Here is a 57,671-nt window from a genome sequence, read left to right as displayed (position 1 = left end):
ACGATCAGCGAATCCGCCGAACTGGTGTGCCAGCACCAATGACTCAAGGCATGAAGCTCCGGAGCCACCTGTTGCGCTTGCAGATCTTCCAGGCTGACACCGTGAGCGCGACTCCAGTGCAGCCAGTAATCGGCATGGTTCAATTCGACGCGAATGTTGCGCATCAGCCAGCGACGCGCCATGTCTTCGCCCGGATGACGGGCAAAACGGGTCTTGGTCAGGTTTTGTGCCATATATAACGCGAACTGTTCGACCACCGGCCAGCCACCTATCAGGTACTGACGCATGGTCTTTGCACTGAGCTTGTTGTCACGCATGCGCTGATACAGTTCGTGTTCGACAACCCGGCGCTTGCTCTCGCTGCAATCCTGAATCAGGCGCTGGGCCCAGGCAGGATAACTTGCAGCTTCCATGAGGGGTCCGGTTCGGTTGAATGTGTCGATCACTGTCGAGCTCCTTTTGATTGTGATTGTTAGATCAGCGAAAGATTTCAACGGAACGTGCCAGGGGCCTTGAACAACAAAGGCTGGGGCCTGGCAGGACGACTTTGCAGGCTGTCAAAGGTAAACAATTGCGGGCGTTCTATGACATACCCTTGAGCGTAATCCACCCCGATCTCCAGCAATGCCTGCTCGATCTGAGGCGTCTCGACAAACTCGGCAATCGTACGTTTACCCATGACATGACCGATGTGATTGATCACTTCGACCATGGCGCGGTTAACCGGGTCGTCCAGCATATCCTTTACGAAACTCCCGTCGATCTTCAGGAAGTCTACAGGCAAATGTTTCAGATACGCGAATGAAGACATACCGGCGCAAAAGTCATCCAGTGAAAAAAGGCATCCCAAACCTTTGAGTTCATTGATAAAACGAATTGCACTGCCAAGATTGGAAATTGCACTGGTTTCGGTGATTTCAAAACAAATCATTTCAGGCGGAATGGAATAAGTAACGAACTGTTCCCGCAGGAAGTCCAGAAACGCCTCATCACCGATGGTCGTGCCTGACAGATTGATCGCACACATGGCCAGCGGCCCCTGACGTGTCTCGGCGCGGCATTGGGCAATGATCTTGAAAACGTTCTGCACCACCCAGCGATCAAGGGATGTCATCAAACCGTAGCGTTCGGCGGCCGGGATGAAACTGTCGGGAAGAATCATGCGGCCGGCTTCATCATGCAGGCGCAACAGGATTTCGATATGCCCACTGCCCGGCTCGGTATGACCAAGGGGCGCGATTTCCTGGGCATACAGACAGAAGCGATCCTCTTCCAGCGCCATGTGCAGACGCTGCACCCAGGCCATTTCACCGAAGCGCAAGGACAGCTCCGAATCGTCGGGGTGATAGACCTGAACCCGGTTACGGCCTTTTTCCTTGGCCATGTAGCAGGCCATGTCGGCGGCGCGCAACGAAGCTTCGAGGGTGGTCGGATTGTGCGCGACATGCACCAGACCGATGCTCACGGTGGTCACGAAAGGCCGGCCCTTCCATACGAAATGCAGGTTTTGCACCGTCTGCCGCAACCCCTCGGCAATTTTCTCCGCCGCTTCCGGCCCACAGTTCTCCAGCAAAATGCCGAACTCGTCGCCGCCGAGCCGGGCCAGGGTATCGCCTTCGCGCAGACCGGACTGCAGCAGTGCACAAATGTGCCGCAGCAACTCGTCACCCGCTGCATGGCCACAGGTATCGTTGACCAGTTTGAACTGATCCAGGTCGAGGAACATCAGGGCATGCCGCCCCGACTGCCGCGTCAGATTGTGCAGCGCCTGTTCCAGGCGATATTCGAATTCGCGGCGGTTGGCCAGACCGGTCAAGGCGTCATGGGTGGCTTGCCAGGACAGATTGGCAATGTATTGCCGCTCCTGGGTCATGTCGTGCAACACCAGTACCGTGCCGCTGACCTTGCCGGCATTGCGGATCGGCGCGCCGACCAGCGTTACCGAGACCGTGCTGCCATCCAGGCGTTGAATCAGTTTTGAATGCTCGCTGCCGCCGCTGAGCTGACCGCTCAGTATGCGTTCGATCAGGGTGAAACCATCGGTCTGCGCGTTGTCGTCCAACAGATTGAACAGCGCCGCCAATGGCAAACCGGTCGCCTGTTCCGCCTTCCAGTGAGTCAACGCCTCGGCAGCCGGGTTCATGTAGGCGATGGCGCCATCCACATCGGTAGTAATCACCCCGTCACCGATCGATTGCAGGGTGATCTGTGCCCGGTCTTTTTCCAATTGCAGGGCGTCGGCAAAGGCGTGGCGTTGCTTGAGCAGTTTATGGGTACGCATCAAGGCCAATGCGATCAAGCCCAGGGCCGTGGCCAGGTTGATCGCCAGCAACAGGCGAAGAATCACCCGTGACCCCTCTCCCAAGGCATCACTGAAGGCTTTTGCCGCCGGGGTGACTTCATCGTTGATCGCGAAAATCTGCGCCTTCCAACGCTGGATGTCGGTATCGGAAGCCGGGCTGGCGGTGATGTGCCGGTGCATGTCGCGGGCAACGTCATCGAGCTGGACCAGATACGCGTCACCCACCGTCCAGAGGTCGATGGCTTTCTCGAGGTAGCTGAAGTGCCGGAAATTCAGGTACAGCCAAATCAGGCTGGACACATCGTCCGGATGATTGCCGCCCTTGAGGATCGCTGCGCGTGCCTCTTCGATATTCGGCGGTTGGTGGTCCAGCGCCACACGCAACTCGTGACCGCCCTGGGGCACGGCAATGGCGTTCTGGTATTTGAGAAAAATCCCTTCATCGCCGCTGTCGGCGTAGAGATTGAGGTAATAGATGGCGTCTTTCTGGCCCTTGGACCACAGGCTTTCACCGGCAACGTAGCCACGGACCGCCGAAAGCACATAAAGGCTGACACCGCCCAGCAAGGCCTGAAACAGTACGACAGCGATAAATGGCCAGACGATGCCCAGCAACCGTGGCGTACCAAGAGTCCGCGTTTGATTCATGAGTTCCCTTGCATTAGCACTGCTTGATCGTCATCCGGACGAAATCGCTACCGCAAGACTAGGGGGCGATCCCGGTTCCGGCAAGCGGCAGATCTCATTGCAGTACAAACGCCAGGCCTGTATATGCACCGCCAACGCCGTATCGAGGCCGTGGTGAAAATGCCCTGAACATCCCTTGGCATTGATCTAGTGCTGCTGCAAATGCCCATAAAGCTTGGCGTACAAACCACCATCGGCAATGAGTTGCTGATGGTCGCCATCTTCGGCAACTTGTCCACCGTCGAACACCAGCACCCGGTCCGCCTGTTTAACCGCTGACAGTCGATGGGCAATGATCAACGTGGTGCGGTGACTCAGGAACCGCGCCAAGGCCTGGTGCAGGTTGTATTCGGTGGCGGCGTCCAGTGCTGACGTGGCCTCGTCGAGGATCACCACTTTAGGGTCGGCCAGCACCATCCGCGCGATCGCCAGGCGTTGCCGCTGGCCGCCGGACAAACGCACGCCGGAACGCCCGACGATGCTGTCCAGGCCGTTGGGCAATTCACGAATCGTGGCGTGCAGTTGGGCGATTTCCAGCGCCTGCCAGCAAGCCTCGTCGCTGCGTTCGCGGCCCATGGTCAGGTTGGCACGCACGGTGTCGTTGAACAGCGCCGGGTGCTGAAGGACCACGGCGACGTTTTCACGAACGGTTTCCAGACCGATCTCCTGCTGGGTCGAGCCGCCGAAGCGGATGGTCCCGGCCAATGGCGTGTACAAACCCAGCAACAACTGCACCAGCGTGCTCTTGCCACCGCCGCTGGCGCCGACAATCGCGACTTTTTCACCGGGGGCGATGGACAGGTTCATCTGGTTCAGCACCAACTCGTCGCCGTAACCGAAACTCAGGCCCTGAACCTCGATACCCACAGTCTCGCGGCCGTTGAACGGGTCGACGCCATTGGGGTACTCAGGCTCATCGGCGCGGGACAACAGCTCGTTGATTCGCGACAGCGCACCGCCGGCGGCGTAATAGGCGTATTGCAGGTTCAGCAGTTGTTCCACCGGGCCGATCATGAACCACAGGTAGCTGAACACCGCGAGCATCTGGCCGATGGAGAGGTCGGAAAACAGCACGGTGAGCATGGCGGCGGCGCGAAAAATATCGATGCCGAACTGGAACAGCAAACCGCTGGCACGGTTCGAGGCGTCGGTTTTCCATTGCGAACTGACCGCGTAATCGCGAACTTCCCTGGCGCGCAGCCCCAATCGTCCGAGGAAAAAACCCTGACGGTTGCCGGCGCGGACTTCCTGGATCGCGTCCAGGGTTTCGGTCAATGCCTGGGTGAAGCGCGAGGTGCTGTCGTTCTCGAGCTTCTTCAGGTGCTTGACCTTTTTGCCCAACTGCACCGTGGCGTAGATCACCAGCGGGTTGAACAACAGAATCAGCAGCGCCAGTTTCCAGTGCATCCACATCAGAATCCCTGCGGTGCCAACCAGTGTCAGCATGGCCACGAGGAAGCGACTGAGGGTTTCGCCGACGAATTTGTCCAGGGTATCGAGGTCAGTCACCAGGTGCGTGGTCACCGTCCCGCTGCCCAGGCTTTCGTATTCCCCCAGCGAGATGCGCTTGAGACGTTCGATCAGGCGGATACGAATGCGGTACACGATGTCCTTGGCCAGGGCGGCGAACAACCGCGCCTGCACCACGTTGAACAGCAACGCCGCGCAACGCAGGGCCAGGGTCACCAGCAGCATCAGGCCGATATAGCCCGCGGCCTTTTGCCAGACCTCGGGGAGTGCGAGGTTCATGATTTTCAGCGCGGCGTCACCGTGCCCCAGCAGCACTTCATCCACCAGTAACGGCAGGAGTAACGGGATCGGTACGCTGCACAGGGTCGCCAGCACGGCCACACCATTGGCGATCCACAGGGATTTCTTGTGATGAAGCGCCAGTCGGCGGATTTCCGCCCAGCTCAGCCGATCGACATGTTTTGCGGTTGCGACATCGTCGGGCAGGTCATGCACAGGCAGCGCGCTCCAGCCAGCGGCCGAGCAACGGAGACAGCACACTGAGCGGTTGATAGCCATTGGTCAGCAGTGCCAATTGACCATTGCGCTCAGCCAGCAAGGTGGGGAAACCGGCAATGCCCAGATCCTGGACCCAGGTGAAATCGGCTGCCGTTGCGGTGTGCATATCGGCACGGTCGAACGCGGCGGCGAATTCGATGCGCGGCAGACCGGCCTGTTCCGCCAATTCCACCAGAACGCTGGCGCGGGTCACGTCGCGGCCTTCGGCATAAAACGCATGTTGAATCAGCCCGAGCAGCTTCCATGCACAATCCGGCGCCAGGCTGCGTGCCGTCACCAGCGCCCGGCAGGCTGGCTCGGTGTCGTAGACAAATCCATCGGGCAACGCACCGTCCAGTTTGAACGGCTGGCCGGTGGCCTCGGTGACCGCCTGCCAGTGCTCAAGGATGTAGCGCCGGGTCGACGGTTCCAGTGCCGAGCCGCTGCCGGTGCGCAAACCGCCCACCACCAGATGCACGTCCACACCCGCGGCTGCCGCCTGCTCGACCAACGCGTTGGCTACCGGAGCAAAGCCCCAGCACCAGGAGCACATCGGGTCCATTACGTAGAGCAGGCGGGCAGTCGTCATGGTGTTCAGGCCTCGGAGGATACTTGCTTGTAGTTGTAGCCGATCGGGTGAGGCATGTTGCGAGCCTTGGCCAGTTCGATCTGCTTTTGCCGATCGATGGCGCTGCGGCGGGTTTTCTCGCTCAGCGTGTCCCAGCAATGCGGGCAACTGATGCCGGCCACGTAATGCTCGGAGGCGCGATCTTCGACACTGACCGGTGTGCGGCAGGCATGACATTGATCGTAGTCGCCTTCGCTCAGGTCGTGGCGAACCGTCACGCGGTTATCGAACACGAAGCAGTCGCCCTGCCACTTGGTTTCTTCCTGAGGCACTTCTTCGAGGTACTTCAGGATGCCACCCTTGAGGTGGTAGACCTCATCGAAGCCTTCGCTGAGCATGTAGCTCGATGCCTTTTCGCAACGAATGCCGCCGGTGCAGAACATGGCGACCTTCTTGTGTACGGCCGGGTCGAAATTGGCTTTGATGTAGTCGGGAAATTCGCGAAAACTGGTGGTTTTCGGATCGATCGCGCCTTCGAAGGTGCCGATCGACACTTCATAGTCGTTGCGGGTATCGATCAACAGGACTTGCGGATCGCTGATCAGCGCGTTCCAGTCCTGCGGATCCACGTAGGTGCCGACCTTTTTGTTCGGGTCCACGCCTTCAACGCCGAGGGTCACGATTTCTTTCTTGAGTTTGACCTTGGTGCGGTAGAACGGCTGCTCGTCGCAGTACGACTCTTTGTGGTCGATGTCGTCCATACGCGGGTCGTTCTTGAGCCAGGCCAACAGTCCGTCGATGCCTTCGCGGCTGCCGGACACGGTGCCGTTGATGCCTTCTTCGGCGATCAGCAGCGTGCCTTTGATGCCGTTGTCGACCATCGCTTGCAACAGTGGCTCGCGCAGGGCGACGTAATCTTCCAGGGTGACGAACTTATACAGTGCCGCCACGACAATCTGTTGTGTCATGGGTAAATCTCCAGGTGGCTACCCTCGTAAGGGGTGAACCGGATGCGAAAAAAAACGCGCCGGGTAAGCGGCGCGTTTCGCATTCTATCAAAAACCCTGCAATTTTAGGACTGCAAGATGCCGTTGTGGCGAGGGAGCTTGCTCCCGCTCGGCTGCGAAGCAGTCGTAAGGCTTGGGAGCGCTTCGCACTCCAGCGGGAGCAAGCTCCCTCGCCACAACAGCCGGTCAAGCTAGTGCTTGCTGCCGCCGGCACAGGTCGGCGAGGCAGGAGCCGCTTCGATCTGCGCCCATTCCTCCGGCGTGTAGGTATGCAGCGCCAACGCATGGAACTCGCCCATCAGCTCGCCGAGTGTGCCGTAGACTTTCTGGTGACGCTTGACGCGATTGAGCCCTTCGAACTGCTGGCTGACCACCACGGCCTTGAAGTGGGTCTGCAACCCGCGACTGTGCATATGGCTTTCATCCAGCACTTGCAGATGCTCGGGCTGCAGCAGGCCCAACGTCGATTCGATGCGTTGTTGCATGGTCATACCAAACTCCGCTTAAGGCTTTTTCTTGGCTGGCGCTGCTGCGTCTTTCGGCGTCAGCTCGGCCGTCATGTCAGCCAGCAGCTTGTTGACCACGGGCACTGCGCTTTCGAGTTTGGCCTGGGTCATCTGGGCCGATTGCTGAGTCAGCTGCGGCATTTTTTCCAGGACTTTCTTGCCCAGTGGCGACTTGTAGAACGCCACCAGGTCCTTGAGCTCGGATTCGGTGAAGTTGGTGGTGTAGAGCTTGACCATGTCCGGCTTCAGCTTGTTCCAGCCAATGGCCTGGTCGAGGGCGGCGTTGGCCTTGGCCTGGTAGGTTTCCAGGACAGCTTTTTTCGATTCCGGGGCTTTGGTTTGCTGGAAGCGCTGGGCGAACATTTGCTGTACTTGCATGTACACCGGAGTGCCCAGTTTGTCAGCATGTGCCAGGGTCAGGAAAGCCTCGGCACTGGCGTTGTGGCTGGCGGTGTCGGCAAGAACCTGGCCGCTGGCACAAACCAATGCAACCGCGGTACAGATGGCACGAAGACGAGTCATCGAGTTTCCTTTTCTAGCAGGCGAGGTAAAACCCCAAGGACGTCCATTCTGCGCCTAAAAAAGTGTGTCACTCAACCCCAAGCCTTGTCGCGCCTGATTTAGAGGGGTTCAATGGACAGAATCGAGACTGATGGAACCCCGGCCGTCGATCACGGCCTAAACTGCGCAATCAGACCTACAGGAGTGTGACCGATGAGCCGTATCGAAACCGACAGCCTTGGCCAGGTTGAAGTCCCGGATGAGGCCTACTGGGGTGCTCAGACACAACGCTCGCTGGTCAACTTTGCCATCGGCAACGAACGTATGCCGCTGGCGGTTCTGCACGCTCTTGCGCTGATCAAGAAAGCCGCGGCACGGGTCAACGACCGCAATGGCGACCTGCCCGCCGATATCGCCCGCCTAATCGAACAGGCCGCCGACGAAGTGCTCGACGGCAATCACGACGACCAGTTTCCGCTGGTGGTCTGGCAAACCGGCAGCGGCACCCAGAGCAACATGAACGTCAACGAAGTGATCGCCGGTCGCGCCAACGAACTGGCCGGCAACCCGCGTGGCGGCAAGTCCCCGGTGCACCCCAACGATCACGTCAATCGCTCCCAGAGTTCCAACGACTGCTTCCCCACCGCCATGCACATCGCCGCGGCCCAGGCGGTGCAGCAGCAATTGCTGCCGGCCATCGCCGAGCTGTCCGGCGGCATTGCCGAACTGTCGGCACGCCACATGAAACTGGTGAAAACCGGCCGTACCCACATGATGGACGCCACACCGATCACCTTCGGCCAGGAACTTTCCGGGTTCATAGCGCAACTCGATTACGCCGAACGGGCGATCCGCAGTGCCCTGCCGGCAGTTTGCGAACTGGCTCAGGGTGGCACCGCCGTGGGCACCGGACTGAACTCGCCGCACGGCTTTGGTGAAGCGATCGCTGCGGAGCTGGCAGCGCTATCCGGCCTGCCTTTCGTCACCGCCCCGAACAAGTTTGCCGCGCTGGCCGGCCACGAGCCGCTGACCACACTCTCCGGCGCGCTGAAAACCCTCGCCGTGGCCCTGATGAAAATCGCCAACGACCTGCGCCTGCTCGGCTCCGGCCCGCGCGCCGGTTTCGCCGAAGTGAAACTGCCGGCCAACGAACCGGGCAGTTCGATCATGCCCGGCAAGGTCAACCCGACCCAGTGCGAAGCGCTGTCGATGCTGGCCTGCCAGGTCCTGGGCAACGACGTCACCATCGGTTTCGCCGCGAGCCAGGGGCACTTGCAATTGAACGTGTTCAAACCGGTGATCATCCACAACCTGCTGCAATCGATCCGGCTGCTGGCCGATGGCTGCAGCAACTTCCAGCAGCACTGTATCGCCGGCCTTGAGCCGGACGCCGGGCAAATGGCTGCGCATCTGGAACGCGGCTTGATGCTGGTGACGGCGCTGAACCCGCACATCGGCTATGACAAATCGGCGGAGATTGCCAAGAAGGCTTACAGCGAAGGGCTGACGTTGCGGGAGGCGGCGTTGCAGCTGGGGTATCTGACCGATGAACAGTTTGATGCGTGGGTGCGGCCGGAGAATATGCTGGAGGCTGGGGCCAAGGGCTGAGATTTATAGCGCCTGATACTCCGTCTTCGCGAGCAGGCTCGCTCCCACATTTAACTGTTGTGGGAGCGAGCCTGCTCGCGAAAAACGATGACACGGTCTAACTGGCGGCCATCCGCACTTTCCGCGCCTTCAACCCGGCAATCAACGACGGCCCCAACGCCACCAGCGCCGACCCCAGCACCACCAACACCGCCCCGCCATACCCCAGGCCGTTGATCGTCTCGGCATGCACATATTCCGGCCACCACCAGGCCGCCAGCGCCACGGCGCCAAAGGTCACCAACGGCGTAATCGCCAGCGTTGCGCTGACCCGCGAGGCTTCCCAATGGGCCAGGGCTTCGGCAAATGCGCCGTAGGCAATCAGGGTGTTCATGCAGCACGCCAGCAGCAGCCAGCCTTGCAACGGGTTCAGTTGCAGCGCTTCCAGCGGATGTACCCACGGCGTCAGCAACAGTCCGCAAAACAGGTAGATCACCATCATCACCTGCAGCGAATTCCACACCGTCAGCAATTGCTTTTGCCCCAAGGCATAAAAGGTCCAGACCGTGGACGCGAACAACACCAGCAACACACCGGCGGTGTAGTCGGTCAACGAGGTGAGCAACTCACTCAGACGCTGATTGAAAAACAGGGCAAAGCCGATCAGCAGGACCAGCAAGCCAATCCCCTGCCCCAGGCTGAAACGCTCCTTGAACACAAACACGCTGGCAATCAGCAACATGATCGGGCCCATCTGCACCACCAATTGTGCGGTCCCGGGGCTGAGCAGATTCAGGCCCATCAGATACAGCACGTAGTTGCCCACCAGGCCGAGTACCGCCATCAACACCAGCCAGCCGCCGCGCGGCCCCAGCACTTTGCGACTCGGCAGACGCCTGGTTGCCGCCAGGTAAATGAACAGGCAGCCACCGGAGACCATCAGGCGAAACCAGGTCACCGTGACAGGGTCCATCACCAGCAATACCTGTTTGAGTTTGATCGGCAGGATTCCCCACAGCAACGCAGTCAACAAGGCCAGGAGCAGACCGTAAACCCAGCGACCGGATGAAATGTGCATGCGAACCCCAAAGCCAAGTGTCTAGATCCGTCATTCTAGGCGCACTACCGTGTGGCACACAGGGACAGTTTGCGTCGGGCCGCGAATGAAACTGTGCAGGTCGCAAGGAAGTTGTATTTCCGCACTCGGGAAAACACGCTGGAGGGACCGTTTGGGCGGGAAGTCCGGACTTATATCAAGCGGGTGCAGTCTTTGAGTATGAATAGATAGACCGAGTCGCTGCCTTCGCGAGCAGGCTCGCTCCCACAGGATCCATGTGGGAGCGAGCCTGCTCGCGAAAGCTATCTATCAGTCAATGCAAAACCCAAGGTGTTTAGCGCACCGCCTCAAACAACCCGGTAGCCCCCATTCCGCCCCCCACGCACATGGTCACGATGCCGTACCGCAGATTGCGCCGCTGCAACTCGCGAACGATGTGCCCGACCTGACGCGAACCGGTCATGCCGAATGGGTGGCCGATGGAAATCGAGCCGCCATTGACGTTGTACTTGTCGTTATCGATCTCCAACCGATTACGCGCATACAGGCACTGCGAGGCGAATGCTTCGTTGAGCTCCCACAAATCGATGTCGCCGATCTGCAAGCCCTTGGCCTTGAGCAGCTTCGGCACTGAGAACACCGGGCCGATGCCCATTTCATCCGGCTCGCACCCCGCCACGGTGAATCCGCGGAAGAACGCCTTGGGCTTCAAGCCCAGCGCCAGGGCTTTTTCCAGGCTCATCACCAGGGTCATGGAAGCACCGTCGGACAGCTGCGAAGAGTTGCCGGCGGTGACCGAGCCGTCTTCAGCAAAAACCGGCTTCAATCCGGCCAGGCTTTGCAGCGTGGTGTCGGGGCGGTTGCAGTCATCGCGATCGACAATGCCCTCAAGGATCTGCACCTGACCGGTGGCTTTGTCTTCAACGCGGTATTTCACCGCCATCGGCACGATTTCATCGTCGAACAACCGGTCAGCCTGCGCCTGGGCGGTGCGTTGCTGGCTTTGCAGGGCGTAGAGATCCTGTGCTTCGCGGCTGACGTCGTAGCGACGCGCGACGATTTCGGCCGTCTGCCCCATCGGGAAGTAGATGCCCGGCACCTGCTCCTTGAGCAGCGGGTTGATCAGGTGGTCGGTGTTGACGCTTTTCATGGTCAGGCTGATCGACTCGACACCGCCGGCGACGATGATGTCGCTGCAGCCCGAGGCGATCTGGTTGGCGGCGATGGCGATGGCCTGCAAGCCCGACGAGCAGAAGCGGTTGAGGGTCATGCCGGCGGTGCCGATGCCCAGGCCCGACAGTACCGCGACGTTGCGCCCGATGTTGTAACCCTGAGCGCCTTCGTTGGAGCCGGCGCCGACGATGCAGTCCTCGACGCTGGCCGGATCGATGCCGGTGCGCGCCAGCAAGGCGTCGACACAATGCGCCGCCATGTCGTCCGGACGGGTCATGTTGAACTTGCCGCGAAAGGATTTGGCCAGGCCGGTCCGCACGCTGTCGACGATCACCACTTCACGCATGGCATACCTCATTGTTGTTGTCGGTTAGGAATGGCCCGAGCATAAGCCCACTCAATTACCGACCGCGACAATCATTCACCCCGCGTATGCGTAACCATCGCCTCACTTCTTGCCCTTGCGCGCTCGCTTGTCTGAGTTTTCGAACGCTTCCTCCAACGCATGGTTGATCGTGCGCAAGACCTTGACCCGCGCCCAGCGCTTGTCATTGGCTTCGATCAATGTCCAGGGCGAGATCTCGGTGCTGGTGCGGTCGACCATGTCGCCGACAGCCGCGCGGTAGTCATCCCATTTGTCGCGATTGCGCCAGTCATCCTCGGTGATCTTGAAGCGTTTGAAGGGGATTTCTTCGCGTTCCTGGAAGCGCTCCAATTGCGTCTGCTTATCGATGGCCAGCCAGAACTTGACCACGATCACCCCGGCGTCGGTGACCTGTTCTTCGAAATCGTTGATTTCACTGTAGGCGCGCAACCAGTCCGCCGGACTGCAAAAGCCTTCGACCCGCTCAACCAGCACCCGGCCATACCAGGAGCGATCAAACACGGTGAATTTGCCCCGCGCCGGAATATGCCGCCAGAAACGCCAGAGATAAGGCTGCGCCCGCTCCTCTTCGGTCGGTGCGGCAATTGGCACGATGTTGTACTGACGCGGGTCCAGTGCCGCGGCCACCCGGCGAATCGCCCCGCCCTTGCCCGCCGCATCATTGCCTTCGAACACCGCCACCAGTGCATGGCGCCGCATGCGCTTGTCACGCATCAATCCTGAGAAGCGCGCCTGTTCGGCGATCAACTGCTCTTCATAGTCGTCCTTGGACAGACGCAGGGTCAGGTCGAGACTATCAAGCAGGTTCACTTGATCAACGCTGGGAAACACCGGCGCGGCGCTGACTTTTTCCGGGTGGATTTTCGGCCGTTTCAGCGCGGCTTGCAGGCCTTCGAGCAGAATCTTGCCGACCACCAGGCTGCGATAGTTCGCATCCACCCCGGCGATGACATGCCAGGGCGCATAATCACGGCTGGTGCGACGCAGAACCCGTTCGCCGAATTTGACGAACCTGTCGTAGGTTTCGGACTGCTGCCAGTCCAGCGGACTGATGCGCCAGCTGTGCAACGGATCATCGGCCAGCGCCTTGAGGCGTGCTTTCATTTGCTTCTTGGACAGGTGGAACCAGAACTTGAAGATCAGCGCGCCTTCATCGCACAGCATTTTTTCCAGCCGTTCGGCACCGTTGATGCCTTGGTCCAGCCGGGGATCCTTGATCACGCCATGGACCCGGGCCTGCAGGATCTGGCTGTACCAATTGCCGAAAAAAATCCCCATGCGCCCCTTGGCCGGCAGCATCCGCCAATAGCGCCAGGCCGGTGGCCGCGCCAGTTCTTCGTCGGTTTGCTGGTCGAAGGTGCGGACCTCGATCAGTCGCGGGTCCATCCATTCATTAAGCAACTTGACCGTCTCGCCCTTGCCGGCACCTTCGATGCCGTTGATCAGGATGATCACCGGGAAGCGCTTTTGTTGCTGAAGTTCGAACTGCGCTTCGAGCAGGGCTTCGCGCAGAGCCGGCACTTCGGCTTCGTAGGTTTCTTTGTCGATGGTGTGATCGATTTCGGCGGATTCGAACATGGGGGGCTCCCTTCCAGATCTGAGCAAGACTAGCGGATTGACCTCTGCTGTGTGGGGGAAATCCAAACATGAGGAGGATATAAATCCTGTGGCGAGGGAGCTTGCTCCCGTTGGGCGGCGAATCCGTCCCGATGTCGATAAACTCACCTCCCATTGGGTAAGCGATCAGTCGGTTTGCGGCTGCTTCGCACCCATCACACACCTAAGGTGTCCTTTACCATGGATCAAGTACCTTGCCCGCGATCGGCTAGAATGGCCGCCTTGCCGTTGCCGAGCCTGCCATGAAACCTGTAATGCCCCACGCCCAGCTCGACTGGGACGACCAAGGTCGCCCCTATTCGCGAGTGTTCGATGATGTGTATTTCTCCGATCAATCGGGGCTGGACGAAACCCGCTACGTGTTCATCGAACAGAACCGTTTGGCCGAGCGCGTTGCGGCATTACCGGATGGCGGTCGGCTGGTCATCGGCGAGACCGGTTTCGGCACCGGGCTGAATTTCCTGTGCGCCTGGCAGGTGTTCGAACAACATGTGACGACCGATGCGCGACTGCATTTTGTCAGCGTCGAAAAGTACCCGTTGAGCCCTGCCGACCTGCAGCGTGCCCTGGCGCTGTGGCCGGAACTCAAGGTGTTTGCCGATCAATTGCTCGCACAGTATGTGGCGATTCATCAGGGCTTTCAGCGCCTGACACTGGCCAATGGTCGGGTGACGCTGACCTTGCTGATTGGCGATGCCCTGGAACAGTTGCCGCAACTGGACGCGCAAATTGACGCCTGGTTTCTGGACGGTTTCGCCCCGGCGAAGAACCCCGACATGTGGACCGCCGAACTGTTTGCCGAGCTGGCACGGCTGTCAGCGCCGGATGCGACGATCAGCACCTTCACCAGTACTGGTTGGGTACGACGTCTGCTCAATGCAGCAGGCTTCAAGATGAAGCGCACACCCGGCATCGGCCACAAATGGGAAATCCTGCGGGGTGCCTTCCTGGGGTGGCCTGACGATGTCGCGATGCCCGCCATGGCCAAACCATGGTTTACGCGTCCGACGCCACTGACCGGCGAACGTCGTGCACTGGTGATCGGTGCCGGCCTGGCCGGCTGCGCGACGGCGGCCAGCCTTGCGGCGCGGGGCTGGCAGGTCAGCTTGCTGGAACGTCACGATGCACCGGCGCGCGAAGCGTCGGGCAATCCTCAGGGCGTGCTTTACCTCAAGCTGTCGGCCCATGGCACGGCGTTGTCGCAACTGATTGTCAGTGGATTCGGGTATACCCGGCGCTTGCTCGAACATTTGCAGCGCGGCGTGGACTGGGACGATTGCGGGGTCCTGCAGCTGGCGTTCAATGCCAAGGAAACCGAACGTCAGGCGCAACTGGCGGCGGCGTTTCCCGAAGACTTGCTGCACACACTCGATCAAGCGCAGGCCGAGGCTCGCGCCGGTATCGCGCTGCCGGCGGGCGGCCTGTTTTACCCCGAAGGTGGATGGGTGCATCCGCCTGCCCTGTGCCAATGGCAGGCAACGCAATCGAACATTCAGGTCCTGACGCATCACGATGTGTTGGAGCTGCGTTCCGTGGACGGACGGTGGCAAGCGTGGGATAGCGACAGGTTACTGGCCGATGCGCCCGTGGTGGTATTGGCCGGTGCCGCCGAGATCAAGCGCTTTTCGTACAGCAGCGAGCTGCCGCTCAAGCGCATTCGCGGACAGATCACGCGCTTGCCCCAGACTGTTGAGAGCCAAAGCCTGAGCACCGTGGTCTGCGCCGAAGGTTATGTCGCGCCAGCCCGATTGGGTGAACATACCCTGGGCGCCAGCTTCGATTTCAACAATGAGGACCTGACACCGACAGCGGCCGAGCATGCCGGCAATCTGCAGATGCTCGAAGAAATTTCACTGGATCTGGTCGCCCGGCTCGGCGCGAACACCCTGCAACCTGAAGCACTCGACGGGCGCGCCGCATTTCGTTGCACCAGTCCGGATTATCTGCCGATCGTCGGCCCGCTCGCTGACGCGCAGGCTTTCGCCCTCGCCTACAGCGCCTTGAGCAAGGATGCCCGGCAAATACCGGACGTTCCCTGCCCCTGGCTGGATGGCTTGTACGTCAACAGCGGCCACGGTTCGCGAGGACTGATCACCGCGCCGCTGTCAGGCGAATTGCTCGCTGCCTGGCTGGATAACGAACCGCTGCCATTGCCCAGGGCCGTGGCCGAGGCGTGTCATCCGAACCGATTCGCCTTGCGCCGCTTGATTCGAGGCAAGGCATGAGGTGTTTAATCCAGGGCGAAGCAAGTCTTTGACTCGTCAGCCTTCATGGCCACCTCGGTCAGACGCTTCAACAAATCGGTCTCGACCTCATTTTGTTCAGCTGCAATGCGGTTCACTTCGCCGAGGTAGTCCGCGCCAAACGTCGGATCGTTTTCAGCCGCTTTCTCCATCCGCACGTGAAAAGGTGCGGTCAGGTCGCGGAACCGTTTACCATGATGCAGGCGCAGAAAATCGCTCCAAAACGTGCGCCCACTGATGTAAGTCGATAGTTCAGATGAGATTTCCGCAGTGAGGACCTTGCTGTAGGCAGTATCCAGGTTGGCCTGTGTTACGCCACTGAGCGTTGCATAGCGCATGTGCCGCGGCTGACCGACCAGTTCGAGCCTGTCGGCCAGGCCGGTACGATAGGCCAGCTCCACTTCCACCGGATCAAGCGTGGTATCGGCCTGGACATGTTCGCGAGCGATGCTGGCGAGGTAATCCAGACGGAACAGGCGTCGCCCAAGACTCAACAAGCGAGCGGCCTGATCGTGGGCATTAGCGGACAGCCGAACCACCTTGTCGATATCCACGGCGACCTCAAGGTTACTGAAAATCATGGCCGCTGAATCCGCGCAATTGGCTTTCACCGCCATGGACAGCAATTGGGCACGTAACGCCGAGTCGGTTTGAGTCGCCTCAATGACACTCCAGACTCGGCGGGTCATGTCTTCGTGCACGAAGCGGCTATCGGCCGAGCTTCCAACTTCCGACAGCAATTCAAAAAATCCAGTCGAATCGGGTTCGTTTTTCAGCGCCAGCCATGCACGATTACGACTGGCATAGGTTTCTTCAACCGTTTTCGGCATCCACAGGTCTCGAGCCCTCAGCTCACTGAGCACCTCGGCTCTATCGTCCAGAAGCCCCATTCCAATGCCCGTATTGTCACGGTAGCTTTTCAGCTTCGTACGGCTCGCCTCGGAAATGGGATTAAAGCGCAGGTTGATTGCCTGGGTGAACCGCTGAGGTGCCTTGAACAGCCAATCTGGCAATTCCCGAATCTGGTTGCCTCGCAGGTCCACCATGTTCAGATACGGTGGGCGGGCAAGGCCAATAGGCATTTCCGTGGCGTGGGTATTGCCCAGGAACAGAGATTGCAAATCCAGCATTTTGCTGACATCAATCGTGGCGCCCAGATGATTGCCGCTTAGCCCCAATGTACGCAAATTGCGCATGTCGGCCAGCTTGCGCAACGTATGTTGGTCCAGCTTTATCTGGTTACCGTCCAGGCTCAGGTGTTGGAGGTCGGGCATGTGCGACAACATTTCCGGCAATCGTGTGAGCTTGTTGCGGTCCAGTTCCAGAGTGACAAGCCCTTTGAACGGTTTGAGGAAGTACGCCAGCTCATCGCCGGCCTGCATGTCCTTGATGGCAAGGCTGCGAACATGAGCGACATCCTGCTCGGTCAGCGTCGGTAACGGGCCTACCGGGTTGCGCTCAAGTACGAGCGTTGTAGAAGGCTGATCAGGGCGCGTTACCCGGCGCCAGCAGTTTTCGATGGCATGAGCCACCTGTCGACGGCTGACACGTATATCGTCGAGTTGCCCCGGCAGCTTCTTCATCTGCACGTCATCGTCACGCCAAGCGCGCAGCACCCCGAGTAGTTTTTTCAGTTGCTGCTGCAATTCCCTGACTCGCTTCTCCCGCTCCATTTGGGTAGCGCCAGCGTTGTCGAGAAACGACGAAACCTGGGCTTGCGTAAACAGCGGAAAGAGTTTTCTGACCTTGCGAACCAAGCCCCTTGCATAAGTACTCGCCGCGGGAGGGCTAGCCTGTATACAGGCAGAAAGATGTTTCGGTGTTTCACTGCGTTCGTCCCGTAGTACCCGCCTGGTATGCGCAGGATCGCCGGTGGCAGCTCTGGACAGGCGTGATCGAAGGGCCGGGACATCCAGCGTATCGTTGCCAGTGAAACCCATGCGAGTGCGTTGAGTAGCGGGCAATGCATCCAGTATCGCCTGAAGCAGCGTGTCGCTCTGCAGTGTGGAGGACACAGGGCCATTGGTTTGGGTGACTTGATAGCCGGCGGATGTCTTGACGATCACCTCGCGCGACTGAGCATCTGCTTCGCCCACGCTGTCCAGCAATGTGCCGGTGACTGATTCTTGTCGAACTTCAAGTCGGAAGCCGTCATCCCAGCCTTGCACCCGATCCATCAAGCCGAGCGCCAGTTTGTCGGTATCGGCATTGGCCAGCTGCGGGACGTGCAAGCCCGTGAGTGCGCGGTCCTGCCGCAACGTCGTCTGCGCCTCATTGATCTGTTGGGCGAGATCCATCCCGGGAATCTTGCGGTCATACAGAAAACTGCGATCCCTGGCAGAGGCACTGTCCAGCAACTCCTGGCGCACGCGGACGGGAAGGTCCGCGGCGTGTTCGCCCAGTTTCGCAACGTCACCGGTCGCGGTGGCGCTGGCGTCCCAGGTTTCATAGAGCCAGTCAAACAGTGGCCGGCGATCGCTCTCGAGGCTTGCCCCGATCTTCTTCGCCATCCGTTGCGCTTTCGATTCGGTCGTCACGCCGATGATGCCCTCGACTTCTGTCGGATAGAGGCCACTGATAACGGTGTCAAGCAACTCCCCCGAATCCAGATCTGTTTGATGAACCTGCACGCTGTTGGCCGCTTCCATGTGTGGGACGGTCCTGGGGAAGCGAGAAACGACCAAGTCGTTCTCGTCGAGCACTTCAATGAAGCGCGCCTTCGGCCATCCCTGCAATCTGGGCAGTGTATGCAGCTGCTCCTGAACAAATTCCGTATTCGCGGTCTCTGCGCGTTTCATCGCCTCGATCATCCCGGTGATGCGCCGGTCGATTTTGAAGCGCTCGGCACAGTCATTGATTCGCTGAGGTAACTTGAGATGACTTTCATGCCGCTGGTGCAACTTGTCCGGCGTCATGTCGGTGATGTCGGCAATCGCTTGCAGGTCAGTATCAAGTTCGCTCAGGCGTTGATCAGTACGCCCCAGCGCATAAGCACCGTCGCGCCACTCGTGCGCATGCTCATAGACATGCCGCCAGCCACCGTCCACGTTTCGCTCGACGGCAGGGTGGAATGCGTCGGTGCGCACAGGATGATTGATGGTCCACCCCGTTCCCGCCGTGTTGCGAGAGACCTGATAGGGCGCTCCATCCATGACGATCGAGGTCTTTCCGGCGTGCCGGTAGAGTCCTTGGGAATCAGGTTGCACGTCTGCTGGCAGGGTCCGGGTCTGCTTATAGGGTTCAAGGTCGGGCTTCCATAGTCTTGCTTTGCCATCAATGTTGGTTACAGCCTCGAAACCATCGAAGAATGCCGGCAACTCTTTCACGGCTTTACTGACGGCTGTCGTGACAACTTTGCCGACCGCGGCAAACGCCGCCAGCTGCGCGATGTTTTCCACAACGTTGAGCAAATGGGACAAAGCCTCGGTCCGTTCACCGTGCGTCCAGTCCACCACGCCTTCATACACCTCGCCGACGATGTCGACGACAGCCGTCGCCAACATCAATTGGCCAATCACCGGTACGAAAAAAGCGGCGGCGTTCAGCAGCACGAGGCCGCCATCCAGCAGCATCTGAATGGTTTTTTTCCGTTGTTGTTCGTCGACGTCTTCGGTCGGTACGGCAAGGATTCGCGCGTCCTCTTGAGTCTTTTTGACGAATGCACGGAATAGAAAATCGCCAAGGCTGGTGTCGGTAGCCGTAGCGGTAAGCGTACCCAAGACCTTGTCTTTATCGAATGAAGTGAAGAACCCGGTTTTATCGTGACCGTGCAGGTACTGCTCGGCGAAGTATTTTCTGTAGCTTTTGCTTTGCAAATGGAGGGTCAGGTAGGCCTTGAAATCATCCAGCGAGGCGTACTCGTATAGCGGTCGTCGGGGCTCGTTCGGCATGTAAACCACACACCTGGCCTTGGGTTCGGTATCGATGGAGACCTTGGTAAATACCAGCACTCCACAGATGCAGGTGTCATGAATCATCAACCCTTGCCAAAGTACCGGCCCGCCATCGAAGACTGCACCTTTGGTTCGAGTGGCGGGGACTTCCTGTTCGATCACCTTCAGCAGCATGGTGTAAGCGGCTTGAGTGATGTCCTTCTTCAGGTAGGCCACGTGGAGGGCGACTTGCAGGTCCAGTACCTTCATTCGCCGGATATCGGCGGCAGAGGCCCGATCATCGACAGGCGCACCCTCGATGGGTTTGGCCGGCAATGCCAGAGCCTCGCCAATATGCTGCTGATAGCGGGCACCCAGATCGAGTTCACGACAGAGCGTTGCGAATTTTTCGGGGGTTATTTCAGATTCAGATTGTTTTTTTGCATTGATCCGAATCACTGAGCCCGCCGCCATTGCGCCGATCTTCGCTTCCCCGGAGGTAAAGTTTTCCATGGCCGCGTGAAGCAGGCTGCGTGAATGGGTGTCTGCGTTACTCAAGTAACCGAGAGGGAACAGTCCTGTTGATGAATACTCTTTTGTGGGGATGTCCAGCTTATCCCGCTCAACGTCGAAATCGATCGTCCATTTGCCCTTGAGAAAACGGGTCAGTTGCTCTTTGCAGAACGCGTCCAGCGGCTTGAGTTTTTCGAGTGCCGTCGTGACCTTGGCTTGAGCCAGAAATGACGCCTCGAAAGCGGCTTTCAGAGCCTGTACCACGTTCAGATCGGCATTGGCCAACCATTCAGGAATAGACGCCTGCAGCACCTCGGCCTTGTCCAGATCGCCAGTGTGTTCCAACAATGCCTCGAGGCGTTGTGTCGAGGTCATGGATACAGCCGCGGGGGCGGCCTTGGGTAATTCAGGAGGCATGAGCAATATCCTTATTGCGTTATGAGGCTCCCAGTTTATGAAGCTCGACAGCCGATTAATAACTCGAATACCGGATCGAACCGGGGCGCGTCCCAGCAGCTACTCCAATGCATCACATCAATAATTACCACCACCGAAATCCGCACTTGTGCTCGCCAGCCATTCGGTCGACAACGCGGACTTATAACCGATCGATCTAAAACTCCCGCTACCGAGGCGGGTCAGTTTCTGAGTACCCGCCGTTTTGGCGCGGTATCGAGTGACCCTCCCCAACGGAAAAACCGGTAAGGAATTTATGTGCGGATTAGCTGGCGAGTTACGTTTTGACAATCAACCTGCAGACCTTGCAGCCATAGAACGCATCACCCATCACCTGGCACCACGTGGCCCCGACGCCTGGGGCTTTCACAGCCAGGGGCCGATTGCCCTGGGCCATCGACGCCTGAAAATCATGGACCTGTCGAACCGCTCGGCACAGCCGATGATCGACCATCAACTGGGCCTGTTCCTGGCCTTCAACGGCGCGATCTATAACTTCCCGGAACTGCGTGCCGAGCTGGAAAGCCTGGGGTATGCCTTCTATTCCGGTGGCGACACCGAAGTGTTGCTCAAGGGTTTTCACGCCTGGGGTGAAGCGCTGCTGCCGAAACTCAATGGTATGTTCGCGTTCGCCATTTGGGACCGCGATGCCAAACGCCTGTTCATCGCCCGCGACCGCCTGGGCGTCAAGCCGCTGTACCTGTCGCGCACCGGCCAGCGCCTGCGCTTCGCCTCGTCCCTGCCAGCGTTGCTCAAGGGCGGTGACATCAACCCGATCCTCGATCCGGTTGCGCTCAATCACTACCTGAACTTCCACGCCGTGGTCCCCGCCCCTCGCACCTTGCTGGCCGGCATTGAAAAACTGCCGCCTGCCACCTGGATGCGTATTGACGCCGATGGCACCACCGAGCAGAAAACCTGGTGGACCCTGCCTTACGGCCCCCGCGCCGATGAACTGAATCTGACCCTCGAAGACTGGCGCGACCGGGTGCTCGACAGTACCCGCGACGCCGTGGCGATCCGTCAGCGGGCGGCGGTGGATGTCGGTGTGCTGCTGTCCGGCGGTGTCGACTCGAGCATGCTCGTCGGCCTGTTGCGTGAAGTCGGCGTGGAAAACCTGTCGACCTTTTCCATCGGTTTCCAGGATGCCGGCGGCGAGCGCGGCGACGAGTTCCAGTATTCGGACCTGATCGCCAACCATTACGGCACGCAACACCATCAATTACGCATCGATGAAAAAGAGATCATCGAACAACTGCCCGCGGCGTTCCGCGCCATGAGTGAACCCATGGTCAGCCACGACTGCATCGCCTTTTACCTGCTGTCGCGGGAAGTGGCCAAGCACTGCAAAGTGGTGCAGAGCGGCCAGGGCGCCGACGAACTGTTCGCCGGCTACCACTGGTATCCACAGGTCGATGGTGCCGACGATCCGTACGCGGCTTATCGCGAGGCGTTTTTCGACCGCAGCTACGACGATTACGCAGCCACCGTACAACCGAAATGGCTCACCGCGAATGACGCCGCCGGTGACTTCGTCAAAGAACATTTCGCACAACCGGGTGCCGATGCCGCCGTGGACAAAGCCCTGCGCCTGGACAGCACAGTGATGCTGGTGGACGACCCGGTCAAACGTGTCGACAACATGACCATGGCCTGGAGCCTGGAGGCGCGCACGCCGTTTCTGGACTATCGCCTGGTGGAGTTGTCAGCCCGGGTGCCGGGCAAGTTCAAGCTACCCGATGGCGGCAAACAGGTACTCAAGGAAGCGGCGCGGCTGGTGATCCCGAGCGAGGTGATCGACCGCAAGAAAGGCTACTTCCCGGTGCCGGGCCTCAAGCATTTGCAGGGCGACACGTTGAACTGGGTGCGCGACTTGCTGCTCGATCCGAGCCAGGATCGCGGCCTGTTCAACCCGGCCATGCTCGACCGCCTGTTAACCGACCCGCAAGGCCAGTTGACCCCATTGCGCGGCTCCAAGCTGTGGCAACTGGCGGCGCTGAACCTGTGGCTCAGCGAACAAGGAATCTGATCGATGAAACCTCACGCTACGGCCATCAGCCAGCGGTTGTTGCGCGGTCAGGCGCCCTCTTACGAGCGCCTGCAGGCGCGCCTGGCCGAAGACGGCAGCACACTGGGCGCGGCACCGATCGCGGTGCATTGCGGCTGGGGCCGGTTGCTGATCGGCCATACCTTTGCCGATGCATCCAGCCTGGCCCACGAGTTGCTCAACGAGCAGCCCGGTGAACGCGACATCGCGCTCTATGTCGCCGCGCCCCAACAAGTGCTGGGGCTGGAGCCGACGCAGTTGTTCCTCGACCCGTCCGACACCTTGCGCCTGTGGTTCAGCGACTACCGTCAGGCCACCCGGGTGTTTCGCGGCTTTCGTATCCGTCGCGCGCAAAGCGACGCCGACTGGAACTCAATCAACCAGCTTTATCACGCACGCGACATGCTACCGATCGATGCCACCTTGCTGACCCCGCGCCATTTGGGTGGCCCGGTGTACTGGCTGGCCGAAGACGAGGACAGCGGCGCGGTGATCGGCAGTGTCATGGGCCTCAATCATCACAAGGCGTTCAACGACCCGGAAAACGGCAGCAGCCTGTGGTGCCTGGCGGTCGATCCGCACTGTTCGCGGCCGGGTGTCGGTGAGGTGCTGGTGCGACACTTGATCGAGCACTTCATGAGTCGCGGGCTGAGTTATCTCGATCTGTCGGTGCTGCATGACAACCGCCAGGCGAAAAGCCTTTACGCCAAGCTCGGTTTTCGCAACCTCTCGACTTTCGCCATCAAGCGCAAGAACGGCATCAATCAGCCGCTGTTTCTCGGCCCCGGTCCCGAAGCCGAGTTCAATCCTTATGCGCGGATCATCGTCGAGGAAGCGCACCGACGCGGTATCGACGTGCAAGTGGATGACGCCGATGCCGGGATGTTCACCCTCAGCCATGGCGGACGCCGGGTGCGTTGCCGCGAGTCCCTCAGCGACCTGACCAGTGCCATCAGCATGACGCTGTGCCAGGACAAGAGCCTGACCCACAAAGTACTCAAGGCAGCTGGCTTGAACCTGCCCGCGCAGCAACTGGCGGGCAACGCCGATGACAACCTGGCGTTTCTCGACGAGTACCACAGAGTAGTGGTCAAGCCGCTGGACGGTGAACAGGGGCAAGGCGTGGCCGTGGATTTGCAAACCATCGAAGACGTCCAGCAAGCCATCGAAGCTGCCCGCCGATTCGACAGTCGCGTGCTGTTGGAAAGCTTCCACGAAGGCCTCGACCTGCGGATTCTGGTGATCGGCTTCGAAGTGGTCGCCGCCGCGATTCGCCGCCCGGCCGAAGTGGTGGGTGACGGTCAGCATTCCATTGGCGCCCTGATCGAAGCCCAGAGTCGACGGCGACAGGCGGCCACGGGCGGTGAAAGCAAGATTCCGCTGGACCCGGAAACCGAGCGCACCTTGAAGGCCGCCGGCTACGACTACGGCAGCATTCTGCCGGCTGGCGAGCATCTGTTCGTGCGGCGCACGGCGAATTTGCACACCGGCGGGATTCTCGAGGACGTCACGGCGATCCTGCACCCGACCCTGGTGGATGCCGCGGTGCGAGCCGCGCGGGCATTGGACATTCCCATGGTCGGCCTCGACCTCATGGTGTGCGCCGCCGATCAACCGGAGTACGTGTTTATCGAAGCCAACGAACGCGCCGGGCTGGCCAATCATGAACCGCAGCCGACGGCTGAGCGGTTTGTGGATTTGTTGTTTCCGCACAGTCAGCCGGTTTCCTGACATTGATGTGTTGCCCGTGCCATTGCCTTCGCGAGCAGGCTCGCTCCCACAGTTAATCGCGTTCTCCTGTGGGAGCGGTCTGGCAGGCAACGAATTTCCTCCTCATCGAAACCATCGATGCCCTCAACCCATCAGGAGTTTCCATGACCATTAAATATCCCGAACCGGACCTGACCTACCTGCAAAAAGTCCTGCTGGAGATGCTCGCCATTCCCAGCCCCACCGGTTTCACCGACACCATCGTGCGCTATGTCGCCGAGCGACTTGAAGAGTTGGGCATTCCGTTCGAGATGACCCGTCGCGGTACCATCCGTGCCACCCTCAAGGGCAAAAAGAACAGCCCCGACCGCGCCGTGTCGGCTCACCTGGACACCATCGGCGCGGCCGTGCGTGCGGTAAAGGACAACGGCCGTCTGACCCTCGCACCGGTGGGTTGCTGGTCCAGTCGTTTTGCCGAAGGCAGCCGGGTGAGCCTGTTCACCGACAACGGTGTGATCCGTGGCAGCGTGTTGCCGCTGATGGCGTCCGGGCACGCCTTCAACACCGCCGTGGATGAAATGCCGATCAGTTGGGATCATGTCGAGTTGCGCCTGGACGCCTACTGCGCGACACGTGCCGATTGCGATTCACTGGGGATCAGCGTTGGCGACTTCGTCGCTTTCGACCCCTTGCCGGAGTTCACCGAAAGTGGCCACATCAGCGCCCGTCACCTGGACGACAAGGCGGGTGTCGCGGCGTTGCTGGCAGCATTGAAAGCCATCGTCGACAGCGGTGAACAATTGCTGATCGACTGTCACCCGCTGTTCACCATCACCGAGGAAACCGGGAGTGGCGCAGCGGCCGCGCTGCCATGGGACGTCAGCGAATTCGTCGGCATCGACATTGCGCCGGTCGCGCCCGGCCAGCATTCGAGCGAACATGCCGTGAGCATTGCGATGCAGGACTCCGGCGGGCCGTATGACTATCACTTGTCGCGGCATCTGCTGCGCCTGGCCAGCGACAACGAGTTGCCGGTGCGCCGCGACCTGTTCCGCTACTATTTCAGCGATGCCCACTCGGCGGTCACCGCCGGCCATGACATCCGCACCGCCCTGCTCGCCTTCGGCTGCGATGCGACCCACGGCTACGAACGCACCCACATCGACAGCCTCGCCGCCCTCAGCCGCCTGCTCGGTGCTTACATCCTGAGCCCGCCCGTATTCGCCAGCGACGCGCAACCGGCCACGGGGTCGCTGGACCGGTTCAGTCACCAGATTGAACACGATACTCAGATGGAGAGTGATACGCGGGTGCCGTCTGTGGATAGTCTGGTGGGGCAGCGGGCCGATAACTGACCAATATATGTATTGTCTGGTCCGGCCCCTTCGCGAGCAGGCTCGCTCCCACAGTGAACCGCGTACCTTGTGGGAGCGAGCCTGCTCGCGAAGGGGCCGGATCAAACAATGCAAACCCGTAGGCTAGCGGCGACCTCCCATTCGCCGTAGCATCGCGCCATTGCTTAGCCGAGGTGCCCCATGCTGATTCCCCACGACCAACTTGAAGTCGACACCCTGACCCGCCTGATCGAAGATTTCGTCACCCGTGACGGCACCGACAACGGCGATGACACGCCACTGGAAACCCGCGTCCTTCGCGTGCGCCAGGCGCTGACCAAAGGCCAGGCACTGATCGTCTTCGACCCGGAAAGCGAGCAATGCCAATTGATGCTCAAGCACGATGTGCCCAAACATCTATTCGACTGATTTTTTCTTGCGAGGCAGTTTGAGCCGGATCCGCTCGTAGATCTCGCAACGGTGCACGTTGATGTGCCGGGGAGCCTCGACGCCAAAACGCACATTGTTTCCGTTGACGGCAAGGACGCGTATGGAAATGGTGTCACCGATGGAAATCAATTCGCCCACAACGCGACTGAGTACAAGCATGGCCTTCCTCCTTCAAGGTTACCGGACCTTGAAGATGCCCGGCTCAGGGCGAGCCTTCAAGGCAACGGCGGTAATCCAGACCGAACTGACAGCCAACGGCAAACTCCCCTGACGGAAACGTCCGACGGGGCGTTTGAATGAAGGCGCAATCCGTCAGGAGGCGGAAAAGCGCGGACCGAACAGGATGACACTCGCCCCGATCACGCACAGCGCCACGCCGATCCAGTCCGAGCCCAACGGACGAATCCGCTCGACCACCGCCAGCCATCCAATCGAGGCAATGATGTAGATACCGCCGTAAGCGGCATAGGCGCGACCGGCGTAGGCCGCTTCAATGCGGGTCAGCAACAGCGCGAACAAGGTCAGGCTGAGCAATGCCGGGACCACCCACCAGACACTCTTGCCCTGACGCAGCCACATCCAGAAGGCGAAACAACCGGCGATCTCGAACAGCGCCGCCAGAAAAAACCACAGGTAATTGAGCATGCGCACGTCTCGCAAGGATGACCGATGGCGGCCACCCTAACGACGCTGTCGCTTGCGGGCAAGATCAGCCGGCGGTTTGTTTGGCCTTGGCGCGCATCTTGTCGGCCATCACGGTCATTTCGTTGTACAGCAGCTGCGGGTTTTTCTGTTTGAGTGCCCAAGCCATACGGCCCTGCTCATGAGGCAGGATCATGAACTCGCCGGCAGCGACCTGTCGGTAGATATAGTCGGCAATGTCGGCAGCGCTGATGGGCGAACTTTCCAGCAACTTGCCGACCTGGGCTTTCATGGCCGGGGTCGGGCCGCGGAATGAGTCCAGCAGGTTGGTCTGGAAGAACGACGGGCAGACCACATGCACACCGACTTCCTGATGCGCCAGTTCGATCAGCAGGCTTTCGGACAACGCCACCACGCCGGCCTTGGCCACGTTGTAGTTGCTCATGGCCGGGCCTTGCATCAAGGCCGCCATCGACGCGATGTTGATGATCTTGCCTTTGCTTTTTTCCAGCAGTGGCAGGAAGGCCTTGCAGCCTTTGACGACACCCATCAGGTTGATCGCGATCTGCCAGTCCCAGTCTTCCAGGGACAGTTCGCTGAAGAACCCGCCCGATGCCACGCCCGCATTGTTGACGATCACATCGATGCCGCCGAGTTTCACTTCGCAGGCCTGGGCAAAGGCTGTCAGCTGACTGTAATCGCGCACGTCGCAACGCTGGATAAAACCGTCGCCGCCGGCTTCACGTACCAACTTCAAAGTTTCCTGCAAACCAGGTTCGCTGACGTCGGACAAGGCCAATTGCCAGCCTTCACGCGCCCAGCGCAGCGCGATTTCGCGACCCAGGCCAGAGCCCGCACCAGTGATCATCATGCGACTTTGCATAGCAAACAGCCTTGTTGTTCCGGGGAAGATGCGTCGAGTGTAGCGAAGGATAATGTCCGACCCACGCTCCATCAGATTGCTGAATGGCCCGAGCAAACCCGGGAAGCGTCGCCGACAACTAATGTCACTGGAAAGGAAATAATCCCTTGTTCGAAAAACATTAAAAAAACTTGGAATTTTCTTCGATGCCCAACAGTCGGATTTTTTAAGCAGCTCGAATTAATCGCATTCCCGCTGACCACTAACGACTAGGTCATTCCTGAATTCTTACAGCAAGGAAATAGACATGGGCACAATTCTACTCATCATTCTGATCCTGTTACTGATCGGTGGTCTGCCGGTCTTCCCGCACTCCAGAAGTTGGGGTTATGGCCCGTCCGGTATCATCGGCGTAGTGTTGGTGGTGATACTGATCCTGTTGTTACTCGGCAAGATATGAACGTCTGAAAAACAAACAAAAACCCAAAAAAAACGATGCCAGTCAGTCAACCTGACTGGCATCGTTGTTTTAATTCAGACGTTAGTGAATATCCCGCTGACCGGGTCGATATTGCCGCCATACGGCACGGTGGTACCGGCGGCCTTGGCAACGGTTGCCCAGATCCGCTGCATGTCGACGAATTTCCTGCCGATGACCGGGTTCCCTGTGTGGTGCGTTTGATCGGCCTGTGACGTGATATTGAGATACCGTCCTGCACCGTCCCCGCTTTTCAATAGTCCGCATGCGCCCCCCATCATGACCAGCGGCATATCGATCGTGTGCTCGGGATCTCCGTCAGCCAATTCGCTGGTGAGGATGACGAGGATACATTCGAGCAGGCTGTGGCCGGGCATGTCCGGGTCCTCATGTCTGGCCAGCTCATCCATCAACAGTTTGACCTGCTTGACGTACCATTGCCGTGTTTCCCTCCAGAGTGTTTCACCCGCCCGACGGTGAGCACAATCGTGGGGGTTATTGGTAGGACTGACATCAAGGATATTGAGCGACTCCGCCGAGCGCCCGATCTGCATCGTGACGACGCGGGTAATCCCGCAACTCAAGGCGGTGGCCACCACTTTATTATGCTCGGCCTGAGTGCGGGTGCGGTGCAATGCCGAGCGAAAATCCAGCTGCTCGGGGTACACAGGCTCGCACCCCACGGGTGGCCGTGCATCTTCAAGGTCCTTGATGACCTGCTCCACCGAGTCCAGATGGGTATCAAGTTTTTGCCGCTGTCCGGGAGAGAGTTTGCTTCTGATTTCCTGGATATCCGCCAGGGAGGCCTCCAGCAACTTTCCGCCCCCAGGTTCCAGTGCGCGACGAGTTTGAGTGGGGGACTTGAACAACGATTCAGCCATCAGCTTAGGATCGTTGTAGGGTGAGCGCATCGCATTCCCCTGCCACGACACTAACCAACGCGTACCATCGGTCGCCGCGTGGGGGCCGGAAAACAGACTGCGATGCGACGGCTCATTGCCCGGTAGCACCTGCCCCAGCAAAACATCGATCGATGATTGACTCTGTGCGTTATCACGCAAAACCCAGTTCCAGCCGGCATGACCCTCGTTCCCCGGACCCAGAATAATCCCGCGCAGGTACAACGATTGGCTGCGATAAGCCTCCAGCTCTTTACTGACGTCCTTCAAGGTAAAAGCCGTGGTATCCATCCCCTGAGGCTCGGGATGCCACAATCCGCGTCCATCGCCAAATGGACCGCCTTGATAGGAGTCCGTTGCCAACCCGTCGGGTACCACCACAGTCAGGATCTTCAACTTGGGTTGCTGGGCTTGCCCCGCCAACGCCATGCGCGCCAACCCGAATTGGGTCAAGGGACCGTAGACACCTGCTGCAGCCAGGCCCGCGAGAAAACGCCGACGACTTTTCAAAATGTCCATGATCAATGCCTCTCGGTCTTGTAAATGAACGCGTTGGAAGTCCCCAGGGTTCGCAGCATCTCTGTCAGTGAGCCTGAGGTTTTCAAGCCATCGGCAATCGTCTTCACGGTACCCGAGGTCGATGCATCCGATTTGTTGCCGAACACGAACCGGAAATAACTCTCGGCCATGCAGAACTGGGATGCGGGATGCCGTGGAATAATGTTGGCGATACCGCGAACGTCATTGATGTGCTCGGTGCCCGTCGAACTCAAGAAGGGACCGGAGGCCTTGATCGGCAACATCTGTGGATATTGCTCATAGTTGTAGGCTTTTTCCTGGGTACGATAACGACCGGCCGCGTCGTAGTGTTCCATCGAGGCGCCGGTGTCATTCATGAATTGGTGACATTGCCAGCAGCGCCCGCCCGACGCTTGCTCACCGTTGATCAAATCCCAGCGCTCACGGGTGGTATAGGGCCGAGCCGGATAAGGAGGAGTTTCAGGACCGGGCTCCACCGGGGCGCCGAACTCACGGCAGAACATCTGCTCGCGAATCATGATCCCGCGCTTGACCAGTGAGGTGGCCTCGAAGTCCGACGTGGCCGCCTGAGTCTGCCCCAGGTGCAACAGCCCTCCGCGTTTTTCGTCCACCGCGACCTTTTGCATCGTGCTGCCCGTCACACCGCTGATGCCATAGTGCGCAGCCAGCGTTTGATTCAAATAGGTGTAACCGGGATTGAACAACTTACTCAGGGTGCCTGAACCCAGCATCATGTCTTTACTCAGCAGATACTGCTCCCGCGCCATGAGCTCAATCATTGGCTTGGTGAGTCCCGGTTTTTCCTGAACACCGCGAATGGTTTTGACGTAATAACTGATAAAGCGATTGAACTGCTCGATGCCGCGGTCCGTTTGCATCATTCGCTCAATCTCCGCGGAGATCTGTTGCGAGGTCTGCAATTCGTTGCGTTGCGCCTTGGCCATCAGTTCAGCATCCGGCGTCGTACCCTGGAGACCGTAAGCGAGCGCGGTCGCTCGCTCGAACGGCGTTAACTCGTAAACGTTACTTGCCAATGCTGTCGGGTTCCCCAGCTCCGAGCGATAGAGAAAATGCGGCGACATCAAGAACGCAGTAATCAGGGCGGGCGCCCCCTCCTCGTCGAGCAGTGTCTGGTAACGCAAACGCTCCGCGTCAGTCACGGGTCGACGGAACAGCTGATAGCCCAGGGAGGTCACCAGATCGGTCCCGGCCCGGGAGATGGCCAGTGCCTTAAACCGTGCTGGTGGAACCTCTTCGGCCACCGACAAGGCCACGTCGTACAATGCTTTGACGTCCTCTGCCTGTAGAACGCCCAAATCCGCTTCACCCGGGTATTTGAAGTCTTTTTCGGATTTGTCGGCCGGCAGCTTATCGGGATTGATGTCCACACCCAGGATGTCTCTGACGCTGGCGGTGTATTCACTCGGCGTCAGCAATCGCAATTGCCGTGCGCCATAGGACTCGCCCTGATCCAGGTAAGGTTTCCAGACCTTGTCGAACAAATGATCGCTGATCTGGGTCGCACAGGTTAAATCGCAATGCCCTGATACCGGCATGGTCTGGATGTGACTGACCAGCGCGTCCCGCCCCGCCACGCTCCAGAGCAAGGCCTTGCTCGCACTGTCGAAATACTCGACCGAGTGACATTTTGTACAGGCGCCCGCCAGGACCGACTCGCCGAGGTTCTCGACATGTTGGTAGGCCATGGCTGGAAGCTGCCGGTCCTCGCTGGACTCATCAATCACCACCCGCTCCAGCTCCGGTACAGGTTTCTCTTTTGAGTAAAACGGGTAGATGACCGTGTAGTTGCCATAGTCAAATTTCTGCAGGGTACTGCCGCCCCACGGAACGGATATGACCTTTGGTTCAGCGTTACTCTTCGCCGCGTTGACCAGGCTGATGCGCCATTGAGGATCGGAGACCGAAGCAGGTTTTGGGGGGGCCTTGATCGTCACCTCGACCTCAAGTTTGACCGGCCGCTCGCGGTAACTCAGGTTGATGGTCTGTTTCTGACTGGTTTCCGATAGCGTGACGGAGGTGTTGCGCACCACGGGAATGTAGTTTTCCACATCATTGAGTCGCAACTTATAATCGCCGTACGCAAGCCCATTGAGAACCAGCGCCGCCGCAGTGTCTCCCGGGAACCATGAAACCTGCACAAGCCGGCTATTGCCATCGGGGGCAATCAGGTAACCGCTGATCATCTTGTTTTCCAGGCCGGGTGGTGGAAGCATCGGGCGTATCGTCAATTGAGTCGGCGGCAGCCCCGTCGCGTCATACCGCACGCGATAAATTGCCCCTGCGACGTCGTCACTGATCAGCAGATTGCCATCGGCCAATTGAAGAAACTCGACGGGGCGGCCTATGCACGAGTTGTCCAGGCAATAGACATCAAAATTATTCGGATCCTGCACAAAGTCATTGATCAGCGGGATCTGGTTGACCACTCGTGAACCCTGAATGGTCAGCATCTGGATATCCATGCCCGGGCGGACGGTGGAGCCCGCACCGTGCATCGCGACCAGCAAACGCTGGGTACCGGGGGTGGTCGGATAACCGCTCCAGAACTTGACACCGAGCGGTGCAGTGTTGGTCCCCGATTCAAAAGCGGCTGCTACATAATCAACCGGATTGATTTGATCAAGCGGCTTGTCAGAAACAATGGCGCCAGGCACCAGCGGTGGCTGGATCACACCCGGATTCTGGTATTCCTCAGGGGTGAAACCAGGGATGCTCTTGCCAAACAGGTAAGGCACACCGAAATGCACCCCGCGACCACTGATTACGTTGACTTCATCAGGATTGGGGAAGCCCTGGCGATTGTTGTCGCTGAACCATATTTTGCCGTCGCTGGGATTCCAGTCGAAACCCACTGAATTGCGTACGCCCTTGGCCAGAATCTCGGACTCGCCGGTTTCCAGGGAGTAACGCAAGATCGTCCCGTAACGCTTGTCGGCGGGGATCATGCACAGGTTGCAGGGAATACCGACCGCCGTATAAAGCCCCTTGTCCGACGGATCGAGCGGATTGAAATACAAGGGGTGTTTCTGGTGCCAGATGCGAGTGTTCGAACCCGACGCCAAGGGGGGCAAGGGAAACACCTTGTCATCTGCCGGAAAGTTGAAAACCCGCTCGGGTTTCGGGTCCTTGTAATTGTCATCCGCGTCACGCAAGACATACAAACCACCGGTGGTCGAGTAATACAGATCGCCATCGCGATACGCCACGCCATGGGGTTCTTCCAGACCGCTGGCGATCACGTAAATCCCCGTCGGCTTGCCCGCTCCATCCAGTGGCAACGCGTAGATCATGTCGGCGATTTTTCCGTCATAGACGTATGATGGGATCGCGCTGGAACCGACATACAACACGTTCTTGCCCATGGCCATCTGCCGGGGCTGGATAAGTCCCTGGGCAAACAGCTCGATTTTTACCCCCGGCAAACCACTGAGCTTGTTCACGTCCACCGGCGGCCGATACTTCACCGTCACCGCTTGCTCTTCTCCCTGCGCCTCCTTGAACGAGACAATGCGCGGGGTGTTCAGCGGGATGTAGCCATCAGCGCTGTTCATCACCAGTTGGTAGTCGCAAGCTTTCAGATTATCGAGGTGGATCGTTTCGTTGGCCGTCGCGCTGATCGCAATCTCCTCGGCCTTGCAGCGCAAGGTACCGGTGACTATCTGATCGGCACGCGCAACACCGGGCACCGCCGGTTTCAGGCGTGCCTTGCCGCTGAGGGTGGCAAAACTCAAGGTCAGGCGATTGCCTTCGAAGCCGTCGCATTCACCGAGTTCTTTCCATGCATCCTTCCACGGACCGCCGGCAACCAATGGCTCATAGACCGGCAGCTTGCACCACTGCCAACTGCCGACGCCAAGTGGTGCCTCTTCATCTTTCCAGCATTCAAACTGCTGGCCGGCATGCTGAACCTGTTGCCCCTGCTCATAGAGCGCGCCCTTTTCATAATCGGGCGCGGTACAGGACTGAGGTGAGGGCGTTGGCTCTGAAGTTCTGGCGAACATCACCAGAGCGATCACAGCGGCGAGCGCCACCAGCCCCACGAGCCACAGCAAACGATTCACACCGACAGACTTAGTCATGAAGCAAGCCTCACTCGTCAGCCAAGTGTTTCAACCCGTCGGACAAATCTGCTGATTCAGCGTCCCGCGGTGAACCACCTGAACCGAAGTGGCCGGCCAGAAAGAGCCAATGCCAACTCCGATGTTTCTATTGGAATGTCTTCCAACGCGGTTCCACTGCATGACCAAGACATGGCCCGAAAGCCATAGAGACAGGAACAGATCGACACTCATCCTTGCCACACTGCCCGCTATCAACGTCGCTGTTGCAAACGTCGGCTCAGGCGGCGCAAGCACCTGTATAAAACGCCCATCCCCCAGGGCTGTCTACTGTCAAAGTTGACAGGTACAAGCCTTGATTTGCCAAACACCACGTCCCTCAAAGGCATAAAAAAATCCGATGCCCGGACAGGCATCGGATTCAGTTTTACTGCTTTTGACGGTCAGGCGCAGAGGCTTGACTGATCGGTAACAGCCCCCGAGGGGCCTGTCTCAGTCCGGCTTGCCATCGATGACACCGGCGGTATTATCGATCAGGCTTTTGGTCGCCGTCTGCAGGAACGCTTCCAGTCTGGTTTTCATCTCGGCGGTGCCCGGTGCATCCGGTACGACTTCGGCGTGCGGCTTGGCGCCCAGTTCGTAGCGATACATCTTCGGCGCCATGTCCTTGTCCCTTGGCAGCACCAGAATCTGGTCAACCGTCACGATGGCCGTGGTCTGCTCGCTGCCCGATGGCTTGATCACGCCAAAACCGGTATCGCCCTCAGGCAGGTTGAGCAGGTCGCGCCCCCAGCACTGATGGCGCACTTCCCCACCGATCCGGCCCATGATGGTCGGCACGATGTCGACTTGCGTGCCGACCGTGTGGTCAAGCTTGCCGAACTTTTCCTGGATGCCCGGTGCGATCATCAGCATCGGCACATTGAAACGGCCCAGGTCCATTTCGGTGATCTGACGCTCGTTGCCGAAACCGTGGTCGCCGACAACGACAAACAGGGTTTCCTTGAAGTACGGCTCCTTGCGAGCCTTCTCGAAGAACTGACCCAGCGCCCAATCCGCGTAGCGCATGGCGGTCAAATGTTCGTTCAGACTGCCGCGATCGGTTACACGCTCGACCGGCAATGGTGTCGGCAAGGCGTATGGGGTGTGGTTGGACAGGGTTTGCAGCAAGGCATAGAACGGTTTTTTGTCCTTGCCGTCGCGGGCCTTCAGTTCTTCCAGGCCACGGTCGAACATGTCCTGGTCGGACACGCCCCAGGTCGGGTCGGAGAACACCGGATTGACGAAGTCGTTACGCCCGATGAAGTTGGTCATGCCCTGGTTGCTGAAGAAACCCGACTGGTTATCCCAGGCGAAGTCGCCGTTGTAGACGTATACATCGTCGTAGTCACGGGCGCTGAGCAACTGCGGCAGGCCAGACAACTTGTGGCTGCCTTCCGGCGTCTGCATCAGGTATTCGAAACCCGGCAGGTTCGGGAAGCACGCCATGGTGGCGAACATGCCCTGGTGGGTGTGGGTACCGTTGGAGAAGAAGCGGTCGAACAGCAGGCCTTCCTGCGACAGCTTGTCGAGGTAGGGCGTGATGTTGCCCGGTGCGCCCAGTGCGCCCACCGAGTGACCGGCCATGCTTTCCATCAGGATCACGACAACGTTCTTGATCGGCAAGGTCTTGTCGGCCGGTGGCAGGTAGTCGCGACGCACCGCGGCGGTCTCGCCATCCACCAGTTTGTCGTCCTTCATCACCAGCATGTCGCGCACGGTCTGCTGTGCCATCGGTTGTGGCAACCTGGCTTTCCAGATGTTGTCGCGGTCTTCGGAGACCCGGCTCTTCGCCGCCTCCACAAGGGACAGCGTACCGTTGAGGCCCAGTTGGTTGGCGAAGTTGGAGTCGGTGGTGTAGACGTCCCCCCAACGCATCGGCGGGCCCTGGCGCAAGGTGCCACGGGCCGCGACCACGCAGATCAGCAGGCAAACCACGAACACCGTGATACGTGCGTACCAGGGCGCGACCTGGCGTGTGCTGATGCTGCCGCCACTGAACGGACCACGGGGACGGGTGGCGCGGTCGGCGCCCTTGAACGCCAGGCTGAGGATCCAGGTGCCTACGGCCCAGGCCAACAGGTAGCGAACCACCGGAAAACCGTACCAGAGCATGCTCATCACGGTTTTCGGGTCTTCCTTCACATACTGGAAGACCAGACCGTTGAGGCGCTGGTGGAATTCACGGTAGAAGTCCATCTCCATCAGGCCCAGGAACAGCGCGATGCTGGAGGCCACCGTCAGCCACAGACGGAAGAACCCGCGCGCCGCCATGGCCCGGGCACTGAACAGCGCCAGGATCAGCGGAATGCTGAGGTAGACCACCAGACGCAGGTCGAAACGCAGGCCGTTGGCGAACGCCTCGATAAAGGTCGAGGCTGGAGTATCGAGGATCATTTCACGGTTGTAGACCAGCAGCGCGAGGCGCAGTGCTGAAAACATCACCATCATGACCAGAGCGCACAACAGCGTGTAGGCCAGATGCGATTTGACGGTCGGTTGCAGCAGGCGACTCGAGGCTCGCTGCTGACTCAGGGCGTCCGGGATTGCCATGTCGTATTAGGACCCATTGGAAGTTGAAGTTTCAAAAAAACAGCTGCGCCCTGCCCTCTGTTGGCCAGTACTCGACCCCGGGGTTTGCGCGGTGCGCAAATGGTGCACGATCAACCGCGGCATTGCCATTGATTAGTGTCCGGCATGTCGGCGCGCGCGAATTGTCTTGGAGTGTTTGTGAAAATTTTGTGCAACGTATATTCGGAAACAAATTAAAGGCTGTGGTTGGGTGGCGACCTGGGCTTTTGATGGTGTGCCTATCCGCGGTTGCCTTGTGGGAGCGAGCCTGCTCGCGAAAAAAGCCCGGACACCGCGCTCGCTCAGACAGGGCGCGTTATCGTTGACGTCCTTCGCGAGCAGGCTCGCTCCCACAGGGCAATGAGCACATCTGCCAAAGCGAGGTTGGCTATCAGGCCGGCTCGCTTTGGCTTTTGATCGAGGTCCCCGATCAAATCAAAACTTACTTCTCAGCCCGAGCCTTGAGCGCTTTCAAGGTATTGAACGGCGCATCCACCACAAACTTGTTGGCCACCATCGACGGCACGCTGCCACCCGGCTCGGTGTGCACCTGATAGGTCACTTCAACCTGATCGCCCTTCGGAACGAACTTCCAGAAGCCATCGACCTTGGCAACCCGCACGAAACCTTTTTCTTCAGGCAGATACTTGGGCACGCCTTCGAGCTTGCGGGTCAGGCTGCCGTCGGCGCCTTCGAGGGTGGTGATAAGCAGCACCGAATCACGCGGGGTGACCGGCCATGGGGTATTGAACTGGGTATAGGTCCAGCTCTGATCACCTTCGTGCTTGAGCAACTTCTGGGTCTTGCATTCATGAATCCAGGCACAGGCGCCCGACACGTCATCCTGCAATGCACGCAGTATGGCGACGGTGGTTTTCATCAGGGTGACGCCCTGGTAAGCCTTGTAATCGGAACCGGCCACCTCACTCAGGGACACCTTGATGCCGTCTTCATTCTTGGCGACCTTCCAGTCTTCAGCCTGGGCGACCGAGGTAGCCAATACAGCCGTCAACCCACACAGAACAGCCATACGATGCAGCGAACCCATAGTTTTATTCCTTATTGTTGAAGTTCCGTTCGTTCGGCTCGCACCTGCGATCACCTCCAGGTTTTTTGCAGGTGATCGCAGGTGCGAACCCACACATCACGCGGCCGTCATTTGCTCCCACCAGCCAAGCAGCCGGATCGCTTCTTCGCTGCTGCTTCCGCACACCTCGGGGTCGGCGTCGAATGCCGAACACACCGCAGGACGTTCCGGTTGGCCGAAAATGTTGCACAGGTTATCGGCAGACAGTTGCAGGCAACGTTCCCCGGCGGCTTTGCCATTGGGCATACCGGGAATGGGTGAACTGATGGATGGGGCAATGCAACAGGCGCCACAGCCTTCACGGCATTTCATGACGACGAGCTCCTCGCGACGGGCAATGTGTTAAAGGACGGGGCACAGAGTAACCGCTAAAACAGTTGTTTTAAATTACCGGACCGTGGGTTTTTCCCTGTTGGAGGTATGTGACTGACCAGTCTCCGACAAAGCGTCTGTCCGGCGGGTTACAAACGGACTGGATTCAGCGCTTGAACTCGAACTCCAGCGCCGCGCCTTCCACTTCCCGGCGCTCTTCATTGCGCAGTTGCAACTGCATTTCGTTGCTGATCAAGCGACCGTTGAGCTGGAACTGGCTGCTTTTGTCACCGAACATTTGCGGCAACACCGGTTCGCGCTTCGGCAATGGCACGGTACCGACCGGTTTCAATTCCTCGACCATGTCCTCAGGCAGGCTCAGATCCAGGTCGGCTGAAGGAAGTTGGGTCTTCACCACCTCACTGGCCGGCTTAGACTTGGCGGCAATCGGTGGGCGCTTTTTTACCGCAGCCACTTTCTTTTTGACCGGTGCAGTTTTTTTTGCGGGCGTAGTTTTTTTCGAAGGCGTGCCAGCCGCCGGTTTCTCCTGAGCCGAAGCGGCCATAACGGATACCGGCTGAGCACTGACTAACAGGCAGATCAACAACCAGGCGGCAGTACGAATCAGTTTCATGGACCCAACGGCGCACATCGCGCAAACGACAGAGGGGACATATGCTCGCCTGTTGCAGGCGCCGTGACAAGCGCCGACAACAAGTACCCGCCCGCCCCGTCAAAAGCCGCTGGCCGTCTCCTGGCAAAGTTGGGTGGCCAGCATGCCCAAGGTCATCAACGCGCGTTCTGCCTCACGGTTCCAGGGGATGCCACAGTTCAGTCGAATACAGTGATTGAACTGCTCGGTGTTACTGAAAATCAGCCCCGGCGCGATACTGATGCCCTGCTGCAACGCACGCACGTGCAGTTCCTGGGTGTTGACCCGTCCCGGCAGGCTCACCCACAGAATGAAACCGCCGGTCGGCCGGGTCATTTGCGTGCCTTCGGGAAAATATTGCTGCACTGCCAACTGGAAGGCGCTGAGGTTCTTGCGGTATTCCTGACGGATGTAACGCAAATGCCGGTCGTAACCACCATTCTCCAGATACGCAGCAATGCCCATCTGCGTGACGCTGCAGGCCGAATGGGTGCTGAAGGTCTGCAAGCGCTGGATTTCCTGCTGATACTTGCCGGCGATCATCCAGCCGATCCGCACGCCCGGCGACAGGGTTTTGGAAAAACTCGAGCAATAGATCACCCGGTCCAGCCGGTCATAGGCCTTGAGCGCCTTGGTGCGCCCCTGCTCGAACATCAGCTCACCGTAGATGTCGTCCTCGACCACCTGAATATCGAAATCCGACGCCAGGCGCAGCAGCTGTTTCTGCCGCTCTTCCGGCATGGTGCCGCCCAATGGATTGCTCAGGCGTGTGGTCAGCACCAGCGCCTTGATCGACCACTGGTTGGCCGCCAGTTGCAGGGCTTCGAGACTCATGCCGGTGGACGGATCGCTGGGAATCTCGATGACCTTGAGCCCCAACAGATCGGCCAGCTGCAGCAGACCGTAATAGGTCGGTGATTCGGCAGCGATCAGATCGCCCGGTCGGGTCAGCACGCGCAGGGACATCTGTAAGGCGTCGACACAGCCATGGGTTATGACCACTTCCGACGGATCGACCACCACGCCGGCATCGCGCATGCGGATCGCCACCTGTCGGCGCAAAGGCTCGAAACCGGGGCTGAACATATAGCTGAAGGCACGGGGGCTATGGAAACGGGTGACCTTGGCCAGTTGCTGATGCAGGGCCCGTACCGGCAGATAATCGACGCTCGGCACTGCGGCCCCCAACGGGAATACACCTTCGCGGCGGGACTCGACCAATACCTGCTGGATGATGCTGCTGCGGGTGACCAGCCCCGGGCGCTCGACCCGGGCGATGTCCGGCGTCGGCGCGGTCAGGGCCGGCGTCTGGTGCACGTAGTAACCCGACTGCGGCCGGGCGCGGATCAACCCCTGATCTTCAAGGTTGGCATAGGCCTGTAATACGGTGGCATGGCTGACATTGAGCTGCGAGCTCATCTTGCGCACCGAAGGCACGCGCTCCCCCGGCTGATAGACACCTCGGCGGATGTCTTCGGCCAGTTGCTGAGCAATACGTTGGTACAGCAAGAGATTGGTCATGACGCAGCACTCGATTTCACAGGCATTTTATTCTTGTCGGAAACGATACCGGAACAGTTTAGAAGTGTACTGGGACAGTTGCCACAATAGTCCACCATACAGTGCAGTGTCAGCAAGATCTGTACTGCTTTTTTCGGAAAGCATGGGTATTTGCAGGCGTAAAAAAACCCGGCGCTGACTTGGCAGGCCGGGTTTTCCAGTGACGCAACCCTTATCGAGCGGCGCCGAGCTGGCCTTTTTCGTCCGAGAACACAATTTCCACCCGACGATTCTGCGCCCGGCCGCGCTCGGAAGCGTTGGCATCCACCGGGTACTCATCGCCGTAACCTTCGACCTTGATGCGCTTGTCGTCGATGCCCAGGTCCATCAGCACATCCGCCACCGATTGCGCACGGTCACGGGACAGCTTGAGGTTTTCCTGTTTGCCGCCAGTACTGTCGGCATAACCTTCGATACGCACCACACGCTTGGGGTTGAGCTGCAGGAACTGCACGATCTTCAACACCACGCGGTTGGCCGAGTTTTTCAGCTCCGCTTCACCGGTGTCGAACAGCACGTCGCCCAGGGTCATCACCAGACCACGGTCGGTCTGGGTGGTGGCCAACGCCACGATCTGTTCTTCGAGCCATTTGCCCTGTTGCTGCACGCTGAGCAGCTTGGACTCACGCAAGGCCAGTTGCAGGCGCTGCCGCTCCAGTTCGAGCTTCGCGGCGCGCTCTTCGTTGAGCACCTGATTGGTGTGCTCCCGAGCAATTTCGCTGTAGCGCTGGCTCAGGTAAGCGTAATGCGCCACGTCGGACCCACTGCCCCAATAGCTGGACAAACGGTCGGCGCGCGCCAGGGACTCGCCGGCGCGAATCACATCCTTCGGCGCGATTCGCAACACGTTGGAATCTTCCTTGACCTTCTGGAAGTCGGCACCGGCCTGCTGCAAGGCCGCTTCGCTGTGCTGACCCGCGCAGCCGTAAAGGCTCACGCAACCTGCCAGGATCAAGCCACCGATAACTTTCGACCCGAGGCTCATTGGGCATCTCCCAATTGCTTGCGCAGGCGGGCGATGCGGGTGTTGAGCACGTCCAATTGTGCCTCGCTCTTGAGGGTCAGGACCCGGGCTTCAGCCAGACGCGCATCCAGCTCGGCCTGCTCGGCCCGCATGCGTGCGTTCCTGAAGGATTGGTCGTTCATGCTGCCCTTGGCACGGTTGAACTTGTCTTCGGCCAGTTTCATTTCCGGTACTTCATCGGCCGTGGCGCCAACGGCCTTGGCTTGCTCAAGTGCCTGCTCGGTCAGGCGAATTTGTTCATTCGGCGCCGGATCGGCTGCACAACCCGCCAGAGCCAGAACGGCCAGGGCAGCGAAAAGAGGTCGAATACTCACTAAAAATCCCTACTGTTTTGGGGTACTGACAGATTGTTTCTGCTGCGCATTCCAACGTTCGATATTGCGCTGCAGCACGGCCTCGGTCAGTCCGGACGCGGGCAATTCTGTCATCTTTTTGGCCAGCTGTCCGCGCAACCACGGATCGTTGCAGGCTGAGTTATGGGAAACCGCCAGATACAGTCCCGGCTTGTCGACCGGTTGCGCGCGCGCGATCAGGTCATTGGCCATACCCAGGGTCTGCGCCATTGCCATGCCCGAGTAGCGTCCGGCGAGGACAAATTCCACCTCACCCAAAAGCAATTTCTGAAAGGCCTGGGTCAGGTTGGCCGTACGGGACAGGGTCAATTGCTGCTCGGCGAAAGTGCCGAATGCCGAGGTCATTCGAGACTTTTCCGACAAAGCCCCGGTATGACCATGCAGGTCCTGCACGTCGTTGTAGACCAGTGGCGAATCCTTGCGGGTCCAGACCAGGTAATCGTTCTCCAGCAACGGCGGATGAATGTAGTCCAGGGATTGCAGCTCGCTGACCATCAACGGTGCATCGGCCAGCATGTCCATGCGGCCGCTGCGTACTTCGTCCAGGGCCTGAGAGCGTTTGCCGGCATAAAGCAGTTCGACCTTGATGCCCAACTCCGCCGCCACGTGCTGCAACAGATCGGCACTGGCGCCAACCAGCTGCTTGGGGTTTTGCGGGTCTTGCCACAAGTACGGTGGCGCATCCGGGCTGCCGGTGACCACCAGGCGCTCGCACTTGCCCGCCGCGACGGCCAGTCCCGGCAGCAACGCCAACCCCGCAAGCATTGACCAGCCAGATACGCGATGCAGATCCATGGCGACAATCTCCCAATCAAATCCGGAACAAAAAAAGCCCGACCAAAAGGTCGGGCTCTTTATAAGTGAAGCAGCCGGATTAGACCAGCTTCTCCAGCTCAGGGATGGCTTCAAACAGGTCCGCCACCAGGCCGTAATCGGCCACCTGGAAGATCGGCGCTTCTTCGTCCTTGTTGATCGCTACGATCACTTTGGAGTCTTTCATGCCGGCCAGGTGCTGGATCGCGCCGGAGATACCGACGGCGATGTACAGCTGTGGCGCAACGATCTTGCCGGTCTGGCCGACCTGCATGTCGTTGGGTACGAAACCTGCGTCGACCGCGGCGCGCGAAGCACCGACGGCAGCGCCCAGCTTGTCGGCCAGGGCGTACAGGTGCTTGAAGTTGTCGCCGTTCTGCATGCCGCGCCCGCCGGAAACGACGATCTTGGCAGCGGTCAATTCCGGACGATCAGATTTGGCAAGCTCTTCGCCGACGAAGCTGGAAGTACCCGCATCGTGAGCAGCAGCCACGGCTTCAACGGCAGCAGAACCACCTTCAGCTGCAACCGGGTCGAAACCGGTGGCACGCACGGTGATCACTTTGACCGCTGCGTTCGATTGAACGGTAGCGATGGCGTTACCGGCATAGATCGGACGCTTGAAGGTGTCGGCGCTTTCTACCGAGATGATCTCGGAGATCTGGTCAACGTCCAGCTGCGCGGCAACGCGTGGCAGGATGTTTTTGCCGTTGGAAGTGGCGGCAGCCAGGATGTGGCTGTAGCCCTTGCCCAGCTCGGCAACCAGTGGCGCAACGTTTTCCGGCAGCTGATGCGCGTAAGCGGCATTGTCAGCGGACAGGACCTTGCTCACGCCAGCGACTTTCGCAGCGGCTTCAGCCACGGCGCCAGCGCCCTGGCCTGCAACCAGAACGTGGATGTCGCCGCCGATTTTGGCAGCGGCAGCCACGGTGTTCAGCGTGGCCGGGGCCAGCACTTTGTTGTCGTGTTCAGCAATAACCAAGATAGTCATTTAGATTACCTTCGCTTCGTTTTTCAGTTTCTCGACCAGTTCAGCCACCGACTTGACCTTGATACCCGCGCTGCGTGCAGCAGGCGCTTCGACTTTCACGGTCTTGTTGGTGGAGGCGGTGGAAACGCCCAAAGCGTCCGGAGTCAGCACTTCGAGAGGCTTCTTCTTGGCTTTCATGATGTTTGGCAGGGACGCATAACGCGGCTCGTTCAAACGCAGGTCGGTGGTGACGATGGCCGGCAGTTTCAGGGAAACCGTCTGTGCGCCGCCGTCGATTTCGCGAGTCACGGCAACCTTGTCGCCGCTGATTTCGACTTTCGAAGCAAACGTGCCCTGACCGTAACCGCTCAATGCAGCAAGCATCTGGCCAGTCTGGTTGTTGTCGCTGTCGATGGCTTGCTTGCCAAGGATCACCAGCTGAGGCTGTTCCTTGTCGACAACAGCTTTCAACAGTTTGGCAACGGCCAGGGAAGTCAGATCTTCGGCGGATTCGACGAGGATGGCGCGGTCGGCACCCAGAGCCAGCGCGGTGCGCAGTTGCTCTTGGGCGGTGGACGGGCCGACGGAGACGACGACGATTTCAGTCGCAACACCTTTCTCTTTCAGGCGTACGGCTTCTTCCACTGCGATTTCGCAGAACGGGTTCATCGACATCTTGACGTTGGCAAGATCGACGCCGGAATTGTCCGCCTTGACGCGGACCTTGACGTTGTAATCCACAACGCGTTTGACAGCTACAAGAACCTTCATGGATTCCTCGTTACTCTCCGGTGAAAAGAAAGTCGCCTAGGCGAACCTGGCGGTTGATGCTCATGGGGCGCAAGGGCACCTCTAAAAACGCCGGCATTCGTGTCAAGTGACCATCGCTCACGATGTTCATGACCGTTCGTCAGTGGTGACCGACAAGTCATTCAATATCGCGGCGTGTAAACTGCGCGGCTAACCTGAACTGCGCATCACCTTGTACTGCCATCGCCCTGTCTTTAGAGGTGCTCTTGAAACCAACATTCAGCCTACGGCGAGCGCAAAACCGCCCGTATCTTGACCGGAACACCTATTCCGGTCAATACGGCAAAATAGCCGTTCATAACCCGCGTGACTTTGATTTCTCTGGCTTTGAGCCAATTCAAACAAACGTTTGTATTGGACCCTGAGAGTGGTGTAGATATAATGCGCCACCCAAAGAGAAAGGTGGTTGATCGATTGTCCGCTCCCCACGTTGCGCTGGGATTCATGGATGCGACACCAAACCTTAAAAATTAGAAAAAAACTGTTGAGCCTTGAGTAGGAGATAGCCTGTGGAACGCGAATACATGGAATTCGACGTGGTCATCGTCGGTGCCGGCCCCGCTGGCCTGTCCGCCGCCTGCCGTTTGAAGCAGAAGGCCGCCGAAGCCGGTAAGGAAATCAGCGTCTGCGTGGTTGAAAAAGGCTCCGAAGTCGGTGCTCACATCCTGTCCGGTGCCGTGTTCGAACCACGGGCCCTGAACGAATTGTTCCCGGACTGGAAAGAACTTGGCGCGCCGCTGAACACCCCGGTCACCCGCGATGACATCTTCGTGCTGAAAAACGCCGAAAGCGCGCAGAAAATTCCGGACTTCTTTGTGCCCAAGACCATGCACAACGAAGGCAACTACATCATCTCCCTGGGCAACCTGTGCCGCTGGCTGGCCCAGCAGGCCGAGAACCTGGGCGTGGAAATCTACCCCGGCTTCGCGGCTCAGGAAGCACTGTTCGACGAGAACGGCGTGGTTCGCGGGATCATCACCGGAGACCTGGGCGTTGACCGCGAAGGTCAGCCGAAAGAAGGCCTGTACACCCCGGGCATGGAGCTGCGTGGCAAATACACGCTGTTCGCCGAAGGTTGCCGCGGCCACATCGGCAAGCAGCTGATCAAGCGCTTCAACCTCGACAATGAATCCGACGTGCAGCACTACGGCATCGGCCTGAAGGAAATCTGGGAAGTCGATCCGGCCAAGCACCAGCCTGGCCTGGTGGTCCACACCGCCGGTTGGCCGATGGACATCATGGGCACCGAAAACACCGGTGGCTCGTTCCTCTATCACCTGGAAAACAACCAGGTCGTGGTCGGCCTGATCGTCGACCTGTCCTACAGCAACACCTTCCTGTCGCCGTTCGACGAGTTCCAGCGCCTCAAGCATCACCCGGTACTCAAGCAGTACCTGGAAGGCGGCAAGCGCATCAGCTACGGCGCCCGCGCCATCTGCAAGGGCGGCCTGAACTCGCTGCCGAAAATGGTCTTCAAGGGCGGCGCGCTGATCGGTTGCGATCTCGGCACCCTGAACTTCGCCAAGATCAAGGGCAGCCACACCGCGATGAAGTCGGGCATGCTCGCTGCCGAATCCGTGGCTGACGCGCTGTTCGCCGACAAGGACGGCACCGAAGAACTGACCACCTACGTCGATGCGTTCAAGAAGAGCTGGCTGCACGACGAACTGTTCGCCAGCCGCAACTTCGGCCCGGCGATCCACAAGTTCGGCGCCATCGTCGGCGGCGGTTTCAACTGGCTCGACCAGAACATCTTCGGCGGCAAACTGCCGTTCACCCTGCACGACACCAAGCCGGATTACGCTTGCCTGAAACTGGCGGCCGACTGCAAGAAGATCGACTACCCGAAACCGGATGGCAAAATCAGTTTCGACAAGCTCAGCTCGGTGTTCATCTCCGGCACCAACCACGAAGAAGAGCAGCCGTGCCACCTGAAGCTGGCCGACGCGAGCATCCCGATCAGCAAGAACCTGCCGCTCTACGACGAACCTGCCCAGCGCTACTGCCCGGCCGGCGTGTATGAAGTGGTGACCAAGGAAGACGGCGAGAAGCGCTTCCAGATCAACGCCCAGAACTGTGTTCACTGCAAGACCTGCGACATCAAGGACCCTGCACAGAACATTACCTGGGTGGCACCGGAAGGCGCTGGCGGCCCGACTTACCCGAACATGTAAGCCGAACGCCTGAACAAAAAATGCCCCGACCTGTCGGGGCATTTGCATTTCTGAAGCCTGAAAAACAGAACGCCCATAAAAAATGCCCGTATCTCGCGATACGGGCATTTTCTTTTACTGACTGCTTATCGGGTTACAGAACCCACTACAGCAGAACCTGCATCACGACGTTTGTTCTTGATGCCGTAGCAGATCCACATGAACACGACCCACACCGGAATCGCGTACACCGAGACCTGAATCCCCGGAATCAAGAGCATCACGCCAAGAATGAACACCACGAACGCCAGGCAGATGTAGTTCCCGTACGGGTACCACAAAGCCTTGAACAACGGCGTCTGCCGGGTCTTGTTCATGTGCTGGCGGAACTTGAAGTGCGAGTAACTGATCATTGCCCAGTTGATCACCAGGGTGGCCACCACCAAGGACATCAGCAGTTCCAGCGCACTGTGCGGGATCAGGTAGTTCAGCAGTACCGCAATCAGCGTCACCGCGGCCGAAGCCAGGATTGAGCGCACCGGCACGCCGCGCTTGTCGATCTTCGCCAGCGCCTTCGGTGCATCGCCCTGCTCGGCCATGCCCAGCAACATGCGGCTGTTGCAATAGGTACCACTGTTGTACACCGACAACGCTGCGGTCAGGACCACGAAGTTGAGGATGTGCGCGGCAGTGTTGCTGCCGAGCATCGAGAACACCTGGACGAACGGGCTGCCGCTGTAGGAATCGCCGGACGCATTCAACGTCGCCAGCAGGCTGTCCCATGGGGTCAGGGAAAGCAGGATAACCAACGCACCGATGTAGAAAATCAGGATCCGGTAGATCACCTGGTTAATGGCTTTCGGGATCACGGTTTTCGGCTTGTCGGCTTCCGCTGCGGTGAATCCGAGCATTTCCAGGCCGCCGAAGGAGAACATGATGATCGCCATGGCCATCACCAGGCCACTGACACCGTTCGGAAAGAAACCACCATGGGACCACAGGTTGGTCACCGACGCTTCCGGGCCGCCGTGACCGCTGACCAGCAGGTAGCTGCCCAAGCCAATCATGCCGACAATCGCCACGACCTTGATGATCGCGAACCAGAACTCGGCCTCGCCAAAGACTTTGACGTTGGCCAGGTTGATCACGTTGATCAGCACGAAGAAGGCAGCGGCCGAGGCCCAGGTCGGGATCTCCGGTGCCCAGTAGTGAATGTATTTACCGACGGCGGTCAGCTCCGACATACCCACCAGAATGTACAGGATCCAGCAGTTCCAGCCCGACAGGAAGCCGGCAAAGCCGCCCCAGTATTTATGCGCAAAGTGACTGAAGGAACCGGCAACCGGCTCTTCGACGATCATTTCGCCCAGTTGGCGCATGATCATGAAGGCAATGAAGCCGCAGATGGCGTACCCGAGGATCATCGACGGACCGGCGGACTTCAGTACCCCGGCCGAGCCGAGGAACAAACCGGTACCGATCGCGCCACCGAGGGCGATCAGTTGAATGTGGCGATTTTTCAGGCCGCGTTTCAGCTCGCCTGAATGCGAGTTTTGTCCACTCATGAAAAGGGTCTCACGCAAGGTTTGATGATGTTCTGTAGGCGTTGCTGCTTGGAAAAGACGTTAAGCGGCACCGATCAAACCCCAGCGCAGGCACCAGGAGTTCAGCGTATTTACAACGGTCATGCGTCACCTGTTTGTTTTTATCTGTGACGAAATCGAACCCGACACGCTCGTGACGTGGCGGAGTGAACAAGGCGGATAGCCTTGAGGTTTGCGCAGATGCGCAGGAGGTCACAGGTAAAACGCGGCGCATTGTACACCGCCAACCCCCTGCTGCCAGACACCACGGATCAGTGAGTCGTTTGCCGGGATTGCCTGTGTCCGCCCCGAGAGGCTCGGGCGGCTGCAAAAAGGGAGTCAGGCCTTTGCGGGCCATTGACGGGATCGGTAAGAAAACCGGCCCACGCTGAGAACTGGAAACGGATTGCGGCGTTCATTGCGCCTCCTTTTTGTTATGCACCTGCACGACAGGCATGGCGCGCATGACACCTTGCCGGGGCGGGGGAAACAAGCGGGTTAGAGCGCTGCAACTGCATCGATGGATGACATAGGCGGAAGAATTTTCTTACAGCCTTGGCAAGATGACGATTTCACAGGGGCAATCCATGGAGTTCGTAAGTGTTTCTTTACAGGGCGTAACGCTGGTTTTCCGATCTGGACATGGTGGTGCTACCGCTGACGCCTTCGCGAGCAGGCTCGCTCCCACACGGGTATGCGTTCTTTCAAAGAGACACCCCCCCCTGTGGGAGCGAGCCTGCTCGCGAAGGCGGACTGAAAAACACCACACCACTTAAGCCAGGCAAAAAAAAACGCCAACCCGAAGGCTGGCGTTTTTCACGTGAAGCTTACCGCTGCTTCACTCAGGCTTGCGACGCCCAAACCCCGGACGCTGACCAGAACCGGCCGGCGCACCGCGGCGCTTGCCCGACGGTTTGTCGCCATCGACCAGCTTGATCCCCGGACGCTTCGGCGCCGGCTTGGCCGGGCGCTTGGTGTCGGCCGGACGGTCCGCCACCGGCGTTCCGCGACCGGCTGGAGCGCCACGGCCTTCGCCACGCTCGGTGCGACCGTTGGCAGGACGCGGAGTACGTGGGCCACGCTCACCGTCCTGGCGCGCGGCAGGCTTGCGACCCGGACGCTCGCCCTCGATCTGTGGCTCACGGTTTGATCGCGGGCTGGTAGCCGGCTCACCGGTGGCTGGACGCAGGGTCCGCACACGATCCGTCTTGGCCATTGGCCGCGACGATTTACGCTGCATGCGCTCAAGCTTGTCTTTGCTCTTGGCGGTCATCTGCGGCATGGCCACCGGGGTCAGGCCCACTTCAGCGCTCAGAATGTCAACTTCGTACTGGCTCATTTCGCGCCAGCGACCCATCGGCAGGTCGGAGTTGAGGAACACCGGACCGAAACGCACGCGCTTCAGACGGCTGACCACCAGCCCCTGGGATTCCCACAGACGACGAACCTCACGGTTACGGCCTTCCATTACCACGCAGTGATACCAGTGGTTGAAACCTTCGCCACCGGGTGCCTGCTTGATGTCGGTGAACTTGGCCGGGCCGTCTTCGAGCACGACGCCCGCTTTGAGGCGCTCGATCATCTCGTCGTCTACTTCACCACGCACACGCACCGCGTACTCACGGTCCATTTCGTAGGAAGGGTGCATCAGGCGGTTGGCCAGCTCACCGTCGGTGGTGAACATCAGCAGACCGGTGGTGTTGATGTCCAGACGACCGATGTTGATCCAGCGACCTTCTTTCGGACGCGGCATCTTGTCGAACACGGTCGGACGACCTTCCGGGTCGACACGGGTGCAGATTTCGCCATCGGGCTTGTTGTACATGATCACGCGGCGTACCGACTCGGCGGCTTCTTCGCGCTTGATCACCTTGCCATCGATGGTGATGGCGTCATGCATATCGACGCGCTGACCGAGGGTAGCGTCTTTGCCGTTGACCTTGATTCGGCCATGGCTGATCCAGGCTTCCACATCACGGCGCGAGCCGACGCCGATACGGGCGAGGACTTTCTGCAGTTTTTCGCCTGCTGGGCCGATTGGCTGGTCGTCTTTCTGGTCGTTGATACTCATCTGGGCACCTCCCGGTGTGGTCTGTTCAGGCCGGACCTGAAACGTTGAAAACTGTAACTTGGACGAGGGGATCGTCGAAGGGTCGCGAATCATACGCTCATGTCGGCGTTCGCGCATCAGAGACTAGCTGATCGATGCAAGGTTTCTGGCTTTCCGCCGACCGGTGGGTTCAAAATCAATCCCTTTGGGATCAGTGTCAGTCGTCGAATTGGCGGCGTTCGGCTTCGATGGCTTCGGCCAGGGCTTGGGCTTCTGCTTCCTCGTCGCTCAACTCAGGCTTGGGTTGTTCAAGCGCGGCAACGGCGGCAAGCAGTTTTTCACGGGCCTCGGCAACGCCGAGGATGTCGTCTTCCTGCTCGGGTTCTGGCTCAGGCTCAACTTGAGCAGGTTCGATGTCCGGTTCGACGTCGGTCTGCTCCGGATCAACTTCAGGCACCTCACCATCACGCAACAGATCATCGAAGTCGGTCTTGAGCCCCTCCTCCATGCTGTCCAGCTCCAGCAGCAAAGTATGGAAGCTGGTTTCTTCCTTGGGCTCCTCCGGCTCGGCGCTGGCGTCCGCCAGTTCCTGCAACGCGGCCGGTACCGGCGCGTCGTCGAACTCAAGCACCGGATCAGGCTCCAGCTCGCGCAACTCGGCCAGTGGTGGCAAATCATCGAGGTTTTTCAGGTTGAAGTGGTCGAGAAACGCCTTGGTGGTGGCGAACATCGCCGGTTTGCCCGGCACGTCGCGGTAACCGACGATGCGAATCCACTCGCGCTCCATCAGCGTCTTGACGATCTGGCTGTTGACCGCCACACCCCGCACGTCTTCGATCTCGCCCCGGGTGATCGGCTGGCGATAGGCAATCAGCGCGATGGTTTCGAGCATCGCCCGGGAATAACGTTGCGGGCGCTCCTCCCACAAACGACCGACCCACGGCGAAAACTTTTCGCGAATTTGCAGGCGATAGCCGGAAGCGACTTCCTTCAATTCGTATGCGCGGCCATCGCAGGACTTGCCCAGGATGATCAGCGCTTTTTTGAAAACCGCCGGCTCCGGCCGCTCACCTTCTTCGAAGAGTTCGAACAGGCGCTCCAGGGATTGCGGTTTTCCCGAGGCCAACAGAAAGGCTTCGAGCAGCGGCGCCAGCTCGCGGGGTTCACTCAGGTTCATGATTCAACTCGTTATTCGGCTCGGGCTCGCACGTGGATCGCTGCGAACGGCTCATTCTGCACCAGCTCGACCAGGGATTCCTTGACCAGTTCGAGGACTGCCATAAAGGTCACTACCACGCCCAGCCGCCCTTCCTCGGCGGTGAACAGCTCGACAAACGGCACGAAACCGCCGCCCTTGAGCCTCTCGAGCACATCGCTCATGCGTTCGCGGGTGGACAGCGCCTCCCGACTGACCTGGTGGCTTTCGAACATGTCGCCACGGCGCAGCACCTCGGCCATGGATAGCAGCAACTCTGACAAACGCACGTCCGGCAACAGCTTGCGCGCCCGGGCTTCCGGCGCATCGAGCTTGGGCACTACCACATCGCGACCGACGCGACTCAGGCCATCGATACCCTCAGCGGCTGCCTTGAAGCGTTCGTATTCCTGCAAGCGACGGATCAGTTCAGCCCGCGGGTCTTCTTCCTCGTCCTCGACGGTTTCCGCCCGAGGCAGCAGCATTCGCGACTTGATCTCGGCCAGCATCGCGGCCATCACCAGGTACTCGGCGGCCAGCTCCAGGCGCACCGACTGCATCAACTCGACATAGCCCATGTACTGGCGGGTGATTTCCGCCACCGGAATATCGAGGATATTGATGTTCTGCTTGCGGATCAGGTACAGCAGCAGGTCAAGCGGACCTTCGAAGGCTTCGAGAAAGACTTCCAGCGCATCCGGCGGGATGTACAGGTCCAGCGGCATTTCCATGACCGCCTGGCCATAGACCATGGCGAAGGGCAGCTCTTGCTGGGCTCCGGCCTGACTGTCGACGGGTTCTACTGCGGACATCTAGGCCTCGGCCATGAACGGCGCAGGGTCGCCGCAACCGACGCGGATCACTTCCGGCTCGCCGTCGGCGAGGCTGATCACGGTGGACGCCTTGATCCCGCCAAAACCGCCGTCGATGATCAGGTCGACCTGATGTTCAAGCAACTGGCGCATTTCATAGGGATCGGTGAGCGGATCTTCATCGCCGGGCATGATCAGGCTGACGCTCATCAGCGGCTCACCCAACTCGGCCAGCAAGGCCAAGGCGATCGGATTGCTCGGCACACGCAGGCCGATGGTGCGTTTTTTCGGGTGCAACAGCAGCCGCGGAACTTCGCGGGTAGCGTTGAGAATGAAGGTGTATGGCCCCGGCAGATGCGCCTTGAGAATGCGGAAGGTGCCGGTGTCGATCTTGGCAAACAGCCCCAGTTGCGACAGATCGCTGCAGATCAATGCGAAGTTGTGCTTTTCGTCGAGCTGACGCAGGCGCCGAACACGCTCCACGGCAACCTTGTCGCCGATCTGGCAACCAATTGCGTAGGAAGAGTCTGTGGGATAGATCACCACCCCGCCGTTGCGGATGATCTCGACAGCCTGTTTGATCAGGCGCGCTTGCGGGTTTTCCGGATGAATCTGGAAAAATTGACTCACATTCTCTACCTGTTCAGACGGCGGCAATAATTGGGTCATGTTTGAACCGACACCACAGTGGTGGCAGATCATCCGGGAGCGGGCGGTATTCACCGATCTCGGACCAGCCTCCAGGGCCATGAAAATCACTGCCGGCGCTGACCAGCAGACCGAATTCGCGGGCCAGAATCGCCAGGCTGCCCACTTGCTCGGCAGGCTGATGACCATTGACCACCTCGATCGCGTGGCCCCCTGCTTGAATATAGTCGGCAATCAGGCGGCGACGTTTGCTGCGGGTGAATTCATAGTGCCAGGGGTGCGCCAGACTGACCCAGGCCTTGGCCGAACGCAGGGTTTCGACGGTTTCCTCCAGGGTCGGCCAATGTTGCTTGACGTCCCCCAGCTTGCCTGCGCCCAACCATTTGCGAAAGGCTTCGGCGCGGTCCTTGACGAAACCTTCGCGCACCATCCAGTCGGCGAAGTGCGGCCGGGCCGGTGCGTTGCCGCTGTCACCCAGAGCCTGCTGGATTTCCCGGGCGCCCTCAAGCGCGCCGGGCATGCCCTTCAACGCCAGTTTGCGACTTATTTCTTCGGACCGAAGCCAGCGACCATCGTGCAATTTGGCAATCGCCTCGACCAATGGTGCGGCATTGACGTCGAAACCGTAGCCGAGCACATGAATGGTCGCGCCGCCCCAGGTACAGGACAATTCGACGCCGTTGACCAGTTGCATCCCCAGCGCATTCGCAGCGTGTCGCGCCTCATCGAGGCCTTCAAGGGTGTCGTGATCGGTCAGGGCCAGGACTCGCACGCCGTTCTCGAACGCACGCGCAACCAGAACCGCAGGCGCCAGGGCGCCATCGGAGGCCGTGCTATGGCAGTGCAAATCAACATTCACAGGGCTTTGTAACCTCAAATCAGCTGGCGCTATCGCGCGCCCATATGTTTGTTATTATGCCGCCACATCCTGCTTCTGGCTGCCACTGTGAAACAATTCATCGATTTCATCCCGCTCCTGCTGTTTTTCATCGTCTTCAAAATCGATCCACGGGTCGTCGACATTGCCGGCCATGAGGTAACTGTAGGCGGTATTTACAGCGCCACCGCGATGCTGATCATCAGTTCGCTGGTGGTCTACGGCACGCTGTTCATCAAACAGCGCAAGCTGGAGAAGAGCCAGTGGCTGACCCTTGTCGCCTGCCTGGTCTTCGGCAGCCTGACCCTGGCCTTCCACAGCGAGACCTTCCTGAAATGGAAAGCCCCGGTGGTCAACTGGCTGTTTGCCCTGGGTTTCATCGGCAGCCACTTCATCGGTGACCGCCTGCTGATCAAACGCATCATGGGCCACGCGCTGACCTTGCCTGAGCCCGTCTGGACGCGCCTGAACATCGCCTGGATCGCCTTCTTCCTGTTTTGCGGTGCCGCCAACCTGTTCGTTGCGTTTACCTTCCAGAGCTACTGGGTCGACTTCAAGGTCTTCGGCAGCCTGGGCATGACATTGATTTTCCTGGTCGGCCAGGGCATCTACCTGTCCCGCCACCTGCATGACGCCGATACCACATCGCCTAAAACCGAGGACTGACATGCTTTACGCAATCATTGCCACAGACGTCGCCAACTCCCTGGAAGCCCGCCTGGCCGCACGGCCTGCCCACCTTGAGCGCCTGCAGGTGCTCAAGGGCGAAGGTCGCATCGTACTGGCCGGCCCGCACCCGGCGGTCGACAGCAATGATCCGGGCGCGGCGGGCTTCACCGGCAGCCTGATCGTCGCCGAGTTCGATTCCCTGAGCGCCGCCCAGGCCTGGGCCGATGCCGATCCGTACATTGCCGCCGGTGTCTACGCCAACGTTTTGGTCAAGCCGTTCAAGCAAGTCCTGCCGTAACTTTCTTCTCGCAATCCCCCGCGCGGTGAACCTTATCGGTTCATCGCGCTCTCAATCGCTCATTATTCTCTTTTGCCGGCCGACAACTTCCCAATACTCGTATTGGAATCAGGAGTCGCGATGCGCAAAGGTCCGTTGTGTCTGATGTTGGTCACGTTGTCGATCGTGGCCCCCGCCCACGGTGAAGAACGTGCCGAGGGCGCCAGCTCCACGCCGCTGTCCTTGAGCGCGGGAAGCCAGATAAACGAATTGCAGCAACGCTTGAAGGAAAGCGAGCGGCAACGAGAAGAGTTGAACAAACAATTGCAGAGCGCCGATGGTGAACGCGAAAGCGCCCAACTGGCCCGGTTGCGCCAGGAAAACCAGCGTCTGAAGCTGCAACTGCGGGAAGCCCAGGCTGGCAGTTCGATTCCGCGCTGGCTGACCGATCAACAGCAGTGGTTCGTCATCGGCGCCGGAGTTGCGCTATTGGCCCTGCTCTGCGGTATCTTCGCCAGTGGTGCAAGTCGAAAACGTCGACAATGGCTAAATTGAGTGAGTCATGAGCGAGCTGTTACTGATTGATGATGACCAGGAGCTGTGTGAGCTCCTGAGCAGTTGGCTGAGCCAGGAAGGTTTCCAGGTGCGTGCCTGTCACAATGGCCAGAGCGCCCGTCGTGCATTGGCCGAAACCTCCCCGGCAGCCGTGGTGCTGGATGTCATGCTGCCGGACGGCAGCGGCCTGGAGCTGCTCAAACAACTGCGCAGCGATCACCCGGACTTGCCGGTACTGATGCTTTCGGCCCGGGGTGAACCACTTGACCGTATCCTCGGCCTGGAACTGGGTGCCGACGACTACCTGGCCAAACCCTGCGACCCCCGGGAACTGACGGCCCGCCTGCGCGCCGTGTTGCGCCGCAGCCATCCGGCGGCGGTGTCCAGCCAGATGGAACTGGGCGATCTGTGTTTCAGCCCGGTGCGCGGTGTGGTCAGCATCGACGAGCAGGAGTTTACGCTCACTGTTTCCGAAAGCCGTCTGCTTGAAGCCCTGCTCAAGCAACCCGGCGAACCATTGGACAAACAGGAACTGGCGCAAATCGCCCTCGGCCGCAAGCTGACGCTATACGACCGCAGCCTCGACATGCACGTCAGCAACCTGCGCAAGAAAATCGGCCCGCACCCCGATGGCCGTCCGCGCATCGTGGCACTGCGCAGCCGCGGTTATTACTACAGCCTCTGACTCCGAGTACTTCGGAATTCGGGTTCGAGAATCGTCGTAAAAAACAACCATCGCCTACCGAGTTTGGTGTACGTCAAATGCCTACACCACACTTGATAGATCTGCGAGACATCAAAGCTGCGCTTGAACATCTCCGATCATGGGAGCCTCTTCCTTATTAATGGTTGAAAAACTCATTAATCTTAGCCACGAACGACGTGAAATTAGCAGCCACTTTCTGTGTTACTTACTAAAGCGAAATTATCCCCTGCGCCAACGCCACGCATATCGCTTGCCGCCGGCTGAAAGAGCCCAGTTTTCGACTTGCGTTGGCGATATGAAAATTGATAGTGCGTTCAGAGCACCCTAGTATGCAGCTTATCTCCCAAGTCGTTTTACCAACCCCCGACCATTTCAGCACTTCGGACTCTCGCAGGGTCAGGCTGCAGAACTGCTCGCGCGGTTCTTTCAATTGTTTCTGTGAGCCTTCCAAAAGGAATGGAACCAGCATAAATAGCTTTCCTAGTGAAGAATTTAGGCCGTCGTATAATTTATCATTAGAGTTCATGCTCAGAGCGACATTGAGTGATCCGACCATTTCGTTACACCGCAGAGGAATGCTGACCCCTTGTAAAAGGCCATACCCCTCGCGTACCTTCCAGAATTCATGGGACCGCCCTCGTGCCTGCCTCCGCGCGGCCTCCCAGTATAGTGGCACGAAGTGGTGACGGCAGTGCCGAATTATTGGGTCCACCTGAATAAAATTCTCATCTTTGTATCGCCTGAGCCAATCAGAAGGGTAAGTCGTCATGATCCTGCTGAAAGGGTCATTGGTTGTAGCGCAACTCAGGCTCAGTAAGAAACGGTCATAGCCGATTCGACGCAGTACCTTGCGCAAATGGCGCTCCCAATCACTTCGATGCAATTCCTTGGAAAGAACAGAGAAATCATCCAATGATTCTTCTAAGCCGCCCCTCAGAAGCGCTTCTTTTTTTCTACATCTATATAAGTCATCCATGATACCCCCACCACTCATGAAAGCTCTATTTGATACCTTTCAACACTGAAATTACAACTTTAGACATAGACACCCCGTAGCCCGCCACTTATAACCATGACTCACGACAGTGCTGCTCTATAAAACTTTTAAATATTTTAATACCCTCCTCCGTCAAAATACTCTCGGGATGAAACTGAACACCTTCTATTGGATACTCAAGATGTCGCACCCCCATTATATATTCGTCATCATTTGCAGTGGATGTCACAATTAGATCCTCAGGTAGATCTTTTTTATCGATAATCAGCGAATGGTAGCGTGTCGCCTTGATCGGCTTGCAATTGGTATGAGCATAAACACCTCGACCATCGTTGTTTATTGTGCTGATTTTCCCATGCATTACGTTGGCAGCTCGAACAACTGAACCACCGAAACTCAGGCCGATAGCCTGATGCCCAAGGCACACGCCTAATATAGGCAAGCGCCCTTTAAAATGATGGATTACCTCGCTATAACCGGCGTCACGTGGATGACCAGGCCCAGGTCCCAACACGCAAAAGTCTGGCGCGTACGCTTCAATTCTTTCAATCAGGTTCGGAACATCATTACGCTCTACGTGAGTTTCTAGGCCCAACTGCTCAAGGTACTGACTGATAATAAATACAAAGCTGTCATAAGCATCAATCAGGAAAACTTTCACTCCTGCATCTCCCTTCCGGTAACGGCGCGATAAACAGAACCCATTTTGTAAAAGGTTTCAGTCCATTCGCTATCTGGAATCGAGTCCGCGACAACACCTGCAGAAGCCCTCAAGTAATAGACCCCTCCTTTATGTACCGCTGACCGGATACACAAAGCCGTATTGACACTACCGTCGAATCCAATTAGACCGACCGCTCCAGCATATATCCCACGACGGTTATTTTCCATACCTTCAATAATCTGCATTGCCCGAATTTTCGGTGCACCCGTCATAGTTCCCGCTGGAAAAGAAGCCTTAATAACATCAAAAGCATCAAATCCTTTTTGTAATAATCCGCGTACGTTTGACACCATGTGATAGAGGTGAGAGTACTCCTCGACCAACATCAACTCATCGACCTCAAGTGAGCCCGGCTGACAGACGCGCCCGATATCATTTCTGCACAAGTCCACAAGCATTAAATGCTCCGCTCGCTCTTTTTCAGAGCGTGTCATGCTCAAGATCAACTCGTTGGAAGATACACCGCGTACTTTCCCTATGGTTCCAGCGATGGGCCTCATCTCGATCAGATCGCCCTTGATCCGAACAAACAGTTCGGGGCTGGCGCCAATCAGGTCGACCCCGGCCAGATTAGCTAGGTACATGTAGGGTGAAGGGTTATTTCTGCGCAATGCCCGATATACTTCAAAGGGTTTAATAGGTGTATCAATCTGCACTTCGTGACCCAATTGAATTTGGTAGATATCTCCTTGGCGAATGTGCTCCAGCGCAT

47 protein-coding genes (2 of these 47 cut by a window edge) are annotated in these 57,671 nt (G+C 58.8%); 12 read left to right on the top strand and 35 right to left on the bottom strand.

The window, feature by feature from the left end:
- From CKW21_RS24605 to CKW21_RS24575, 7 genes are all read right to left on the bottom strand, one after another.
- Nucleotides 1-413: the 5' portion of a TenA family transcriptional regulator gene (locus tag CKW21_RS24605; RefSeq protein WP_371917547.1), read on the bottom strand. It extends 349 nt beyond the left edge of the window; 413 of the gene's 762 nt are visible here — the first part of the coding sequence; its start codon is at nucleotides 411-413; its stop codon lies beyond the left edge, outside the window.
- A 77-nt stretch (nucleotides 414-490) separates the two neighbouring features.
- Nucleotides 491-2,950, bottom strand: a complete 2,460-nt coding sequence (locus CKW21_RS24600; RefSeq protein WP_095196481.1) for an EAL domain-containing protein — start codon at nucleotides 2,948-2,950, stop codon at nucleotides 491-493.
- Between the two features lie 186 nt (nucleotides 2,951-3,136).
- Nucleotides 3,137-4,954, bottom strand: coding sequence for an ABC transporter ATP-binding protein (locus CKW21_RS24595; RefSeq protein ID WP_095196480.1), 1,818 nt, complete (start codon nucleotides 4,952-4,954; stop codon nucleotides 3,137-3,139).
- Nucleotides 4,947-5,549, bottom strand: a complete 603-nt coding sequence (locus tag CKW21_RS24590; protein WP_170948723.1) for a DsbA family protein — start codon at nucleotides 5,547-5,549, stop codon at nucleotides 4,947-4,949. The genes CKW21_RS24595 and CKW21_RS24590 overlap by 8 nt, the downstream gene beginning before the upstream one ends.
- A gap of 41 nt (nucleotides 5,550-5,590) precedes the next feature.
- Nucleotides 5,591-6,532 carry a rhodanese-related sulfurtransferase gene (locus tag CKW21_RS24585; protein WP_095196478.1) on the bottom strand — a complete coding sequence of 314 codons (942 nt, stop codon included), beginning with the start codon at nucleotides 6,530-6,532 and terminating at the stop codon, nucleotides 5,591-5,593.
- Nucleotides 6,533-6,762: 230 nt separating this feature from the next.
- On the bottom strand, nucleotides 6,763-7,062 hold the full coding sequence (locus CKW21_RS24580; protein WP_095196477.1) for a BolA family transcriptional regulator: 300 nt from the start codon (nucleotides 7,060-7,062) through the stop codon (nucleotides 6,763-6,765).
- A 12-nt stretch (nucleotides 7,063-7,074) separates the two neighbouring features.
- Nucleotides 7,075-7,599, bottom strand: a complete 525-nt coding sequence (locus tag CKW21_RS24575) for a DUF2059 domain-containing protein (RefSeq protein ID WP_095196476.1) — start codon at nucleotides 7,597-7,599, stop codon at nucleotides 7,075-7,077.
- 192 nt (nucleotides 7,600-7,791) lie between these two features.
- Between CKW21_RS24575 and CKW21_RS24570 the strand changes: the two genes are divergently transcribed.
- Nucleotides 7,792-9,186, top strand: coding sequence for a class II fumarate hydratase (locus tag CKW21_RS24570; RefSeq protein WP_095196475.1), 1,395 nt, complete (start codon nucleotides 7,792-7,794; stop codon nucleotides 9,184-9,186).
- Between the two features lie 97 nt (nucleotides 9,187-9,283).
- On the opposite strand, the gene CKW21_RS24565 is transcribed toward CKW21_RS24570, so the two are convergent.
- The 3 genes from CKW21_RS24565 to pap form a co-directional block, all read right to left on the bottom strand.
- Nucleotides 9,284-10,243: a DMT family transporter gene (locus tag CKW21_RS24565; protein WP_095196474.1), complete on the bottom strand. Its 960-nt coding sequence runs from the start codon at nucleotides 10,241-10,243 to the stop codon at nucleotides 9,284-9,286.
- 313 nt (nucleotides 10,244-10,556) lie between these two features.
- A complete protein-coding gene (locus tag CKW21_RS24560; protein WP_095196473.1) occupies nucleotides 10,557-11,741 on the bottom strand; it encodes a thiolase family protein in 1,185 nt (394 codons plus the stop codon).
- 102 nt (nucleotides 11,742-11,843) lie between these two features.
- Nucleotides 11,844-13,358, bottom strand: a complete 1,515-nt coding sequence (gene pap, locus CKW21_RS24555; RefSeq protein WP_095196472.1) for a polyphosphate:AMP phosphotransferase — start codon at nucleotides 13,356-13,358, stop codon at nucleotides 11,844-11,846.
- A gap of 281 nt (nucleotides 13,359-13,639) precedes the next feature.
- Between pap and mnmC the strand changes: the two genes are divergently transcribed.
- A complete protein-coding gene (mnmC, locus tag CKW21_RS24550) occupies nucleotides 13,640-15,622 on the top strand; it encodes a bifunctional tRNA (5-methylaminomethyl-2-thiouridine)(34)-methyltransferase MnmD/FAD-dependent 5-carboxymethylaminomethyl-2-thiouridine(34) oxidoreductase MnmC (RefSeq protein ID WP_095196471.1) in 1,983 nt (660 codons plus the stop codon).
- Between the two features lie 5 nt (nucleotides 15,623-15,627).
- Here the strand turns inward: mnmC and CKW21_RS24545 are convergent, their stop codons facing one another.
- On the bottom strand, nucleotides 15,628-20,442 hold the full coding sequence (locus tag CKW21_RS24545) for an NEL-type E3 ubiquitin ligase domain-containing protein (protein WP_095196470.1): 4,815 nt from the start codon (nucleotides 20,440-20,442) through the stop codon (nucleotides 15,628-15,630).
- A gap of 295 nt (nucleotides 20,443-20,737) precedes the next feature.
- Here CKW21_RS24545 and CKW21_RS24540 point away from each other — a divergent pair, with 295 nt between their 5' ends.
- The 4 genes from CKW21_RS24540 to CKW21_RS24525 all read left to right on the top strand — a co-directional run bounded on the left by CKW21_RS24540 (nucleotide 20,738) and on the right by CKW21_RS24525 (nucleotide 26,001).
- Nucleotides 20,738-22,510 (top strand): N-acetylglutaminylglutamine amidotransferase, encoded by a 1,773-nt coding sequence (locus CKW21_RS24540; protein WP_095196469.1) that lies wholly within the window; start codon nucleotides 20,738-20,740, stop codon nucleotides 22,508-22,510.
- Between the two features lie 3 nt (nucleotides 22,511-22,513).
- Nucleotides 22,514-24,259 carry an N-acetylglutaminylglutamine synthetase gene (ngg, locus tag CKW21_RS24535; RefSeq protein WP_095196468.1) on the top strand — a complete coding sequence of 582 codons (1,746 nt, stop codon included), beginning with the start codon at nucleotides 22,514-22,516 and terminating at the stop codon, nucleotides 24,257-24,259.
- 143 nt (nucleotides 24,260-24,402) lie between these two features.
- A complete protein-coding gene (locus CKW21_RS24530; RefSeq protein WP_095196467.1) occupies nucleotides 24,403-25,593 on the top strand; it encodes an osmoprotectant NAGGN system M42 family peptidase in 1,191 nt (396 codons plus the stop codon).
- Between the two features lie 180 nt (nucleotides 25,594-25,773).
- A complete protein-coding gene (locus tag CKW21_RS24525; RefSeq protein WP_003199186.1) occupies nucleotides 25,774-26,001 on the top strand; it encodes a YheU family protein in 228 nt (75 codons plus the stop codon).
- Here CKW21_RS24525 and csrA read toward each other — a convergent pair.
- The 3 genes from csrA to CKW21_RS24510 all read right to left on the bottom strand — a co-directional run bounded on the left by csrA (nucleotide 25,990) and on the right by CKW21_RS24510 (nucleotide 27,547).
- Nucleotides 25,990-26,181, bottom strand: coding sequence for a carbon storage regulator CsrA (csrA, locus tag CKW21_RS24520; RefSeq protein WP_095196466.1), 192 nt, complete (start codon nucleotides 26,179-26,181; stop codon nucleotides 25,990-25,992). The genes CKW21_RS24525 and csrA overlap by 12 nt on opposite strands.
- 153 nt (nucleotides 26,182-26,334) lie before the next feature.
- Nucleotides 26,335-26,667 (bottom strand): YnfA family protein, encoded by a 333-nt coding sequence (locus CKW21_RS24515; RefSeq protein ID WP_095196465.1) that lies wholly within the window; start codon nucleotides 26,665-26,667, stop codon nucleotides 26,335-26,337.
- A gap of 64 nt (nucleotides 26,668-26,731) precedes the next feature.
- The gene (locus tag CKW21_RS24510) at nucleotides 26,732-27,547 is read right to left on the bottom strand and encodes an SDR family oxidoreductase (RefSeq protein WP_095196464.1); all 816 of its coding nucleotides are present in this window, start codon (nucleotides 27,545-27,547) and stop codon (nucleotides 26,732-26,734) included.
- Between the two features lie 280 nt (nucleotides 27,548-27,827).
- On the opposite strand from CKW21_RS24510, the gene CKW21_RS24505 reads away from it, so the two are divergent.
- Nucleotides 27,828-27,986 carry a DUF3309 family protein gene (locus CKW21_RS24505; protein ID WP_170948722.1) on the top strand — a complete coding sequence of 53 codons (159 nt, stop codon included), beginning with the start codon at nucleotides 27,828-27,830 and terminating at the stop codon, nucleotides 27,984-27,986.
- 74 nt (nucleotides 27,987-28,060) lie between these two features.
- On the opposite strand, the gene CKW21_RS24500 is transcribed toward CKW21_RS24505, so the two are convergent.
- The 12 genes from CKW21_RS24500 to CKW21_RS24445 all read right to left on the bottom strand — a co-directional run bounded on the left by CKW21_RS24500 (nucleotide 28,061) and on the right by CKW21_RS24445 (nucleotide 43,674).
- Nucleotides 28,061-29,422, bottom strand: coding sequence for a DUF1552 domain-containing protein (locus tag CKW21_RS24500; protein WP_095196463.1), 1,362 nt, complete (start codon nucleotides 29,420-29,422; stop codon nucleotides 28,061-28,063).
- Between the two features lie 2 nt (nucleotides 29,423-29,424).
- Entirely contained in the window at nucleotides 29,425-33,543 is a 4,119-nt protein-coding gene (locus tag CKW21_RS24495) for a DUF1592 domain-containing protein (RefSeq protein WP_095196462.1), read from the bottom strand.
- Nucleotides 33,544-34,014: 471 nt separating this feature from the next.
- Complete coding sequence (locus CKW21_RS24490; protein ID WP_095196461.1) at nucleotides 34,015-36,114, bottom strand: LTA synthase family protein; 2,100 nt, start codon at nucleotides 36,112-36,114, stop codon at nucleotides 34,015-34,017.
- Nucleotides 36,115-36,574: 460 nt separating this feature from the next.
- Nucleotides 36,575-37,180, bottom strand: a complete 606-nt coding sequence (locus tag CKW21_RS24485; protein WP_095196460.1) for an START domain-containing protein — start codon at nucleotides 37,178-37,180, stop codon at nucleotides 36,575-36,577.
- 96 nt (nucleotides 37,181-37,276) lie between these two features.
- Nucleotides 37,277-37,531, bottom strand: coding sequence for a YkgJ family cysteine cluster protein (locus CKW21_RS24480; protein WP_095196459.1), 255 nt, complete (start codon nucleotides 37,529-37,531; stop codon nucleotides 37,277-37,279).
- Nucleotides 37,532-37,697: 166 nt separating this feature from the next.
- Entirely contained in the window at nucleotides 37,698-38,165 is a 468-nt protein-coding gene (locus tag CKW21_RS24475; protein WP_095196545.1) for a translation initiation factor 2, read from the bottom strand.
- Between the two features lie 99 nt (nucleotides 38,166-38,264).
- Nucleotides 38,265-39,704: a PLP-dependent aminotransferase family protein gene (locus CKW21_RS24470; RefSeq protein ID WP_095196458.1), complete on the bottom strand. Its 1,440-nt coding sequence runs from the start codon at nucleotides 39,702-39,704 to the stop codon at nucleotides 38,265-38,267.
- A 211-nt stretch (nucleotides 39,705-39,915) separates the two neighbouring features.
- Nucleotides 39,916-40,728, bottom strand: a complete 813-nt coding sequence (locus CKW21_RS24465) for an OmpA family protein (protein WP_095196457.1) — start codon at nucleotides 40,726-40,728, stop codon at nucleotides 39,916-39,918.
- Nucleotides 40,725-41,081 carry a DUF4398 domain-containing protein gene (locus CKW21_RS24460; RefSeq protein WP_095196456.1) on the bottom strand — a complete coding sequence of 119 codons (357 nt, stop codon included), beginning with the start codon at nucleotides 41,079-41,081 and terminating at the stop codon, nucleotides 40,725-40,727. The genes CKW21_RS24465 and CKW21_RS24460 overlap by 4 nt, the downstream gene beginning before the upstream one ends.
- Before the next feature lie 9 nt (nucleotides 41,082-41,090).
- A complete protein-coding gene (locus tag CKW21_RS24455; RefSeq protein ID WP_095196455.1) occupies nucleotides 41,091-41,915 on the bottom strand; it encodes an ABC transporter substrate-binding protein in 825 nt (274 codons plus the stop codon).
- Nucleotides 41,916-41,994: 79 nt separating this feature from the next.
- Nucleotides 41,995-42,924 carry an electron transfer flavoprotein subunit alpha/FixB family protein gene (locus CKW21_RS24450; protein ID WP_095196454.1) on the bottom strand — a complete coding sequence of 310 codons (930 nt, stop codon included), beginning with the start codon at nucleotides 42,922-42,924 and terminating at the stop codon, nucleotides 41,995-41,997.
- Nucleotides 42,925-43,674 carry an electron transfer flavoprotein subunit beta/FixA family protein gene (locus tag CKW21_RS24445; protein WP_095196453.1) on the bottom strand — a complete coding sequence of 250 codons (750 nt, stop codon included), beginning with the start codon at nucleotides 43,672-43,674 and terminating at the stop codon, nucleotides 42,925-42,927.
- A gap of 548 nt (nucleotides 43,675-44,222) precedes the next feature.
- On the opposite strand from CKW21_RS24445, the gene CKW21_RS24440 reads away from it, so the two are divergent.
- Complete coding sequence (locus CKW21_RS24440) at nucleotides 44,223-45,887, top strand: electron transfer flavoprotein-ubiquinone oxidoreductase (RefSeq protein WP_095196452.1); 1,665 nt, start codon at nucleotides 44,223-44,225, stop codon at nucleotides 45,885-45,887.
- Nucleotides 45,888-46,012: 125 nt separating this feature from the next.
- On the opposite strand, the gene CKW21_RS24435 is transcribed toward CKW21_RS24440, so the two are convergent.
- From CKW21_RS24435 to CKW21_RS24405, 6 genes are all read right to left on the bottom strand, one after another.
- Nucleotides 46,013-47,431 (bottom strand): amino acid permease, encoded by a 1,419-nt coding sequence (locus CKW21_RS24435; protein ID WP_095196451.1) that lies wholly within the window; start codon nucleotides 47,429-47,431, stop codon nucleotides 46,013-46,015.
- Nucleotides 47,432-48,287: 856 nt separating this feature from the next.
- Nucleotides 48,288-49,520 carry a 23S rRNA pseudouridine(2605) synthase RluB gene (rluB, locus tag CKW21_RS24425; protein WP_095196449.1) on the bottom strand — a complete coding sequence of 411 codons (1,233 nt, stop codon included), beginning with the start codon at nucleotides 49,518-49,520 and terminating at the stop codon, nucleotides 48,288-48,290.
- Between the two features lie 196 nt (nucleotides 49,521-49,716).
- On the bottom strand, nucleotides 49,717-50,676 hold the full coding sequence (gene scpB / locus CKW21_RS24420) for an SMC-Scp complex subunit ScpB (RefSeq protein ID WP_095196448.1): 960 nt from the start codon (nucleotides 50,674-50,676) through the stop codon (nucleotides 49,717-49,719).
- Between the two features lie 11 nt (nucleotides 50,677-50,687).
- Complete coding sequence (locus tag CKW21_RS24415) at nucleotides 50,688-51,386, bottom strand: ScpA family protein (protein ID WP_170948721.1); 699 nt, start codon at nucleotides 51,384-51,386, stop codon at nucleotides 50,688-50,690.
- Nucleotides 51,387-51,506: 120 nt separating this feature from the next.
- Complete coding sequence (locus tag CKW21_RS24410) at nucleotides 51,507-52,136, bottom strand: L-threonylcarbamoyladenylate synthase (RefSeq protein WP_095196446.1); 630 nt, start codon at nucleotides 52,134-52,136, stop codon at nucleotides 51,507-51,509.
- Between the two features lie 13 nt (nucleotides 52,137-52,149).
- Complete coding sequence (locus CKW21_RS24405; protein WP_095196445.1) at nucleotides 52,150-53,013, bottom strand: PHP domain-containing protein; 864 nt, start codon at nucleotides 53,011-53,013, stop codon at nucleotides 52,150-52,152.
- Nucleotides 53,014-53,100: 87 nt separating this feature from the next.
- On the opposite strand from CKW21_RS24405, the gene CKW21_RS24400 reads away from it, so the two are divergent.
- The 4 genes from CKW21_RS24400 (at nucleotide 53,101) to CKW21_RS24385 (ending at nucleotide 55,217) form a co-directional block, all read left to right on the top strand.
- Nucleotides 53,101-53,697 carry a septation protein A gene (locus CKW21_RS24400; protein WP_095196444.1) on the top strand — a complete coding sequence of 199 codons (597 nt, stop codon included), beginning with the start codon at nucleotides 53,101-53,103 and terminating at the stop codon, nucleotides 53,695-53,697.
- A gap of 1 nt (nucleotide 53,698) precedes the next feature.
- Nucleotides 53,699-53,998, top strand: coding sequence for a YciI family protein (locus tag CKW21_RS24395; protein ID WP_007984134.1), 300 nt, complete (start codon nucleotides 53,699-53,701; stop codon nucleotides 53,996-53,998).
- A 120-nt stretch (nucleotides 53,999-54,118) separates the two neighbouring features.
- A complete protein-coding gene (locus CKW21_RS24390; RefSeq protein WP_095196443.1) occupies nucleotides 54,119-54,532 on the top strand; it encodes a translation initiation factor 2 in 414 nt (137 codons plus the stop codon).
- 7 nt (nucleotides 54,533-54,539) lie between these two features.
- On the top strand, nucleotides 54,540-55,217 hold the full coding sequence (locus CKW21_RS24385) for a response regulator transcription factor (RefSeq protein ID WP_095196442.1): 678 nt from the start codon (nucleotides 54,540-54,542) through the stop codon (nucleotides 55,215-55,217).
- Between the two features lie 229 nt (nucleotides 55,218-55,446).
- On the opposite strand, the gene CKW21_RS24380 is transcribed toward CKW21_RS24385, so the two are convergent.
- The 3 genes from CKW21_RS24380 to CKW21_RS24370 form a co-directional block, all read right to left on the bottom strand.
- Nucleotides 55,447-56,214 (bottom strand): LuxR family transcriptional regulator, encoded by a 768-nt coding sequence (locus CKW21_RS24380; RefSeq protein WP_095196544.1) that lies wholly within the window; start codon nucleotides 56,212-56,214, stop codon nucleotides 55,447-55,449.
- An 88-nt stretch (nucleotides 56,215-56,302) separates the two neighbouring features.
- On the bottom strand, nucleotides 56,303-56,896 hold the full coding sequence (locus CKW21_RS24375) for an aminodeoxychorismate/anthranilate synthase component II (RefSeq protein WP_095196441.1): 594 nt from the start codon (nucleotides 56,894-56,896) through the stop codon (nucleotides 56,303-56,305).
- Nucleotides 56,893-57,671, bottom strand: partial view of an anthranilate synthase component I family protein gene (locus tag CKW21_RS24370; protein WP_095196440.1) — the 3' portion only. The gene runs 697 nt beyond the window's last position; only the last 779 of its 1,476 coding nucleotides appear in the window; the start codon falls outside the window, past its right edge — the gene reads right to left on this strand; its stop codon occupies nucleotides 56,893-56,895. The genes CKW21_RS24375 and CKW21_RS24370 overlap by 4 nt, the downstream gene beginning before the upstream one ends.

This window comes from Pseudomonas sp. Irchel 3A7 (assembly GCF_900187565.1).
Classification (GTDB): Bacteria; Pseudomonadota; Gammaproteobacteria; order Pseudomonadales; family Pseudomonadaceae; genus Aquipseudomonas.
This window is presented reverse-complemented; position numbering and strand designations above follow the sequence as displayed.

What these genes read in the sequence shown, in the direction of transcription:
- CKW21_RS24380 (WP_095196544.1), bottom strand. Translation starts at nt 56,214, where the DNA reads ATGGATGACTTATATAGATGTAGAAAAAAAGAAGCGCTTCTGAGGGGC.
- CKW21_RS24565 (WP_095196474.1), bottom strand. Translation starts at nt 10,243, where the DNA reads ATGCACATTTCATCCGGTCGCTGGGTTTACGGTCTGCTCCTGGCCTTG.
- CKW21_RS24585 (WP_095196478.1), bottom strand. Translation starts at nt 6,532, where the DNA reads ATGACACAACAGATTGTCGTGGCGGCACTGTATAAGTTCGTCACCCTG.
- CKW21_RS24510 (WP_095196464.1), bottom strand. Translation starts at nt 27,547, where the DNA reads ATGCAAAGTCGCATGATGATCACTGGTGCGGGCTCTGGCCTGGGTCGC.
- CKW21_RS24385 (WP_095196442.1), top strand. Translation starts at nt 54,540, where the DNA reads ATGAGCGAGCTGTTACTGATTGATGATGACCAGGAGCTGTGTGAGCTC.
- CKW21_RS24545 (WP_095196470.1), bottom strand. Translation starts at nt 20,442, where the DNA reads ATGCCTCCTGAATTACCCAAGGCCGCCCCCGCGGCTGTATCCATGACC.
- CKW21_RS24465 (WP_095196457.1), bottom strand. Translation starts at nt 40,728, where the DNA reads ATGAGCCTCGGGTCGAAAGTTATCGGTGGCTTGATCCTGGCAGGTTGC.
- CKW21_RS24480 (WP_095196459.1), bottom strand. Translation starts at nt 37,531, where the DNA reads ATGAAATGCCGTGAAGGCTGTGGCGCCTGTTGCATTGCCCCATCCATC.
- CKW21_RS24455 (WP_095196455.1), bottom strand. Translation starts at nt 41,915, where the DNA reads ATGGATCTGCATCGCGTATCTGGCTGGTCAATGCTTGCGGGGTTGGCG.
- pap (WP_095196472.1), bottom strand. Translation starts at nt 13,358, where the DNA reads ATGTTCGAATCCGCCGAAATCGATCACACCATCGACAAAGAAACCTAC.
- rluB (WP_095196449.1), bottom strand. Translation starts at nt 49,520, where the DNA reads ATGAGTATCAACGACCAGAAAGACGACCAGCCAATCGGCCCAGCAGGC.
- ngg (WP_095196468.1), top strand. Translation starts at nt 22,514, where the DNA reads ATGAAACCTCACGCTACGGCCATCAGCCAGCGGTTGTTGCGCGGTCAG.
- CKW21_RS24490 (WP_095196461.1), bottom strand. Translation starts at nt 36,114, where the DNA reads ATGGCAATCCCGGACGCCCTGAGTCAGCAGCGAGCCTCGAGTCGCCTG.
- CKW21_RS24600 (WP_095196481.1), bottom strand. Translation starts at nt 2,950, where the DNA reads ATGAATCAAACGCGGACTCTTGGTACGCCACGGTTGCTGGGCATCGTC.
- CKW21_RS24485 (WP_095196460.1), bottom strand. Translation starts at nt 37,180, where the DNA reads ATGGGTTCGCTGCATCGTATGGCTGTTCTGTGTGGGTTGACGGCTGTA.
- CKW21_RS24530 (WP_095196467.1), top strand. Translation starts at nt 24,403, where the DNA reads ATGACCATTAAATATCCCGAACCGGACCTGACCTACCTGCAAAAAGTC.
- csrA (WP_095196466.1), bottom strand. Translation starts at nt 26,181, where the DNA reads ATGCTTGTACTCAGTCGCGTTGTGGGCGAATTGATTTCCATCGGTGAC.
- CKW21_RS24570 (WP_095196475.1), top strand. Translation starts at nt 7,792, where the DNA reads ATGAGCCGTATCGAAACCGACAGCCTTGGCCAGGTTGAAGTCCCGGAT.
- mnmC (WP_095196471.1), top strand. Translation starts at nt 13,640, where the DNA reads ATGAAACCTGTAATGCCCCACGCCCAGCTCGACTGGGACGACCAAGGT.
- CKW21_RS24470 (WP_095196458.1), bottom strand. Translation starts at nt 39,704, where the DNA reads ATGACCAATCTCTTGCTGTACCAACGTATTGCTCAGCAACTGGCCGAA.
- CKW21_RS24390 (WP_095196443.1), top strand. Translation starts at nt 54,119, where the DNA reads ATGCGCAAAGGTCCGTTGTGTCTGATGTTGGTCACGTTGTCGATCGTG.
- CKW21_RS24475 (WP_095196545.1), bottom strand. Translation starts at nt 38,165, where the DNA reads ATGAAACTGATTCGTACTGCCGCCTGGTTGTTGATCTGCCTGTTAGTC.
- CKW21_RS24435 (WP_095196451.1), bottom strand. Translation starts at nt 47,431, where the DNA reads ATGAGTGGACAAAACTCGCATTCAGGCGAGCTGAAACGCGGCCTGAAA.
- CKW21_RS24560 (WP_095196473.1), bottom strand. Translation starts at nt 11,741, where the DNA reads ATGCGTGAAGTGGTGATCGTCGACAGCGTGCGGACCGGCCTGGCCAAA.
- CKW21_RS24515 (WP_095196465.1), bottom strand. Translation starts at nt 26,667, where the DNA reads ATGCTCAATTACCTGTGGTTTTTTCTGGCGGCGCTGTTCGAGATCGCC.
- CKW21_RS24500 (WP_095196463.1), bottom strand. Translation starts at nt 29,422, where the DNA reads ATGGACATTTTGAAAAGTCGTCGGCGTTTTCTCGCGGGCCTGGCTGCA.
- scpB (WP_095196448.1), bottom strand. Translation starts at nt 50,676, where the DNA reads ATGAACCTGAGTGAACCCCGCGAGCTGGCGCCGCTGCTCGAAGCCTTT.
- CKW21_RS24590 (WP_170948723.1), bottom strand. Translation starts at nt 5,549, where the DNA reads ATGTGCTCCTGGTGCTGGGGCTTTGCTCCGGTAGCCAACGCGTTGGTC.
- CKW21_RS24395 (WP_007984134.1), top strand. Translation starts at nt 53,699, where the DNA reads ATGCTTTACGCAATCATTGCCACAGACGTCGCCAACTCCCTGGAAGCC.
- CKW21_RS24575 (WP_095196476.1), bottom strand. Translation starts at nt 7,599, where the DNA reads ATGACTCGTCTTCGTGCCATCTGTACCGCGGTTGCATTGGTTTGTGCC.
- CKW21_RS24540 (WP_095196469.1), top strand. Translation starts at nt 20,738, where the DNA reads ATGTGCGGATTAGCTGGCGAGTTACGTTTTGACAATCAACCTGCAGAC.
- CKW21_RS24445 (WP_095196453.1), bottom strand. Translation starts at nt 43,674, where the DNA reads ATGAAGGTTCTTGTAGCTGTCAAACGCGTTGTGGATTACAACGTCAAG.
- CKW21_RS24525 (WP_003199186.1), top strand. Translation starts at nt 25,774, where the DNA reads ATGCTGATTCCCCACGACCAACTTGAAGTCGACACCCTGACCCGCCTG.
- CKW21_RS24450 (WP_095196454.1), bottom strand. Translation starts at nt 42,924, where the DNA reads ATGACTATCTTGGTTATTGCTGAACACGACAACAAAGTGCTGGCCCCG.
- CKW21_RS24580 (WP_095196477.1), bottom strand. Translation starts at nt 7,062, where the DNA reads ATGACCATGCAACAACGCATCGAATCGACGTTGGGCCTGCTGCAGCCC.
- CKW21_RS24495 (WP_095196462.1), bottom strand. Translation starts at nt 33,543, where the DNA reads ATGACTAAGTCTGTCGGTGTGAATCGTTTGCTGTGGCTCGTGGGGCTG.